The sequence below is a fragment of the Neobacillus dielmonensis genome, assembly GCF_000612665.1.
GTDB classification, from domain to species: domain Bacteria; phylum Bacillota; class Bacilli; order Bacillales; family Cytobacillaceae; genus Neobacillus; species Neobacillus dielmonensis.
Genome location: NZ_HG942079.1, coordinates 57,672 through 101,513 on the forward strand (window position 1 = coordinate 57,672; position 43,842 = coordinate 101,513).

Annotated in this window: 35 protein-coding genes; 17 read left to right on the forward strand and 18 right to left on the reverse strand. The window is 42.0% G+C overall.

The window, feature by feature from the left end; genetic code table 11:
• The first annotated feature begins 336 nt into the window (after positions 1-336).
• From BN2425_RS23390 to BN2425_RS19015, 3 genes are all read left to right on the forward strand, one after another.
• Positions 337-675, forward strand: coding sequence for an HD-GYP domain-containing protein (locus tag BN2425_RS23390; protein WP_074433096.1), 339 nt, complete (start codon positions 337-339; stop codon positions 673-675).
• Complete coding sequence (locus BN2425_RS23395) at positions 669-827, forward strand: HD-GYP domain-containing protein (RefSeq protein ID WP_074433099.1); 159 nt, start codon at positions 669-671, stop codon at positions 825-827. Before BN2425_RS23390 ends, BN2425_RS23395 begins: the two co-directional genes overlap by 7 nt.
• 205 nt (positions 828-1,032) lie before the next feature.
• Positions 1,033-1,671 (forward strand): GGDEF domain-containing protein, encoded by a 639-nt coding sequence (locus tag BN2425_RS19015; protein WP_042462791.1) that lies wholly within the window; start codon positions 1,033-1,035, stop codon positions 1,669-1,671.
• A 61-nt stretch (positions 1,672-1,732) separates the two neighbouring features.
• On the opposite strand, the gene BN2425_RS19020 is transcribed toward BN2425_RS19015, so the two are convergent.
• The 4 genes from BN2425_RS19020 to BN2425_RS23230 form a co-directional block, all read right to left on the reverse strand.
• Positions 1,733-2,365 (reverse strand): FMN-dependent NADH-azoreductase, encoded by a 633-nt coding sequence (locus BN2425_RS19020; protein WP_042462794.1) that lies wholly within the window; start codon positions 2,363-2,365, stop codon positions 1,733-1,735.
• Positions 2,366-2,895: 530 nt separating this feature from the next.
• A complete protein-coding gene (locus BN2425_RS23220; protein WP_052352966.1) occupies positions 2,896-3,198 on the reverse strand; it encodes an Ldh family oxidoreductase in 303 nt (100 codons plus the stop codon).
• Between the two features lie 17 nt (positions 3,199-3,215).
• Complete coding sequence (locus BN2425_RS23225) at positions 3,216-3,350, reverse strand: Ldh family oxidoreductase (RefSeq protein ID WP_235714687.1); 135 nt, start codon at positions 3,348-3,350, stop codon at positions 3,216-3,218.
• Between the two features lie 135 nt (positions 3,351-3,485).
• A complete protein-coding gene (locus BN2425_RS23230; protein ID WP_235714688.1) occupies positions 3,486-3,647 on the reverse strand; it encodes a hypothetical protein in 162 nt (53 codons plus the stop codon).
• Positions 3,648-3,992: 345 nt separating this feature from the next.
• On the opposite strand from BN2425_RS23230, the gene BN2425_RS19030 reads away from it, so the two are divergent.
• Positions 3,993-4,475, forward strand: coding sequence for a DUF2306 domain-containing protein (locus BN2425_RS19030; RefSeq protein WP_081798138.1), 483 nt, complete (start codon positions 3,993-3,995; stop codon positions 4,473-4,475).
• Between the two features lie 135 nt (positions 4,476-4,610).
• On the forward strand, positions 4,611-6,077 hold the full coding sequence (locus BN2425_RS19035; protein WP_052352967.1) for a sensor domain-containing diguanylate cyclase: 1,467 nt from the start codon (positions 4,611-4,613) through the stop codon (positions 6,075-6,077).
• Positions 6,078-6,154: 77 nt separating this feature from the next.
• Here the strand turns inward: BN2425_RS19035 and BN2425_RS19040 are convergent, their stop codons facing one another.
• From BN2425_RS19040 to BN2425_RS19100, 13 genes are all read right to left on the reverse strand, one after another.
• Positions 6,155-7,399, reverse strand: a complete 1,245-nt coding sequence (locus BN2425_RS19040) for a DUF2628 domain-containing protein (RefSeq protein WP_052352968.1) — start codon at positions 7,397-7,399, stop codon at positions 6,155-6,157.
• 278 nt (positions 7,400-7,677) lie between these two features.
• A complete protein-coding gene (locus BN2425_RS19045; RefSeq protein WP_042462796.1) occupies positions 7,678-8,958 on the reverse strand; it encodes an FHA domain-containing protein in 1,281 nt (426 codons plus the stop codon).
• Between the two features lie 106 nt (positions 8,959-9,064).
• On the reverse strand, positions 9,065-9,367 hold the full coding sequence (locus tag BN2425_RS19050; RefSeq protein WP_042462799.1) for a pore-forming ESAT-6 family protein: 303 nt from the start codon (positions 9,365-9,367) through the stop codon (positions 9,065-9,067).
• Between the two features lie 25 nt (positions 9,368-9,392).
• Positions 9,393-9,695, reverse strand: a complete 303-nt coding sequence (locus BN2425_RS19055; protein WP_042462801.1) for a WXG100 family type VII secretion target — start codon at positions 9,693-9,695, stop codon at positions 9,393-9,395.
• 128 nt (positions 9,696-9,823) lie between these two features.
• Positions 9,824-10,015 carry a hypothetical protein gene (locus tag BN2425_RS19060; protein ID WP_042462803.1) on the reverse strand — a complete coding sequence of 64 codons (192 nt, stop codon included), beginning with the start codon at positions 10,013-10,015 and terminating at the stop codon, positions 9,824-9,826.
• An 18-nt stretch (positions 10,016-10,033) separates the two neighbouring features.
• Positions 10,034-11,413, reverse strand: coding sequence for an Mbeg1-like protein (locus BN2425_RS19065; RefSeq protein WP_042462805.1), 1,380 nt, complete (start codon positions 11,411-11,413; stop codon positions 10,034-10,036).
• Positions 11,414-11,420: 7 nt separating this feature from the next.
• Entirely contained in the window at positions 11,421-12,176 is a 756-nt protein-coding gene (locus BN2425_RS19070; RefSeq protein WP_154663560.1) for a hypothetical protein, read from the reverse strand.
• 86 nt (positions 12,177-12,262) lie between these two features.
• On the reverse strand, positions 12,263-12,514 hold the full coding sequence (locus BN2425_RS19075) for a ubiquitin family protein (protein WP_042462810.1): 252 nt from the start codon (positions 12,512-12,514) through the stop codon (positions 12,263-12,265).
• Positions 12,507-17,132, reverse strand: a complete 4,626-nt coding sequence (gene essC / locus BN2425_RS19080) for a type VII secretion protein EssC (protein ID WP_042462813.1) — start codon at positions 17,130-17,132, stop codon at positions 12,507-12,509. The genes BN2425_RS19075 and essC overlap by 8 nt, the downstream gene beginning before the upstream one ends.
• A gap of 683 nt (positions 17,133-17,815) precedes the next feature.
• Entirely contained in the window at positions 17,816-23,791 is a 5,976-nt protein-coding gene (locus tag BN2425_RS19085) for an InlB B-repeat-containing protein (RefSeq protein ID WP_052352969.1), read from the reverse strand.
• A gap of 35 nt (positions 23,792-23,826) precedes the next feature.
• Positions 23,827-24,369 (reverse strand): hypothetical protein, encoded by a 543-nt coding sequence (locus BN2425_RS19090; protein WP_042462815.1) that lies wholly within the window; start codon positions 24,367-24,369, stop codon positions 23,827-23,829.
• 12 nt (positions 24,370-24,381) lie between these two features.
• Positions 24,382-26,070 (reverse strand): serine/threonine protein kinase, encoded by a 1,689-nt coding sequence (locus tag BN2425_RS19095; protein ID WP_042462817.1) that lies wholly within the window; start codon positions 26,068-26,070, stop codon positions 24,382-24,384.
• Between the two features lie 16 nt (positions 26,071-26,086).
• Positions 26,087-26,857 (reverse strand): PP2C family protein-serine/threonine phosphatase, encoded by a 771-nt coding sequence (locus tag BN2425_RS19100; protein WP_042462820.1) that lies wholly within the window; start codon positions 26,855-26,857, stop codon positions 26,087-26,089.
• Positions 26,858-27,223: 366 nt separating this feature from the next.
• Here BN2425_RS19100 and BN2425_RS19105 point away from each other — a divergent pair, with 366 nt between their 5' ends.
• The 7 genes from BN2425_RS19105 (at position 27,224) to BN2425_RS19135 (ending at position 34,743) form a co-directional block, all read left to right on the forward strand.
• Entirely contained in the window at positions 27,224-27,790 is a 567-nt protein-coding gene (locus tag BN2425_RS19105) for a DUF5317 domain-containing protein (protein ID WP_042462823.1), read from the forward strand.
• Positions 27,791-27,982: 192 nt separating this feature from the next.
• Entirely contained in the window at positions 27,983-29,812 is a 1,830-nt protein-coding gene (locus BN2425_RS19110) for a bifunctional diguanylate cyclase/phosphohydrolase (protein ID WP_052352970.1), read from the forward strand.
• Positions 29,813-30,180: 368 nt separating this feature from the next.
• On the forward strand, positions 30,181-31,356 hold the full coding sequence (locus tag BN2425_RS19115) for an ABC transporter substrate-binding protein (RefSeq protein ID WP_042462825.1): 1,176 nt from the start codon (positions 30,181-30,183) through the stop codon (positions 31,354-31,356).
• A gap of 82 nt (positions 31,357-31,438) precedes the next feature.
• Positions 31,439-32,317, forward strand: a complete 879-nt coding sequence (locus BN2425_RS19120; protein ID WP_042462828.1) for a branched-chain amino acid ABC transporter permease — start codon at positions 31,439-31,441, stop codon at positions 32,315-32,317.
• A gap of 9 nt (positions 32,318-32,326) precedes the next feature.
• Positions 32,327-33,262: a branched-chain amino acid ABC transporter permease gene (locus tag BN2425_RS19125; protein WP_195891971.1), complete on the forward strand. Its 936-nt coding sequence runs from the start codon at positions 32,327-32,329 to the stop codon at positions 33,260-33,262.
• A gap of 1 nt (position 33,263) precedes the next feature.
• Positions 33,264-34,043, forward strand: coding sequence for an ABC transporter ATP-binding protein (locus BN2425_RS19130; protein WP_042462832.1), 780 nt, complete (start codon positions 33,264-33,266; stop codon positions 34,041-34,043).
• Positions 34,036-34,743, forward strand: a complete 708-nt coding sequence (locus BN2425_RS19135) for an ABC transporter ATP-binding protein (RefSeq protein ID WP_042462872.1) — start codon at positions 34,036-34,038, stop codon at positions 34,741-34,743. Before BN2425_RS19130 ends, BN2425_RS19135 begins: the two co-directional genes overlap by 8 nt.
• 148 nt (positions 34,744-34,891) lie before the next feature.
• On the opposite strand, the gene BN2425_RS19140 is transcribed toward BN2425_RS19135, so the two are convergent.
• Complete coding sequence (locus BN2425_RS19140) at positions 34,892-35,575, reverse strand: YjjG family noncanonical pyrimidine nucleotidase (RefSeq protein WP_042462835.1); 684 nt, start codon at positions 35,573-35,575, stop codon at positions 34,892-34,894.
• Between the two features lie 231 nt (positions 35,576-35,806).
• Between BN2425_RS19140 and BN2425_RS19145 the strand changes: the two genes are divergently transcribed.
• From BN2425_RS19145 to BN2425_RS19165, 5 genes are all read left to right on the forward strand, one after another.
• Positions 35,807-36,727, forward strand: a complete 921-nt coding sequence (locus BN2425_RS19145) for a reverse transcriptase-like protein (protein WP_042462838.1) — start codon at positions 35,807-35,809, stop codon at positions 36,725-36,727.
• A gap of 281 nt (positions 36,728-37,008) precedes the next feature.
• Positions 37,009-37,875 carry a response regulator gene (locus tag BN2425_RS19150; RefSeq protein ID WP_042462840.1) on the forward strand — a complete coding sequence of 289 codons (867 nt, stop codon included), beginning with the start codon at positions 37,009-37,011 and terminating at the stop codon, positions 37,873-37,875.
• On the forward strand, positions 37,876-38,913 hold the full coding sequence (locus BN2425_RS19155; RefSeq protein WP_042462843.1) for a HEAT repeat domain-containing protein: 1,038 nt from the start codon (positions 37,876-37,878) through the stop codon (positions 38,911-38,913).
• Positions 38,914-38,916: 3 nt separating this feature from the next.
• Positions 38,917-40,329, forward strand: coding sequence for a glycosyltransferase family 2 protein (locus BN2425_RS19160; RefSeq protein WP_042462845.1), 1,413 nt, complete (start codon positions 38,917-38,919; stop codon positions 40,327-40,329).
• Positions 40,326-43,565, forward strand: coding sequence for a hypothetical protein (locus tag BN2425_RS19165; RefSeq protein WP_042462849.1), 3,240 nt, complete (start codon positions 40,326-40,328; stop codon positions 43,563-43,565). The genes BN2425_RS19160 and BN2425_RS19165 overlap by 4 nt, the downstream gene beginning before the upstream one ends.
• Positions 43,566-43,842: the final 277 nt, after the last annotated feature.

Sequence of the window (43,842 nt, forward strand, 5' to 3'; positions counted from 1 at the left end):
CTAATATGGAATTTAAGGGGAAATAGGTTTGATTTAGAAAATGAGGAATTGGCTTAATAAACCTATCTATTTTCGATATATTTTTTGTATGATTGTAATCATAAATTTTACTTTGTTTTACTTTAACATTGAGCAGCATCATTCCTACGTGTTTTATATTTTGGAGACTGTATTTTTAGGTATTGGGTTTTATCAGAATTCAAGCTTTTTTTAGTTGCAGCTACAACCATTATTGTCTTATCCCGACTTATCTTTGGACCAGACTCCTTAAGTCTAATAGCATATGTCATTCTTGAGCCTACCTACCTATTAATTACATTCATATCTGTCGGTCTAATGAAGCATATTCAAAAAAATAAAGAAGACAGTATTGAGTTATTTACTGCTCTTTCTAAAACGTTAGATTCACGGGACACTTATACCTCGGACCATTCCCAAAATGCAGCTAAATATGCAGCCAGAATTGCTAGCAAAATGGGACTGTCGAAACAAGTCATTGATTCTATCTATCAAGGCGGACTGTTACATGACATCGGTAAGATTGGCATCCCGGAGGAAATTCTCATGAAGCCAGGGCCATTAACAGAACAGGAATACGCCATCATTAAGAAACATCCCGTGATTGGCTTTGAAATTATTAAACACGTCTCGAGTTTCAAAAAAATGGAATTCTAGATTTAGTTTTATATCATCACGAAAGATATGATGGAAAAGGATATCCTAAAGGCCTGAAAGGGGAAGAGATACCATTAGCAGCGAGGATTATGTCAATAGCGGATTCGTTTGATGCGATGACCTCCAAGCCGGGTATATCGGAATGCAATTGATATAGATAAAACGCTGGAAGAGATGAAAAATAATAAAGGTCCCCAATTTGACCCAGAAATAATCGATATCTTTTTAAGCCTTTTTAACACAGAAACAAAGATTGATTTCCTAGAACATGCATCAAGAGACCAAGAAAAGGTTGCATACTTGAATGAGGATGTTGAACGAAAGTTATCATAGTTCGGTTAAGAATGGTGGAAACTCATGAAATATCAAGGTAGAATTGTGATTTTGTCTATAGCCTTTGCAATTAATACTTATCAAATAATATATTATTGTTTGCGGGATGGATACGTTAGTAACATGGAGTATTTAAGTTTGCCCATCATCCTACCGCTCTCTTGGTGGTTAGGACATCAATATGATCGGGTGAAATTTTATTCAGAAAAAGACCCATTAACTGGACTATACAATCGAAGATATTTGGATAACCGTTTTAACAAAATGAAAGCGTCAGCAGTCCGAAACGGAAAGACAATTTCCATCTTGTTTATCGATGTTAATAACTTTAAAGCGATTAATGATAACTGGGGACATATCGAAGGTGATAGATTAATAAAGGTACTAGCCACACAATTAAAGAGCAGCGTGTCCGATAAAGATATCGTTGCACGTTGGGGCGGCGATGAATTCATCATCCTGTCTCTATCATGCAAAGAAGGCACTACTAACGAAATCATACAGCATATCCACGATAATCTTAAAGTAACCGCTGCCAAACGGCCGGAAATCAGTGTCTCCATCGGGACAGCAGCCTACCCCTCTGATGGGACGAGCCTTGAACAACTCCTAAGAGTCGCAGATACCAGCATGTACAACATGAAAGTGTACCAAAGCGGATAATTGGAGTGGGGACTGTCCCCCACCCCGTTTAATACAATAAAGAGTAACAGGCATTCTCCCACTACACGGTTATAGCTGCTAACCTTTTAGCAGCCTCTGCTACTCTAGATAAACCATTTGCAATGATTTCTTCTGCTTGGTCAGGTGCGGCGTTATGGCCTTCTATGATAACTTCATCGATAATTTCCATGCCGAAGATGCCGCCAACAACGTTTTTAATATAATTCACAGACATTTCCAGAGGTTCAGTCTCCGGTGTAGAATATATGCCTCCGCGTGCGCTTAGGATCATTGCCTTTTTATCAGACATTAAGCTAACCAATTGGCCGTTCTCGTCATATTTAAATGTGAATCCAGCTTGGTATACATAGTCGATAAATGTTTGCAGTTTAGCAGGAATGGTTAGATTCCAAAGCGGGAATGCGAATACAACGATGTCTGCAGCGGCAAAGGCGTCCATTGCCTTTTGCTTGGCGGCCAAAATCCGTTGTTCAATCTCTGTCAGCTCTTCACCCGACTGTGTTTTTGCAAAAGCATTAAATAGATCTTGACCGAAATAAGGCATGTCTTCGGCAAAAACATCGTAGGTTGTAGCGTTTACTCCTTCCAAGTTCTCCATGAAGGTTTCGTACATCTTACTGGATACTGCCTCTGAAGCAGGGCGATTATTGGCTTTTACTATAAGTACATTCATATATATTAAGTCTCCTTCTTTTGAATTAGAGCAATCATAAATCTCGGAGTCATAATATATGAATCTGAAATAAGTGGTCAAACAAACTGCACCTTCAAGACAAACTTTGAACAGAAAGTCCTAGTTGTTTTATCGGATTTCAGTCAAAAACTACTATGAGAAAAGATTAAAACAAGGCCATTCGTAGGTGTATGCAAGGGTGGGGACAGTCCCCCACTCCACTACTGCGTTAAAGCATCGTGTGACTGTCATCACAAAAGTTATTGTATTCCAAGGTTGTTTAGTTCTTCCTCGACTTTTGGAGGTAAGTAAATTTCTTCCAAAATTCGCTGGTCCCGGTTCTTTTTTCTTCTTTCTCCTGGATATCTAATTTCATATACGCCTGAGATCCTCGGGATTTCCTTCATTTCCGATAACAATTGGCCTAATATCTGAAAAAGTTATGAGGATTAATAAATTTTTCAATGTCCAGTAAGATGAAGAAATGACCGACATTTGCTGGTTGGTTCTCCGCGTCATCATAAATGTTTTTAACATAGGGACCAAATGCTGCTCCAGATAGGATGCCAGTTAGTTATTTCTACTGCTAATGCTAAGGCAGACCCCTTTGCCCCGCCTAATGGCAATAGAGACCCTGTTAAAGCTGATTCGGGGTCAGTAGTGGGCCGGCCACTTTCATCAATTGCCCAGCCCTCCGGTATTTTGCTGCCTTGCTGTGCTGCTGCAATAATCTTTCCTCTTGCTATGATACTAGTCGATAAATCAATAATAACTGGCATATCCTCTCCGGTTAGAAATCCCAACGCAATAGGATTCGTTCCGAAAAAGGACACTTTGCCTCCCCAAGGGGCTATTCCTGAAGGTGAATTGGTAAGGCAATACAGGCAAGATTTCGTTCGCATACTTGTTGGCAATAATAATATGCAGTGCCAAAATGATTGCTGTTTTTCACAGCAACCGCAGTTACGCCACTTTTTTGGGCCATTTCCATTCCTTTTAAAAGCGCTAAATAACTGACGACATACCGAGGCCGTTATCCCGCCAACCTGTAGTATCGAGGGAGTTTTTTCAATCATCACAACTTTTGGAGCTACATTAATTCGTTTATCTTCAAACCGTTTTACATAGATAGGCAGACGGCTAATGCCATGGCTGTCAACACCACTAAATTAGCCCTAATTAATGATTCAGCAACTACAACTGCATCCTGACCCTTCACGCCCGCCTTCTCCAGGACGCGCTCACAAAACTGCCTTAGCTCTGATTCCCTATTCGTTCCCATAGCGATCTCTCCTATAATTGTCTCTTACGCATAGATATGTTCAAAAGCCCAAAAACGTTATTAGGACAAAGCACACAACATCATTCGACTTATTTCCCCAGAAATAATCGAAGAACCATACTCCCATTTCTCCAACGATTTGACTTTAACACGTTAATTAGGTGGGGGACAGTCCCCCACCTAATTAACGTGTTAAAGAACTGGATATTTTCCACGGTAGGTATTTTCCACTAGAATTATATGGTAAATTTGTCGGTTTTCTGTTAAATTATATAGATAGTTACAGTGGTTTCTTGATAAAAGATAATAGTGTATTTTTACACGTTTATATCTGGAGGCATTAGTATGTTTAAGCTATTTTTACTCATCCATATCATTTCAGGCATTGTTTGTTTAGTTAGTGGCATTTTTGCGATGTCTGCCAGGAAAAAGAAAGGACGACATACAACGGCGGGAGAAATCTACCATGGTTTTTATGTCCTAGTCTTTATTTCTGCCATTTACATGTCCATCACCCACTGGGAGGAAAGTGCCTATCTTTTTTACATCGGTGTTTTTTCCTATGCACTCGCCATCCTTGGCTACCTTGCCGGAAAAATACGCTGGAAAAATTGGCTCAATGCACATATTGGCGGCATGCTTGGCTCCTATATCGGCATTGTTACTGCCACAATTGTGGTTAACATCCCTAAAGTCCCCGTCTTAAATGAAATCCCTGTCCTTATCTTCTGGTTCCTGCCAACGATCATTGGCACACCATTCATTATAAAGACAGGAAATAAATACAAACCGAAAAAAGGAACCCCGACTCGCGGCCGATTTCTTTGATTGATAGTTTAAAATACTACTAGTGGTCAATTCATATGCTGGAAAGAGTTAGTTACTGTTCCCCCCACATCCATAATGACAGAGCCTTCATGGTGTGCTACACTACTGGGGATAAGTAGTAAAGGATGATTCTTTATGACTTTGTTGGAATTTGTAAAAAAGGATTCGGATGATGTGGAGTATCTGCACCATAATGCTAAGGTATCGTTTGAGAGATTAAGATATGTTTCTTTCATGTTAGTCCTCACGTACCCAGGCTTTTTTATTTTTGACTTCTTTATTTTATCCAAACTCAATCATCCAACCTATCGATGGGTACTTTCTGCTGTCCATTTAACAGGCCTAGCCGCCTCCCTGATCTTTTTATTCCTTTACAGCCGATATAAAAATGCACTTAAAGAGTCCTTCATCAATGGCTATATACTCCTATATTTATGGTTAGGAGCCATTGCTTCGATAAACAGTCAAACCTTTACTGGAAACATTTATGCCTATTTAATTATCCTATTTGGCATTGCCGTCATCTTTCCAATACAGCCTAAACATCTGTTTAGCCACTTTCTGATAACCCATTTGTTATTTGTGGCCGGGATTATCTTGGTGCATCCACTTGATCTTCCACTTCTTGTAAAGCTGGTGAATTCAACAGGATGTGCTGTCATTTCTTTTACGATTGCCCTATCCTTCAACCGTTATCGCCTTAGTGATTTTTCCAATAGACAGAAGCTGAAAAGAAACGAGGAAAGCTTTCGAAGGCTGTTTCATATGAACCCGACCCCTTTAATCCTGACCAAGCTGGATGGCGAAATTTTGCTCATCAATAATCAGGCAATTAAGTACTATCATTTAGAGGGAAAAGATATTTCTTCACTCCATCCCAACCGTTTCCTATTTTCACAGCCCGAAGAAATGGCAGGCATCATCAAAAGGCTGGAATATGAGCAAAGCATTAAGAACTATATAACGGAGCAGCAAATTATCCCGGGTGAAAACAAATGGTCGATGCTTCATTTCGAACTGGTAGATTATTTGGAAGACACATGCATTCTTATTGATACGATGGACATTACAGCTATGAAGGAGAAGGAACAAGAGCTGTTAGAGCATGCCACAATTGACATGCTGACAGGCGTAAAAAATCGCCGAAGCGGCCTTGAACTGCTACACAAACAATTAGAATGGACCTCTCAACAATTCATCTTGTGCTATATCGATATTGACAATTTAAAAATCGTGAACGACCGATATGGGCATACGGCTGGGGATGACCTTATTAAAACATGTTGCAATACCATCGACCGGCACATCGGACAAAACGACATCCTTTTCCGTCTTGGCGGCGATGAATTTATCGTAATCTTTTTCGAAAAACAGAATAGTGACGTCGAGCATATTTGGCAAAAGATTAATCAAGACTTCCAAGCCCTCAACGATACACACCAAAAGCTATACCCTATTTCAGTTAGCCATGGGCTCTATCACTACAAACCTGGAACCAGCATCACCCTTGAGGAAATCCTGGAACTGGCTGATCAAGAGATGTATCAAAACAAGAAACATAACAACACAAGAAATGACAACGCCCTTATCTATCAAAGTTAAAAAGGCCGTCGTTGCAGGTATGAAAGTAATCAAAAGAAACGAGATGAGTTCGTGCCCATCTCGTTTCTTTTACATCTCTAATTGTTCTTCCACCAGGTTGCTTGCTTAGCAGCTGCCAGGTTTCCTTGGTCATCCTCGTAGACGCTGCTTGGAATAATTCCTGTTGCGGCAATCGTCACCGTCCCATTGGCTTTTAGTGTGTCAAACAGCTCACCGAAATCCTTCCGGCTAAAATACAAATTCCAATTGTCGCCGTATTCACCATCAAATGGGGTAATGTCAACGGAAAAATATTCATCTTCAATATCCGCAAAACCATAATTATAGTAAGTATCTAATTCAGCCGTGCCAAAGATGGCGAAATCTTGGTCCAAGTTGTTTTTCATGTCAAATTGAACATCCTTGGCTGTAAGACGAATGCCATTTTCTTGCATATAATTATCAAATGCCTGTTCGTAGGTCATACTAGCCTCATCAGTGGTAGTTGCTTCGGCTGTCTCATCAGCAGGATCTGCAGCCACCTCGGACGAATCATCTGCTTCAGCACTTGGGGTATCTGTAGAAACTGTCCCATCTGAGCTCGCCGTGTCACTATTCTCGTCCTCCCCAGCATTATCGGAGTCATCCGCTTGATCTGAAGAGCGATCGTCTGCTGCAGCAGCGGACTTTACCTCATTACGTTGTACATAACTATCATAGGCAGTGAATAGCCCCATATTGATAATTAAATAACCAAGCAGGATGGCAACGCTAATAAACACGCCTTTCCAGCTTCCCCCGCCTTGCTTTTTGATTTCAGTTTGCTGTTTTTCAAAATTATTAGGAAATGCCGCTTTAATTTTGTCAATTTTCTTTTTCGCGGTAAGAGAATAGTAATAATTGCCTGATAAGCCCAATACCACGCCAGTTGCAGTGGTAATCCCGTAATTAATCCTGTCAGCCCACTCTTGGCTCAAAAATAGGGTGATGATATCAAATACCAAGAAAATGCCCGTTCCAATTAGAATAACATGGTACATTTTCCGATAACCAGCCCATAAAAAGCCTCCCAAAAAGGCAGCCCAGTTCCAGCTTTGATTATTTTTCTTAGCGTTTTTCCACTTTTTTAAATAATAATTGGCTTTCTTCTCTCCGACAAACAACCGAAGCTCTTCATCACCTTGCGCTTCAGGCACTGACCCGCTTGGTTCAGCCGAGCGCTGCTCCGATGGGCTGGGCTCCATAGGGCCAGCACTAGGCTTTGCTTTTGCTACCGGAGTTCCACACCCCGGGCAAAAATTACCGTTCTCTCCTAAAGCAGTTCCACACTGTGTACAATACATCTCCGCACCTCTTCTATCTCTCTACTTGTCTTGCAAAAACAGGAAGTAATTTCTCCGTTCTTTTTCTTCATGCGTGTACTCCCCTTTTGTACTTCACTCCCTTTTAAATCATATCCACCCAAATACTGAGTATATAGATAAGATTTCGACAATTATCAGCAAATTCCTACTTTAGCCCTAGCAATAAGAAAATTTTCCTATTAGCCGTGATGAATTGAATATCAAAAAAAAGAAGTTCCTCCCGAGGGAAAGAACTTCTTTTTCTGCCTATAATACGATCAAAACAGTCTAAACACGATCTCCTCATTAGCAATCTTGATTTTGTCTTGGTGCTTGAGTTTGTTTTTTTGGTTAGGCACAAGCTTTTTGCCGTTCAGGAAACTGCCATTCGTCGATTGTTTATCAATGAGGTAATAATTGCCGTCCTCCCTGACTACTTCAGCATGCACTCGGCCAACAGCCCGATTTTCCGACACATAATCTGCCTGTTTCGGGTCCCTGCCCAGCCTAAACACTGCTTTCGAAATCACCACTTTTTCATTGGTACCACCAAGCAGCAAAAAGGGGTTAGGCAGTTCCTGATTAACGATCCCTGCCCCCAAGACGGTGGTCCCTTCCTCTGGAACAGGACCATGTGCAGCACCTAAAACTGTTGTACCACCATTCTCCTCTTGGTAACTGCCTAGATTCGGCACAATATTAATCGATGCTCCACCTATCGAGGAGGCTCCTTTGAGCAGCGAGTCACCCTCGCCTAGCTCTGTTCGGGTAATCCGCTTATATTGCACCTCTTCTTCAATCTCCAGTTTCTGCCCTGTTTTCTTGTCCGACATGTGGCTGCTGTACTCAGAGGTCAACACCCCATTTTCATACGATGCGGCCACTTCACTTGACACCTTCCCTGGGCTGTAAAAATTAGAATGAGGTGTCTCAGCAGCTGCCGCTTTCAAAACGGGACTATCGTAACCAATTCCCAGCGCACTGCCTTGTTCCACTTCAGAAAAAGCAGCTAGCTTTTCCTTAAAGTCTGGTAAATCCAATTCTGTATCACTTGCTAAATAATTATGAAGTTTGATAAAAAATGATAAATCACCCAGCTCATCTAAAGGAGCAGCCGCAACTAAATCACGAAAAAATTGTTTCATTGATACCTTTTCAAAAATATTATTTTTTACCGGAACATAGATAAAAACTAATCGATTTGAAAAGTGATCAAGAAAAATATAGTTCTTATCAAGCAGAATATTCTCAAACTGCAACTCGGTGTTTTTCTGCAAGTCCAATAAACAGTCCGCAAGGTTTAAAAGATAAGTAGTAAGATGCTCCTTGCTAAGAAGCCGTGAAAAAAGTCTGCCGGCCGTATAATCAGAAATTTCATCGTAACGGATATAAACTTGTTCCTCTTTTTTCAATACAGCACAAGGCAATAATCCTGCGGCTTGATGATTCGTTAACATTTCAACCGTATCATTGTCTAGTTCCATTTCCGGCGGCACTTGATAAAAAAAGAACCTCGAAATCCCATAGCTCTCAGTTTTAAGATTTAGATGTTTTATCATTTCGTATCGTCTCCATTAAAGGGATGTTTACAGCCCGTTTATTCGTATATATGTGCTGAGACTCTCACCTTTTATGCAAAAGAGAGAGTCTCAAGGTTAATGAAAGTTATTTAAATGCGCTCGCATTATTGTTAATGGCATTTTCAGAAGAGTTATAGTTATTTACCGTTTGGTCTAAAAAAGTAGCATAACTAGTTACGATTTCACGGAAATTTTCAAACTTCGGTTGAAGCGCATTAAAATTGCTTCTAATCGTGTTAGATGCATCAGAATTCCAAGTGCTAGCCAATGCATTCATCTCACGTTTAATGTCATCAAGCCGCGCAGCCAAATTGTTGTTTAGCGTACGAATTTGATTCGCTGTACTTGTAACCTCATTAAGAGATATTTTGATTCCTTCAACAGACACCTGTAATCACCTCACTCGTTATAGATTAATTGGTTAAACGTCTCGCAGCGTTTACTACTTCACCCTGAGTATCTCGGTAAGTTTTAGCACTTGTTTTTAAGAACTCAGAATACTGCTTCATGAGTCGAGTCATTTTATCTAAGTCATCTTGGAAGCCCTCAATTTGGGTGGTGTAAGCGACGTTGTCAACCCCTGCCCAAGCAGCCTTCATTGCGTTGACTTCGTTGAACAGCTGTTTGTAAATTCTTTCATAATCAGCTGCTTGCTGGTCAATTTTTGCTGATGCAGACTCTAATTTCGCTGGATCTACTGTAATCGATCTTGCCATAGTTATCACCTCCTTTAAATTAGTAAAGCGTAAGTGCCCTCGGAACAAGCAAAAAATGCTTGTTCCTGCGAAGCAGTTTCTCTTAGAAGCTTTCATTGTGGAGCTGGACAATTCTCAAAGACTAGATTCTAAATCTTCCTTAGTTCCCGTATCACATTTTTATACTTGTTTGCTGCCTTCTGGAGACTGGAAGCACTCTTGATGGAACCAATTCCTTTAAACTCTGAACCAATTCCCTCTGAGATTTCCTCGAGCTCCCTAGCGACCGCCTGAATGTCGATTATTAAGCTATTAATCTTGCTTTGCAACTCCTTATCCATCCTGACACCCCCAACTGGTTAATGCAAAGACCTTGCTTTTGCCAATAATCTTGACTCCGCACCCTCCAAAAGACTAGCAGCCGTCTTCAGATAATTAATATTTTGATTAATCGTAAAATGGAAGGTAGTCAAAATGTCGGCTTTCAACAGATTATCAAACCCTGTAATTCCAACCTTCAGATACAATGAATCAATTTCGCTATTAATCTCATCTGTCTTTCGTTTAATGGCCTGTAACCGATGAGCATAGTAAGCCAGACGGTGCAAATTCACCTTGATATACGGTTCTACGACAAATTGTCCCCCAGATATGGCATGAGCAATCTGCGCTAAGGCTAGATTCACTTTCTGCTGGAGCTTGGCAAAGATATTCCTAACGTCTTTAATAACCTTGGAGGTGACATTCTTTAAACCTTGGTAAACTGCCACACAGCCATCGATGACCCTTTGTGCTGCTTCCTTCATTCCCTTCCACGTAGCTGAAATCACCATCAACGCCGCATCCCGCATGAAGATGGCAGCTTGATAGATTTTCCGTCCCCCTTGGATCGTATAAACAAGCTCAAATTTAATGATCTCTCCCATCAGGTCACCTGGGGTATAAATTCCTCCTGGACTGACCTTTTCGAAACTGCCATTTTTAAAATTTACACTTGTTTCATAATGCGGATAAAATGGATCCAAATAAACATTCTTATTAATCTCGACCACTTTATCGACATAGGGAGCGAAACCTAAATCATGTACAAAATCTCCATCATAGACAATGAAGTCAAACTTTTCGCCTCTTAAAGCATCCTGCTGTTCCCGAGTTAGCGAGGGCCAAAAAATCGGTGCCCCGTTAATGACATAGCCGTTTACATCATCTTCTAAATAATGGACGAACACATAGGATGCCAGATTCCCGCCCTTTGAGTGGCCGAAAACAAACTTTTCGCCCTCGGCAGGATGGACAAATTGTTGGTAAAAACGGCTGGCCTCTTCCTGCTGCTGGATTTCATTTCCGATTCCAGCAGAGCCATTTGAAACCCAGTCAGTTTTGAAATGATCCCAATCGAGCGGATTTTCACTGCCCCGAAACACAGCTGTTGCGTTTCCATCTCCGTCTCCCCATGCATAGCCGACAAAGCCGGACTCTGACTTGCCGCCCATATTGGGATTATTGTTTTGATAGCCATTTAACACCACATTGGCCAAGTCAGAATTTTTATAGCGTTCGGAACCAAAATACTCTTCCAACGCTTCTCTCCTAGCATCGCCGCCATTGTCGGGAATCCGTTTGACCTTTTGCCAAATTTGCTCGACACTTAATCCCTTATAACGCCCTTCCGGTAAATCGAAATACGACAATTGCAAGAGGATATTCTTTTCTTCATCATTTAAGTTATCAAGTGACACGGCCTTCTCACTCCTCAATCGGCTCGTAATAAGCTTCGATTTGACTAGGCTCCGTTATGTTCGCAAGATTATCTACCATAATGGTTCCATACACCTTGGCATCTAAATTGCTCCACGGTACATTATTGACATTGGACGTCCGAATATAATCTGCCGGATCCACAGAAGCATCTACAAACCCTAGGGAAACTCCATATGATTGTACTCCCAGCGGCTCCAATAACTGCAATAAGCGATAAACCGGTTCATAATAATCAGCAGGATTCGGGGCCCCAGCGGTCTTTACCGCAACCTTAATCACCACTTCTGCATCCTGATTTTTTTTCGAAAAATAATCTTGCGCAGACAAGTTTTTCATCGAGCTGTTATATTTTCCGTCTTCCACATACAACAGTACCCGATAGTCAACATCACCTGGCACAATCGCTGCGACTTCTTGTTTGTACTTGCGGGTCAGCTCATCCCCCCATTTAGACAACACATACGTATCGTAGAACTCGTCATCATGGTCACGTTTGATGCCAGCCAAAAACACATGCTCCGGCTTACCTTCAGGGTGAACAATGACTTTATCATCCCCATACATATTTTTAAAAATGGAATTACCTTGCTTGGAGGTCTCTACTTCAAATTTCCCTCCATACGTGTCCTCTAAATGTTTGACAATCGTTTCCTCTGAAGCTTTCTCATTCATACAGCCGGTTCCTCCTAGTAATAGAATGATGGGTAGAAGAATACCGAGTATCCGCTTTTTCCGTTTCATCATACACCTTCCTTGATTCGGCGATGTCCACTCAAGGACAAGGGACCCAGCACAGGGCCGGTCAGCTTACTCTAAACTTTAGTCATTTACAGCAGCATCAGTTTTGACCCATTTTTTAACCCCAATTCTTCAATCGTCAAATTAGGGTCCAACACCACTCCGGTCTCTCGGTCACAGAGGACCGTTTGCTCGGTCGCCTTAAAGTAACCCTTAGACAATTCAGAAACCGTATTTGACAGCAAATAGGCTACCTCAAATACCTTGCTTTTGACCGGAATAAACACATCATAGCTGTCATGGGAAGCGGGGTTATAAATCTCTACAAGGAGCTTATGCATATTCCAAAACCCCCTCTTCACTATGGGATGCAGTCAGCAATTTGACTAGTTTTACTTTGCCTTTGCTGACGATATAGCCAAAGTCCTCCGGGATTTCCTTGTACATATCGCTGGTGATTTTATTGATTTTCAAGGCAAATTGGTCGGTTATGCCGTTGCCCACCCAAACCGCATCACTAAGGGATGCCTGTTTTTGGAACCAGCTTTCATAAGAATATGAGTTAAGCCTGTCAGCCGCATCTGCTAAAATCATCGTCACATTTAACCCATTTCCCCGCTCTAAAAACACCTTTAATTTATCTTTGCCGTCATCCGACAGCAAGCCTTGTAATTCACTAAACGAATGAATAATACAGGTGATATTTTCAAACACCGGGGCTTCCTTGCCTTCAGCCAGTAAATCTTTCGTTGTGTTGTTGCGGTATACCAAGGTATTAAACAGATACACAATCATGTCTTCGAATTGGTTTGGCTCGTTCGCATATTTGTACGACTGGCTGCCCTCGCTGTCAATTTCACTTCCTGGGTCGATCACAATCAGTTCACTGCTCTGCTGTTTGGCAGCGAAAACCTCTACAAGCCCTTGAACGAATGGTGAACTATTTTCAATAGTCGCCGCTGTTACTAGGTTGACAAATGAACGTTTGAAATCATACGCGACAACCTTAAGAGATGCTTTTTCAACCCCAATTGGCACCAGTTTGGACTGACCGAATTGGATTTCTTCGCGCAAGTATTCAAGGTCAACTTTTTCCGGCAGAATCGGAATTCGTTTCGCCCCATTTTTGTGCCAGTTTTTCTGGCTGTCACGGCAATAGGTTGTGACAAACTGGTACATATCTGCGGCGTCTTTCGAAATATGGGCGACTTGGAATTCATATACCGCCTCTGTTTTAAAAATACCCCTGCCTTTAAACTTAGACGGATAAACGCCATCCACATTTCCCAGCACACCGGAATACTCCGATGTGTCATTTAACTGTAGAACGTAAAGTTGCTTAAAGTTCTGCAGCAGCTTATAGCGGATTGCCCCCGTATTCAGTGCGGTCACGACAAAGTAGATACCATACTTCGTTCCTTCCCGAGTTAAATAGGAAATCGCTTCTTCGTACTGCTCATACGTCTCCGAAAATGCCGCATAGTTGTGAATCATAATGACGAACGATGGCACGGTTGTACCAGACATTTGATTGAAATTTCTAAAGTCCCCACCGAAATTAGCAAATAGTTTTTTCCGTTTGGTAATCTCGCCGTTTAACAACTTAAACAGATTGTCAATTTTCTCGGCTTCGTGGGACAACATGACGTCCCCTACATGCGGTGCTTCACGGAACCAGCTTAACGTTTCCGACCCAAAGTCAAGCATATACAAATTGACTTCATCCGGCGTATGCTCTTCCATTAACGAATAAATAAGTGTCGTTAAGAACGTTGTTTTTCCGCTGCCAGCAACACCGTATACCACTGTGTTTCCCTCTTGAGTGATCGGCATTCGGAGTACCAACTGGCGCTGGTGGGCCGGGTCATCGTATTCTCCAATAATTGGATTTAATTCAAAACGGTCTGTCACACTAGCATTCGGGTACTTCCGTTTCAGTTCATTCACATAAATTATTTCTGGGATTGGATCTAACCAAAGTGGCTTCACCTTAATATTTTCTTGGCTTGCCAGGTTCGCTAAATATTTGGTCACCTCATCAATTTGGCTAGATGGATTTTTCACGGTGGTTTTGCGTTTATCAATCCTTGCCGATTTCAATACCCGGCCTAAATTATCGATAACCTCAATTCCATCGTCCTTGGTTGTTTCCACTTTATCGGATGGGTAATACGGAGCGCCTGCCCATGCAGATTGGCCAAGTTCAAACAACTCGTTGTAGCCAACCTGGAGGAAGAAGCGGCCGGTTTGCTTGATCTCCGCCGCATCTGGTCGTTTAATCACTTCCATACTGTCGGCCTTTTCCTGCACCTTTAAACTAATCCGGAATTTACTGTTACTCCAAATTTGGTCGTCAACCACCCCTGATGGCTTCTGCGTTGCCAAAATCAAATGGACACCAAGGCTTCGGCCGATCCGTGCGGCGCTGACCAGCTGCTCCATGAATTCCGGCTGCTGCGTTTTTAATTCCGCAAACTCATCGGAAATCATAAACAAGTGCTGCAACGGTTCTTTAACGACTCCTTCTCGATAGAGTTTTTGATATTTATAGATATCAATATTGCTTTCATTTAAGCGCCGGCTTGTTTCACTGAATATCGCCTGGCGTCGCTTTAGTTCACTTTGAATCGAGACGAGTGAACGTTTGACGGCTGCGCCATCGAGGTTGGTAATCGTACCGGCTAGATGCGGCAGGTTTAAAAACGCGTTAGCCATTCCGCCGCCCTTGTAGTCGATTAAAATAAACGCCACTTCGTCCGGATGGTAATTCACGGCTAACGATAGAATGAAAGTCATGATAAATTCACTCTTACCGGAACCAGTCATACCGGCAATCAACCCGTGCGGGCCATGGTATTTTTCATGCAGGTCGAGCTTAAATGGTTCCCCCGACTGGTTGACTCCAATTGGCGTTTCAATCGTCAGTGTCGGATTGTTTTCTTTCCATCTTGTCGGTGCGTTCAAATGCTCAACTTTACCGACTCCAAACATTTCTAAGAATGTCAGCATATTAGGCAATGTATAAGCTTCAACAGATGATGCCAGCTGAATATTGGCTAACTGGATGGCGATTTGTTCTGTATCTTGGTGATAGTAAACATCTGCTTTAAATGCTTGATACTTGCCAGAAATGTCATCCTTATCGTAAATTTTGCAGATGCTCCCATCCAGTTCCACGACATTGGTACATTCTTTGGGCAGCATTTCCAGGTCGTTGTATAACGTAACCAGACTGAATCCGATATTTTTCTTCTCTTTTAAAAGTAAATTGATCATTTCCGCCTTGCCGGCTAAATCTTTACTCATGGAAAAAACAACGTAATGCTGCGTGATCGAATCTGCTTCACTGTCGGCCAACTCGGCGCGGGCCGTAATTTCTTTTTCAAAATAAGCGGAAAGCTCTTTGACCTCGCTTGGTGACGAAGCAATAAACCGGATATTTTGTTCATCATCCCAGGTATGAGGCAGCCATTTGGCAAACTTCCAGCTGTCATGTTCATCCTGGTCATAAAGAAACACCAATTTTAGCTCATCATAGCTATGTAACGCTGCAAGCTGAAGGATAATTCCCTTTGCGAAAGCCACCGCATTTCCTCGTTTGCCGATAATCCCGGTTACCCGTTCTTCGATCAGCGAGATCGTGACGGGAACCTGTTTTAATATCGGCGGTGTCTCCACCAATTGATATAACTCGTCTTGAAGATTATCATCGTGAAGGGTAAATTTTTTCTCCGGATATTTAATCTCTGCTTCCAGCGGCAGGTTACCAAGTCCAACTCTCACTTTTAAGAAGTCTTCCTGCCCAATCACTCTTTCCCACAAAGTGCGGTCACGGTTTTGGATCCGCTCCAGGCAGGCATCCAATGTGATGTGATTTTCATGTAAAATTTCACTTTGGTAGCGACACTCATTCGCAATGACCTGTTTCATCTTTTCTAGGTACTGGCTATATCTTTCTTGGCGTACCTTCTCATTTTCTATCTTTCTTTTCTTTTCATGTCGTTTGGTTAAAATTGGCCAAAGAATCGTCCCTAACATCATCGAGATGGACATAATCAGCGTTGGGATGGCATACAGGATATCACCGTTGTTGCGCATCACGTTTTGCACCGTAAAAACCCCTGTAAACAAGGACGCCATCCCCATCGTTAGCGAGGGGCCAAGCAATAGCATTAATGGTGTTTCTTCCGCCGTATTAGGCTGAGGCGGCGGGTCAATTTTAATGGTCTTTCTCTCGATATCCCGCTTAAAGCGTGGTGACCGGAAGAATAAATCCTTGTTAGTCTCTTCCGTTAAAAATTCGTCTAAGTCATCCTCTTCCTGAGGAATCGGCTTGCTAACTACAAACGGCTTAAAGGCTTGACGGTCTAGAAACACCATTTGATGGGGATTATTAAGCGAAAGCAATTTTCCGTTAAAAATAATCCGCAGCCCCATAATCGAAATCACATCGCCAATAGTTAGTTCCTTTTCCTGGATTTTCACCCCGTTTACATAGGTTCCATTAGAACTATTATGGTCTTTAATAATGGCATGGCCTTTGGGATCATATTCAATTTGGCAATGAGAACTTGACACTAGCTTGTTGGTAAAGCAGATGTGACTGTCCTTTGAGCGCCCGATTTCAATCACATTGGTATTGACGATATGTTTTGTGAACTCATTACGATCTTCACTAAAGGGTTCGACGTAAACAAGGGCAGGCATTTCCTTGTCACGATAAATGGTATATGTATTGAAAGGCTCCACTACTTGCTTTGCCGCTTTTTCATTATTAGCGCCCTTTAAATAGGCGATTTTGTTCGACTTTAGGTACCACTTTCCATCTTCAGCTTCAATTGCCATCAGGTCAATGGTGCGCTGCTCGGCATCAACCGTAGTTAAGACGTACCGGCCGGTTACTTTTTCCGGCAGAACAAGATGGATGGCTTTACCTTTATCAAAAAGTGTTAATATCAAAACGGTTCGCTCCCTAGGGATTTAGAGTTATGTAAAAATAGTCTTTTTTTCGAATGATATGTTAGGAATTTCCACTCACTATGACATTGTAATAGATTATGGCGATTGGTTTAATAGGTTGATATGACTAGTTTTTCAACATACATATGTTGCTAAAGGCGGTTTTTTTCAGATATGGTTACTTTTTCTGGATAAAACCGGTTTTTTAAAAATAAAGGCTCTGTTAAATTAGGCTATTGATTTCCGCTCCAGGCGCTCAGCGAACCGCGGGCGTGCCGGGGAGCCTCCTCGGCGATGAAAGCGCCTGCGGGGTCTCTCCCCAGCTCCGTACTCCCGCAGGACACTGAAATTCATCCTCGAATCGGCCCACGCACGAAGAAAATGCGATAGCACAAGGAAAGCATCCATGAACTTTCTCCGCACGAAATTATGCGATAGCATAATTGAGGATTTTCGAGGAGTCGAGCGCCTTCCGCTCCAATCAACAGCGTTAAAAAAATCAACATTATCGTTTAACAGAGCCTAAATAAAAAGCCCCTTCTATATACAACCAGGTCATGTTTTATTGTCCGGTCTATATAGAAGGGGTCATATTAAATAGATATCACGGTTGTTCTTTGGTCACTGGCTATCAATTCCCCGGTAACCTTCCCTTCCTGCTTCGGCTTGATGGCGGTCTTTTTCTAGCCTTCTACAACATCCGCTTCATCTTTGCGCTTTTGTTTTCTGTACATGATAACCGCGGCTGTTGCAATGGCTAATCCTCCGACGCCGCCGATTGAACCAGCAAATAGTGGCGTGTTGTTATACCAGCGCACAAACAAGTTAGTCGAGACGAGGAAGTCATCAACACGTTTTTCGAGCTCGTTTCCGGCTGCATCCACTGCAACAATCTTTACTTCCTGCTTGGTATTCGCGCTCGGAACTTCAATCGTGTAGTTTTCTCCATCTGCCTTATGATCAACCTTCTTACCATTCAAATAAATTTCCGTTTCATTTAGAACGAGGTTGTCCTTGACAGTGAAGGTGACTGGCTTCGTTTCCACTGGATATTGCGCGCCGTTTTCCAAATCAACTGGAACAATGACCGGTGCCGTTTTGTCAATACCAAAGGAAATTTCAGCTTTTTTCGTTTCATCAATGTTTTCATTAATGTTGCCGGCTGCATCCTCAGAGTACAATGCTACTGTGTATCGGCCATCGCCAGCAAACAGATCCTTTTTCACTACATACGTATACTGGCTCCACTTGCCACTGCCACCCGTTTCGGAAACAGAATAATCAGGTCCCTTTTTCAAATCAGCTGGAGTGCCATTCTTGGTCATTTTTACGTTAATAGAATCTTGGTTCAAGCTATCCACATTTGTTTCAGTCACGATGACATCTGTTTCATTCTTCACGTATTTGCCTTCAATTTTTTTCAAAGCTTCATCAAAGACATACACAGAACCGAAGCGATTAACAGAGAAACGGATCGTTTGGGTTGATGTATTTCCTGCAAAGTCCACGAGTGTCGCGGTTAAGGTATACAGGTCATCATTTTCCTTTGTCTTATCGAAGTTTTTGAAGGCATAAACTTGGCCATTTGGCGTATCAGCCAGGCTTCCATCTAGCTTGACGGTGCCGCGATTGGCGCCGGTTAGGCTAATGGATACGGAATTTTTATTAAAGTTTGTGTCAGCGTAACTAATGACAGGCGCTACATCTCCGTTGTTGGCAGACTGGTCCTCAACGCCGGTGATGGTCAATTCGGGTGCCGTCTGGTCGACAAAGAATTCATCCGCTTTGTAATCTGCGGCCACGTTGCCCGCCATATCCGTATAATCAATATCAAAGCTGTACTTGCCATCAGCCGAATAATTGATGGTGGCGGTGTGTACGTCGCCCCGTGTTGTCCAGCCGCTAACACCTGGGAAGGCCGCTTGCGCCCCGCCATCACTAGCAGAGCCGGTTACTTTAATCCGGCTAGTATCAAAATTGTGCTCGTTAATCGTAATGGTTGCCGTTCTGGCTGCTTTGTAATAGTTGCCGTTAGCAGCAGCGTTATTACTGTAAGAAACATTAATGACTGGAACGGTCTTATCCAGTGTGAACTTTTGCTGGGCAAAAGGTGCCGCTCCGTTGTTCGCATTATCTTTATATTTGATATCGAACGTATAATCACCATCAGCCGTATATCGGATTGTCGCTGTATGGATCGTTTGATCAGGGTCAGCGGCGTTCACTTTTGTTGACCAGCCTGATAGATTCGGAATCGCACCATCTGTATTGGTAATCAGATGCTCTACATCCTGAGGTCGGAAGTTCCGCTCGGTAACCACGATCGTTGCTGTACGGTCTGCTTTGTAATAATCGTGATTCTCAGAGTCTGCTGAGTTGTTATCATAGGTCACTTCGATAGTCGGTGCCGTCTTATCAATACTGAATGTCATCTCTTCTTCCGAAGTGTTACCTGCCCTATCCGTCACCTTCACTTTGACCTTGATTTCATTACTGTTATTGGTCACATGAAGGGTTTTCGTCATTTCTGTGACTAAGTTCTGATCATTTTTGGTTTGCTCCCAGCCTTCAGCCGTGCTGCCAGGTGCATAGGTTTTATCATTATTGATTATGATGTGTCCCGTTTGATTGTTGGCCGTATCGTACGGAGCAACAACGGACCATTGGATGTCGCTGATACCGGAATATGTATCAGCAACAGTTAATTTTACGTCTACATTTTGGTTATAAAGGTCTAAGTTGTTATTGTCCGTATAAGTCGTTTCAGCTTTTTCAAATTCAATGTGCTTTTCTTTAGCGTGTTGTTTTTCATCCTCAATTACTGTTCCATCCGGTGTTACAAAATCGCTGCTATTGTTAACATGGTCGGTTGCTTTGGCAAAAATTTGTCCCTTGAATGAAGCTGGAACCGTAAACGTTACGATCCCCTCCGTTGGAATCGCCTCCATGCTTCCTAGTTGTGACGGGTCAACTTCCTGTAAAGTGCCATTAGCAAGAACGGCATAATACTTACCATTTTCATAGTCTTGTAGGTAGACAACCATTGTTTTGAGTTTACTTGTCGCTTCAAAGTCGTTGTCTTTTTCAGGGTCTTCTGCTTTTACCGTTACTTGGACTGGATTTTTAAAATAGAAACCATAATCGGTTTGTTCGACTGTGTGTTTCAAACTATCTGTTGCGTTTACACCAGAGAACTCGAAATCGGTAATTTCTGGGCTTGTTTCATCAATATAGATCGTTTTTTCGGCCTGATTCGCATTTCCAGCATTATCAACGATTTCTGTGTAAATTTGATAGGAACCGTCTTCTTTTCGATTTGTTTTCTCCGTATCACGGGCCGTTAAGTCTGGTTTTAATTGTGCTGCTTTTTCGTTGTCAAAATAATACTCGTCAATCAACTGATCGTTGACGTTGATATGGACCGTGTTGACACCTGAGTCGGTATCTTCGGCATTCACGTCATAGTTCACTTCGCCGCTGTAGAATTCTTTCTGGTCTCCATCAACATAACGAGTAATCCCCGTTTTCGGAGTAATGTGAATGGCCGCCTCCGGCTTTGTTTTCTCAATCATCACCACGCCGCTAGTCTCTGAGGCAATGTTCGAATTGCTGCTTGTTACCATATACGGTTCGGCACTCTTGTTGTTAACATTGTCGGTTACTTCTACAGAGAAGGTACCTTTGAAGTATTCCGCATCCATCGTATACTCTGCTTCCGCCGTTAATCCGTTATTTTTGAGGTTTGTTTGGACTAATGACGGCGCTTCTGTTTCCCCATCTGGTACAGCCTTCAAGGAAAGGTCCTTAATGCCGGCAGCATCATCATTAACCTTGACGGTTATTTTAATTTGCTTGTTAAAGAAGGTGCCAAACGAAAGGTAGTTCAATAATTTGGCAATCGTGCTATCGTTTTCAACTTCTAAATGAACGGCATCCCCGTCGGCTTCGTCAAGGGTTGGCGCATTTTCATCAATGTAGATGGTTTTTCGTGCCTTCTCTTCTAAACTATTCCCTGCGTTGTCTTTTACATCTACCGTAAAATCATATAATCTTCCTTCTTCAGTAAGATCGTTGGTATTAATTGCCTCAATCGCAGGTTTAAGCTCCTTGGCCTCTTTAGAAAAAGGATAGGTTTTGTAATTCTTGCCGTTTAGATCAATTTTTACCGTATTGACGCCGGAGGCATCATCCGCTGCGTTAATGTCTAACTTCACATCATCACTGTAATATTCCGTTACCACACCTGTAGACTCATTAACCTTTACATAAGGATTTTCCTGTTTTTCAGGCTTTACCTTCATTTCCACCGTTGGCTTTTTACGGTCAATCATGAATAATGGGTTGCCGGCAGGTTCGATATTGTCCTTTGTTACATCATAGGTTTTGTGATTAGTGACACGGTCCGTGACATCAACAGAGAATGTTCCTTCAAAGCTTTCTTCGTCAATAACAAATACGGCTTGGGCTGTTTTGGCATCCCTGCTGAAATATTCATCCACTAATTTGGGTTCAATCTTTTTATCTGTTGAATTCTTTGAAATGGCTTGTAACGAGATTTTTTGAACCCCTGAAGCTTCATCCTTGGCGTTAACTGTGACTTGGATGGCTTTATTAAAAAACATACCAAGTGTAAGGTGATTCAAGAATTCAGATAGCTTATCATCATTAATTTGTTCCACTTTGACAGATCTGCCGTCTGCAAGTGTTGGTGCGTTCTTGTCAATGTTAACCATGACTGGTACTTTGCTCGATTGATTTCCTGCTTTATCAACCGCCCAAACTTTATAGCTGCCAGAAGTATCAGCCGTGAATTTAAATTGATTGGACTTCGAATCATATGATGCTTCTGTTACGGTCTCTTCCCCAACCTTGCTGTAGAAGACTTTATCGATGTCAGAAGAATAGCTGATATCGTAAAAATCCTCTTTACCATTGTCAATGGTTCCTGAAACCTGAACCGGGCCGCTAAACCATTGCGAACCATCCACCATATCCTTATTTGGGCCATCTAATTTTACGCTGGATAAGACAGGACTTTTTGTATCAAACACGATATAAATATTATCGGGCAGGGGAACTTGTTTACTTCCCCAGCTTCCTGAAGACTTAACCTTCATTTTTTCAATAGCTGCTGATTGTTTAAGGGTATATTCCGTTTTCCATCCTCTAAATGATCGGAGGCTGATCAGATCGTAGGCCGATCCTTCCTTAGGAGTGATGCTAACGGCTGAATCCCTTGAATAGATACGAATTTCTTTATTGCCTTCATGATACGCGTCTTTGGCTAAAGATCCCGTGATTGACACATAATCTTCCCAATTTCCTTCTAAAGGCTCATCTTTCACAAAATTGGCCTCGACTGTTTTATCAGCAGTAATTTCTGGAATCACATACGTATAAGATCCTTCCGCATCATTCGCTGTGATGCCGTCAGTAACTTTTGTACCATCCACTAATAATTGCTCTAAGTGATAATCATAATCTGGAGTAATAGTAACAGTTGCATTGCCATTGTAATCCACAACCGGCTTATCGATTGTGATTTGACCATTTTGGGGGTCGACTGCCGTTACGTTGTAGGTATTAATCGCAAATTCAATCACCACTTTTTGGTCCCGTGTTACTGGATCAGGCGACGAAAACTCGTATTCTTTCTTTGACTGAGACACCTCAGAGGTAATCAAGGTATCCCCAAATGTAATCCGCTTAATATGGTAGCCCACTACCGGAATGACCTTAAAGGACGGTTTTGAGCCATAATTGACAATAACGGTACCGCCTGCTGAGTCAATCGTTTCGTTGGAACCATTCTTTACTTCGCCCTGCTGACGGTCGTATTGAAAGGTAAGAACGAAGGTGTCGACAGCAAAAGCAACATTAACCGTATGTGCCGCCGTCACATTTTTTAATCTGTACGTATAACTGCCATCCGGATTTTTAGTGAGATTGATATCATCTTTAAGATTGATAAATGTATCATCTACTTTCATACTGTCCACATGGTACCCTTGTTCAGGTGTTACCGTAAAAGAAAAATCCGAGCCATAGGTTATATTGACTGGCTCACCGGATAGCATAATTTTGCCATCCTCGTTATTCGTAATGACACCATTTTGATAGGAATCAAATGTAATCGAATTGGTTTTTACTCCAAACTCAATGACAATAGTGGTATCTTCAGTCAGGTTTGCAATAGTTTCTGTGTAACCATCCTTATTTTCATTTGGGACAGTTTTGAGTTCTGCATCACCAATTTTAATCGACTTGATTTCAGAACCCTGGCTTGGTTCAATACTGATATCTACTTGTCCTTCATCGACAGTTACAGGTCGTTTGTGATAATCAGTACCATTAATACTGACTTTCCCACTGCCTTCACCAATACTGTAAACCGTAACTTGATGTGCTGCTGGTTCATTCTCTGGTGCCGGCTCAGGATCCGGTATTGGATTGGTCTGTTCCTCCGTACCGGCATTTGGTTCCTCTGTACTTGGATTTTGTTCTTCAGTGCCAGCTGGTTGTTGTTCATTTACAACTTGCGGATTGTCAGTTGTGATCGCTAATGCAAACTTTCCGACAGGCAAGTTGTAGACAACAAGCATGATTGCCAGTAACACTGCCAAAACACGAGGGAGCTTTGCTTTCCTCTTTTTAAACATTCCTCACACCCCTTGTTATTTCTTAAAACTATTTATCAAATGGTTTCACTTGTATGGGTAACCTTGATATCTTTAACAATTTTGAAAGCAACCTCCGGAACCTGCTCCTCTGCTTCATCTAGTAAAGCAGTTTCATTTAACAGGGTGGTTTCTTCGATACTTTCTTTTAAGAGCACTGTTTCATCCACGAGTTCTTGCGTGGCTGCTACTTGTAGAAGCTCAGTATTTTCGGCCAGCAATTCTGTGGCCTCACCTCCCAATAAAACAGTTGCCGGTATAGGCTTGACCTCGTTAGGCAAACTTCCTGGTTGAGCCGTGCCCAGCTTTGCGGAACCTGTCCTCCCGAGTCTCCCAGACCGTGCCCGTGACAGGCGGTCAAACGGGCTAGTGGGACGCTTGCTGCCTGAATGGTTATGTTCCCGAATCTCCTGAATTTGTTTGGCTGCCGTTCTCCCGGTCAATTCGCCAATCAGGGCCGGTATATTCATTTTTATAAAAAGAAAGATGGTCACTGCAAATAGTACTCCGGCAAGGGAGTACCCGATAATGGAGACGGAGAGCCAAGCTGTTGCATCCATAACGAATCCTCCCTAGTCCTTTTTATAGGCATTATCAATGGCCGTTTCTGTTACTTCAAAGCGATTGATGACTTCATTTTTAATGGTTTCAACTTTATCTGAGGTTTTTTCTATTTTATTGGTGCTTTGCTTGACTGACTCTACAATGGAACGCAGGTCAGTTTCTTTGACACCATCGGATTTAAACTTTCTCGCATAGGTTTCAACTGAATACATCGTCAACTTGTAGAGTTCGAGTTTGACAATTTCGCTCTCGTCGGGGTTCTGATCCACCAGTTTGATTAAATGTTTTATATTTTTCCAGTAAGGACCGTATCTCCCCTTATCAGATGCTTCTTCGATTTGCAGGGTAATATCCTGATTGAATTTACCAATATCCCGATAGATCATCGCCATTTCATAATAATTGCGATCCTTGGAACCATACTTGGTGGCATCCTCAAACCATTGGACAGAGCTTTTCATTCTCGTAATCTGATTATCGCTATCCGCTGTTTTCCCATAGTCGTAGTAATACCAATAGACTTTGCCCACTTCAAAAGCCAGGTCGGCATAATCAGGATTTTTACGCAGCTCCATCAGATGCGCATTAATTTTTTTCGTAAATTGCTCTTCTTCCTCAATGGAAAAAGCAGCGTCGTTTTTAAATGTATCAAGCAAACCGATATAGGCTTCATTCTCCGATGGCTTGATATCAATGGCTTTAAGATAATAGTCCATTTTATTGGCATCAGCCGTTGCTGTTTTAGCTAATTGGATATTATGGTCGTAATTGTCATTGTTCTCTTTTGTACTCATCGCTTGTCCAGTAATTCCAACCGCCAGGCTAAGCAGGGCTGCACCGGCTAGAATACTAAAATTTCGGAGTTTTGCCTTTTGCTTTGCCCGATACGCATCATCCGCTTCTTCGTAGTGGTCGAGCGCATAGAGAAGCTCGGCACAGGACTGGTATCGGTCATCTGGATTCAGCTGGGTGCATTTCTGAATGATTTTTTCCAGACCGCCCGATAATTGTGGATTCCAATGCCGGATCGGATAAATCTCGTAAGGAGGCTCGCTAGGGTTTTTACCTGTTACAAGGTGGTAAAGGGTGACACCGAGACAATACACATCTGTTCTGGGGTCGGTTTGGCCTTTGCCGCCAAATTGCTCAGGTGCCGCATAGCCCTTGGTTCCTAGATTGACGGTATCTGCAAGATTTTCTTGTTTGTATTCTCTAGCAATCCCAAAGTCTATTAGTTTCAAGTTGCCGTCTGGCTTCAGCATGACGTTGGCCGGTTTCATATCCCGGTAGATGATAGGAGGATTGTTGGTATGTAAGTAATCGAGTACTTGGCAGAGCTGTTTTGCCCATTCAATCACCTGTTCCTGCGATTGGGCACCATACTCGTCCAAAATCTTGCTGAGCGGCTCGCCTTCGATGTAATCCATAATGACATAAATAACGTCTTCCTTATCTAATATGTCAACGATACGCGGCAAGGCAGGATGGTCGAGCTTCTTGATCATGTTCGCTTCGGCGATGGCACTCTGAATCACGACTTCGTTGTTTTTATCTCGGGCCCGTTTTTCGATTTCTTTGACGGCCCACTGTTTGTTCAGGCGTTTGTCCATGGCCAGATAGACCTTGGACATGCCGCCCTTTCCAATCAGCTTCAGTATTTCATATTTTCCTTCTATTACAGAACCTATTGCAGCCAATGTGTGTTCCCCATCCTTACAAGATTTTAATAAGCATGACCGTGATATTATCCGTTTCCTGTCTTTGCTTATTAAGTTCTATCAATGCCTTTGCTTTCTCTGCCATCACAGCTTCATCCATTAAGGATTCCGGAGCGAACGCTTGATGAATCTCTTCCCCAGTAATCATGTTGCGGAAACCATCCGAACAAAGCATGAATACTTGACCGGGTGAAGGGTTCCCAGATAAAAATACGGGTTCCACTATTCTCGAAGCACCGATACATTGCAGAAGAACATTTTTTCTAGGATCAAACCTTGCCTGTTCTGGTGTTAACGTGCCTCTCCTAACCTCTCGACCTACTACTGTCTGGTCTTCGGTTAAGACTTCCAGTTTATCGTTATCAATTCGGTAAACCCTGGTATCTCCGACGTGGGCAATCAGCATGGGCTTTGATTCGATCAGAAGCAGCGCTGTAAGGGTGGTTCCAAGCTGGATTCCAACTTTTTGCCCATATGCTGCAATCCTTACGTTTTGTTCCTGAATGATTTGCTCCCAGCTGGACTGAATTTCTTCGAATTGGTATTGGGCGATTTGTGTCGGAAATTCTTGTTCGAACCATTCGGAGAATCGATTGATGACACTGGCACTTGCGACTTCCCCTTTGGCAAGCCCCCCCATGCCGTCGCAAATGACAGCTAAAACTACCGTTCCAAGAGATGTCTCTGCAATCTTGATGCAGTAGCTGTCTTGATTGGTTGGCTTTTTCGTTCCAATATCGGTATGTGCAGCTGTTAATACTTTCATATTGAACCTTCTTTACTCTGCTATGTATGTATCTTAGAACCTTTGGGTTTTCTTCATTAAAAACGTGATGATAGTATTAATAAGCATGAAAACTATAAATCTATTATCCTATTTCATCCAATTATTTCCCATTTTACCTCAGTTTGTTTAACAGTGTCGATATATAGGAATACCTAAAAATAACAGTTAATTGCCAATTTAAGGTAATGTCATAGGACTATTTTATCGATTAAAAAACAAACTGTCCTAATAACACAAAGTCTTCACTTGATTTCGACAAATATTTTATTTATATTATTTTAGGAATATTGTTTTTGAATTGAATTTTTGGAATTTTGGCGTGATATCACATAGGCAGGTTATAGTATGGTATTTGATGGAATTGTCATTTCTTTTATTGTCGGTTTTCTCAGAAAAGGGAATTTATGGGGTCTAGCACAATTGAATTTAAAATGGGGATGGATCTTTCCACTGTTGCTGGCTATTGAATTAGCCGTTTTTTCCTTTCAGAATGACAACAAATTTCTTGGAGACATAAGTGGTTCTATTTATATGCTCGTATATGTTCTAGGGTTGCTATTTTTATTTATGAATCGTCATAACCGCGGTTTTTGGTTTATTTTTACTGGAGTATTATTAAACTTCTTAGCTATGGCGGTTAATGGGGGGAGAATGCCCGTTTCAGAGCAGGCGGCTGCAGTTCTAGATCCAGGCTATATTGAAGCTTTAAAAGATAGCTTGTACGCAAAACATGCTCTGCTGACGTCTTCTACCCATCTCGGATTTTTGGGTGATGTGATTCCCATCACCGATCCATATCCGCGTACTCAAATTATCAGCATCGGCGATATTGTCATGAACATTGGAATCTTCTTTTTCATCCAGTCCCTGATGGTTCATAAAAAAGTGGACACTACCGCTCCATCTCTTTAAAGGAGGTGATCAAGATGAAAAAGGATCAAAAAAACGGCATCAAATTAACCAGCATTCTTTACAATGCAGTGATTATCGGTTCTGTTATCATAGCTCTAACTTCTGGATTTAAATTAGTTTAAAAAAGCAGTAGAATGATAGGGGAAGTAACTTATTACTTCTCCTTAAATTATTATTTTGAGAGTGATAAATATGCGCATATTCAAAACACCGGCCAATACCTATTTATGCTTAGTTTCCGCCCTAGGTATTCTGTTATTTTCTTTTTTAATCAAGATCCCAACGTATACCAGAATGGATTGGATAACCATTTTTGCTGTTGCCGGATCCATATTGTTGCTGAATTACTACACTATCCTTCTCCCCCCTAAGGGTAATTCCCTTTCCATGGATTCTTCTATCTATTTAGCGAGTCTTTTTTTGTTTGGTTTAAATTTCACTTTACTTGTGTTAATTATACATTCTATTATTTTTGCAATATTCCAGCGAAAAGTTGTTTGGTGGAAACACCTGTTTAACTTCTCTGTATATTCGTTGATGATTATTGGTTCCTACAATATTTTTAGTGTTACTGGCGGTCTGATTGGTTATATTCATATTGAAAACCTAATTCCGTATTTATTGTCATTTGGAACTTATTTTGCCTTGAACCTAGTGCTTGTCGGAATTTACTTTATATTATCTATCACGGAAAACTTACTCAACTTTTTTCTCGACCTGTTTAAAGAAACAATCGCCACTTATATAGGTACACTCTTGTTGTCATTGGTGCTGGCCGTTCTAATGAGGACAGACAGCATTTTTGGTCTAATTCTTTTCACCTGCATTGCCTTTTTATTATCATTAGCATTTAAACAGCATTTCCGCCTCTTTAAAGAAGTATCTGAAAAAGCCAATAAAGACTTTCTTACCGGCCTTAATAACCATGGATACTTTAAGGAACTACTCGAAAAACTGGTTAATGATGCAAAGGATAACGACCAGCCATTAAGTGTTGTCATTCTCGATATTGATGATTTTAAAAAATACAATGATTTATATGGACATATTCAGGGAGACCATCTTCTTCAGGAATTTGGTACACTTTTAAAATCAGAAGCAGAAGCAGCAAATTTTATTGTCGCCCGCTACGGCGGAGAAGAATTTTCCATCATTATGCCTAACACAAACCGGCATACTGCTTATTCGTTTATAAATGATTTCCGAAAAAAGGTTAACGACACCTACTATAAAGGGGTAGAACGCCTCCCATACGGATGTTTGTCCTTTTCGTCAGGTATTGCTGAATGTGAAAAAGCTACTTACAGTATTTCCGAACTACTTAATAAAGCTGACCAAGCAATGTATGCTGCTAAAAACCAAGGAAAAAACCTAGTGCAAATATATAATGGACAATCCGATTATTCGCTCCTCCATTCACTTTCCCTTGAAAAGGATTTGGAAGAACTGGAGTATCAATTAAAAATTTTCCTCTCCAAAGATGTCTATACGTACCGACATAGCAAGCGCGTTTATCAATATGCTGTTAATTTTTCACGGACTCTCAAGTTAAATGAACATGAACGTAAAACAATCATTCTTGGCGCACTGATCCATGATATCGGAAAAATAGAAGTCCCGCGGGATATTTTGAATAAAAAAGGGAAACTTGAACCTGAAGAATGGGAAATGATAAAAAAACACGTAACATGGGGAAAAGAAATTATTTCTACCAATAAGAAATTGGAAGACTTAATTCCATTAGTGGAACTTCACCATGAACGCTATGACGGCCACGGTTACCCTTACGGCCTAAAAGGAAAATCCATTCCAAAACTGGCTCGGATACTCTGCGTCATTGACTCGTTCGATGCCATGACGACCGAACGTCCCTACCAGCAAACCAAAACCTTCCAAGAAGCATTCGTCGAACTGCGCCAATGCTCGGGAAAACAATTCGACCCACAATTCATTGAACCATTCATCAACATGGTCAAACAACAAGACACTGCTGAAATCACAGACAAAGTTCTTGTAACATGAGAAACTGTTCCAAAGACAGCCGCCCACAACCTAAAGGCGGCTTTTTATGTGTACCCTGGTAACGCATTACTCCGGTGGGGGCCTGTCCCCCACCTTGGTAACGTATTAAAGAGATGGATCCCTTTCCCATTTCTGTATAGTATTAATATTATTGCATGTTAATGAAATTGTTGATTTTGCTCATGGAAACGTTGTCATCCAAAGAAATATTAAAAGTTTCTGAAATATTAAAATAATATACTGGACGAATATTAAAAATTGTTTTAATATACTAATTGTTAACTAATTTACTAGTTCTTTTGGTCGATACTATTATTTGACTACTCATGTCAGAAAAATTAAAAAACTTCTATAGGGGGAACAATAATATGAAGAAATGGACTATGGTACTTATGGCATCTGCTTTGTCTGCCGGTATCCTTGCAGGCTGTGGAACCAGCCAATCAGCAGGAAGCGGCGGCAACTCAGACAAAATTAAACTTGGAGTAAACCTGGAGCTTTCCGGTAACGTGGCTTCTTACGGTGAATCCATGGATAAAGGAATTGAAATGGCCGTTAAAGAGATCAACAAAGACGGCGGCGTTGATGGCAAAAAAATCGAAATCGTAAAAGTCGACAATAAATCAGATGCCTCAGAGGCCACAAACGGAATCATTAAATTAACTAGCCAAGATAAAGTGAATGCAGTCATCGGTGCGGCAACGAGCGGAAATACAGTTGCCCAGGCACAAGTGGCAAACGATACAAAAACCGTGCTCATCGCCCCTGGCGGTACAAGCCCAACGGTTACAGTGGACGAAAAAGGCAAAGTACGCCCCTACGTGTTCAGGACATCTTTCATTGACCCATTCCAAGGTACAGTTGCTGCCAACTTTGCTTTGGACAACTTAAAAGTGAAAGATGCAGCAATTTTCGCGGACAGTTCGAGCGATTATGCTAAGGGCTTATCCGATTCATTCAAGAAAACGTTTGAAAAAGCTGGCGGCAAAATCGTTTCCCAGGAAGCTTACGTTGGCAAGGATACCGACTTCCGTGCAACCTTGACCCGCATCAAGGCAAAACATCCATCGTTCATCTTTATACCAGGGTATTATGAAGAAGTCGGCTTAATCGTCAAACAAGCTCGTGAATTAGGAATTGACGTACCATTAGTTGGTGCCGACGGCTGGGATTCTCCAAAACTAGTAGAATTAGCCGGAGCCGATGCCTTAAATAATACTTACATTATTAACCACTATTCATCGGAAGACCCAGATGAGAAAGTGCAAAAGTTTGTCACAGCCTTTAAAGAAGCAAGCGGCGGCGAGGCGCCAAACGCATTCAACGCACTAGGTTATGATACGGTTTATTTCTTGGCAGATGCCATCAAACGTGCAGGAAGCACAGATTCTAGCAAAATTCAGAAAGCATTAGAAGAAACAAAAGATTTGGCACTTATTACTGGAGCTTTAACTATTGATAAAAATCACCATCCAGTTAAAACAGCGACTGTTCTGGAGTACAAGGACGGCAAACAAGTATTTAACACTAAAGTAAATCCTTAAAATCTAGCACCGGTAAAATGGAAGGGGATTTTCCTTCCATTTTACTTTTTAAAAAATTATCCCAAAAAAGGAGAAATAACGCATGGAGTGGTTACAGCAGCTAATCAATGGAATTTCACTCGGCAGCATCTATGCCTTAATCGCATTAGGCTACACCATGGTATATGGAATCATTAAACTGATTAACTTCGCGCACGGTGACGTGTTTATGGTCGGTGCGTTCGTCGGGTTTTATGCGATTAAGGGATGGGGATTGGGCTTCTTCCCGGCACTCATATTATCCATGGCTTTCTGTGCCGTATTTGGAGTTTTAATTGAACGAATTGCCTACAAACGGCTTCGGAATGCTACGAGAATTGCAGCCCTGATTACAGCCATCGGAATGTCACTGTTCATTGAATACGGAACCATTTATGTTCGCGGGGCGCAGCCAGAAGCCTACCCAGCTGGGGTTCTTCCAAGCAGCTCCATCAATTTGTTCGGCGCCCACATCAACAGCCAGGCTCTGCTCATTTTATTGGTGTCCGTGGTACTTATGATTATTTTGCAATTTATTGTTCAACGCACGAAAATGGGTAAGGCGATGCGTGCCGTGTCCCATGATATGGAAGCTGCCCGGTTAATGGGCATTAACGTGGACCAGACCATTTCGTTTACGTTTGCAATCGGTTCTGCATTAGCCGGAGCCGCCGGGGTGATATTCGGTATTTACTATACAAAAATTGATCCTCTCATGGGTGTCATCCCTGGATTAAAAGCATTCGTCGCAGCTGTTTTGGGAGGCATTGGCAGCATACCAGGCGCCATGGTCGGGGGCATTATCCTCGGTGTCGTGGAATCAATCGTCAGTGCCATGGGCTTTTCGTTATGGAGAGACGCAGCGGCCTTCCTGATTTTGATTTTAATCCTGATTTTTAAACCATCCGGTATCTTTGGAAAAAATACAAGAGAGAAAGTGTAGGTGATTCTCATGAAAAAAGCCAAACAGTTCTTGTTGTTTCTAGTACTGTCACTTGTTGTTTACGGGGTCATTCAATACCTCATTCAGACAGGCATGTTGAATCCCTTCTATAGTAATATGATTATTTCAATAACAATCAATGTGATTCTCGCGGTCAGCCTCCATTTGGTCATCGGGATTACCGGCCAGTTTTCAATTGGACATGCTGGTTTCCTTGCAGTTGGTGCCTATGTATCAGCGATTGTGACCATGCAATGGGAAATGCCGTTTTTCGTGGCACTCATTGTAGGCGGAGTGGTAGCTACACTGGCAGGCCTTGTTGTCGGGATTCCGACATTGCGCCTGCGGGGTGATTATTTGGCAATCGCCACTCTTGGGTTTGCGGAAATTATCCGGATTACTTTTTTGAATATTGATTATGTGGGCGGTGCCTCCGGAATGCAGGTTTCGCACCTGACAACTTGGACGTCGGCATTTGTATGCCTGTTCATTACCGTTCTAGTGATTTCAAACTTTACCAATTCGCGACATGGGCGCGCCTGCATCGCGATTCGCGAAAATGAAATTGCTGCAGACGCCATGGGCATCAACACGACATTTTATAAAGTTGCCGCGTTTGCTTTAGGATCATTTTTTGCCGGTATTGCTGGCGGATTGTATTCTCATAACTTCTATATTATTCAGCCAACCAACTTCGGCTTCTTGAAGTCATTCGATATTTTAATCTTTGTAGTACTTGGCGGCCTTGGCAGCTTATCCGGCGCTGTGATTAGTGCCGTGTTATTGACGGTTATTTCTACGTTCTTGGGTGAGTTCCCAGAAACCCGAATGATTATTTATAGTGTCGTGTTGATTGTCGTAATGCTATATCGTCCTCAAGGACTGATGGGCACTCGTGAAATCACCGATTTATTTAAGCGCAGTACCGCGAAAGGGGGTAACTAGAATGGCGCTATTAGAAGTTAAAAACGCCGGAATCACGTTTGGCGGATTGAAGGCTGTTTCCGGTTTTAATATGGAAATTCGCGAAGGAGAGCTGGTCGGTTTGATTGGGCCTAATGGCGCTGGGAAAACTACTAGCTTCAACCTGTTAACGGGTGTGTATACCCCGTCGGAAGGCGATATTATTTTTAACGGAAAACGTCTAAACGGACTAGCTCCTTATCAGGTTACCCGCTCGGGCATCAGCCGGACATTCCAGAACATTCGGTTGTTCGGTGAGTTAACGGTATTAGATAATGTAAAGGTCGCTTACCATTCTTTAGCGAAGAATTCGATTTTAAGCTCGATCCTCCGCCTTCCTCGACATTTTTCTGAAGAAAAAATCATGGAGGAAAAGTCGCTCGAGTTTTTAGAAATTTTTGGATTGGACCAGTATAAGGACGAATTGGCAAAAAATCTCCCTTACGGCCAGCAAAGAAGATTAGAAATTGCTCGTGCGCTAGCAGCTGGTCCGAAATTATTGCTGCTGGACGAACCGGCGGCCGGAATGAACCCGCAGGAAACGCACGACTTAATGGAGTTAATTGCGTTTATCAGAAAGCAATTTGGATTGACCATCTTGTTGATTGAACACGATATGCAGTTAGTCATGGGGATTTGCGAACGGATTTATGTATTAGACCATGGACAGCTAATTGCGGAAGGGACACCTGAAGCGATTCGAAGCAATCCGAAGGTAATTGAAGCGTACTTAGGTGAGGAGGTTGCGAGTGATCATGCTTAAAGTGAACGATATCAATGTGTTTTACGGGAATATTCAGGCGCTAAAAGGAGTTTCATTAGAGGTCAAGGAAGGTGAAATTGTGACACTGATTGGGGCAAACGGCGCTGGCAAAAGTACGCTGCTCAAAACCTTGTCCGGGCTGCTGAAGCCAAAAACGGGTACCATTGAATATATGGGGAAAGTGGTTTCAGGCAAAGTGCCGCAAGCGATTGTAAAGGCAGGCATCTCCCACGTGCCAGAGGGGCGCCGCGTTTTTTCAAACATGTCAGTAGAGGAAAATCTCGAATTAGGAGCCTTTACAAGAAAAAACTCACGTGAGATTCGTGAGGATTTGGCGAAGGTATATGAGTTGTTTCCAAGGCTGCTGGAGCGCCGCAAGCAGTTATCCGGAACGTTATCTGGCGGTGAGCAGCAAATGCTCGCCATGGGCCGCGCCATCATGGCCAAACCAAAGCTTCTGCTGTTGGACGAGCCCTCCATGGGACTAGCCCCACTCATGGTAAAGCAGATTTTCAATATTATTGAACAAATCAACAAAGCAGGCACCACGGTCCTACTTGTCGAACAAAACGCCAACATGGCCCTATCCGTCGCCGACCGCGCCTACGTCATCGAAACTGGCCGCATCGGCCTAAACGGCACCGCCGCCGAACTCCAAGCCAGCGAAGACATCAAAAAAGCCTACCTCGGCGGAGCATAAACTAAATAAAGTCTAAAATTAGGGACAGGCCCCCACCATGGTAAAGCGTTAATGCACCGGGGGCCTGTCCCTCGCCATGTTAAAACATTAACGCATTGGGGGACAGGCCCCCGCTCTAGTAACGCATTAATGCAGTGAGTCTGTCCCCTTATAATATGTTGTAAAGTTCTTTAAGGTTTTGGATTTCATAGGTTGGTTTGATGTCTGTTTGGTTGGTTTTTTGTTCTGGGTTGTACCAGCAGGTGTCGATTCCGGCTAGGTAACCACCTTTTATGTCTGAGTTTAGGGTGTCGCCGATGATAATTGTTTTCTCTAATGTGATATTTGGAATTTTGGCGAAGACGAAGTCAAAGTATTGTTTCATTGGCTTTTGAAAGCCGACTGTCTCCGATACGAAAATATCCTTGAAAAGCGGGTATAGACCAGAAGCTCGGAGGCGTTTATCTTGAGTTGTGGCGACCCCGTTTGTCACGATATAGAGGTCATACTCGTTTTGCAGGCTGGCTGCTAACTCAAGAGCACCTTCCACTAACTGATGGCCTTGGTCCAGATAGGTTCGATATCTTTTTTCCAGGAATACTCCATCCACCTCTTTGCCATGCTCCTTAAATAAAAGGGAAAACCGAGTATTCACTACTTCATCTCGGTCAATTTTTCCTTCTTCAAACGACTTCCATAGACCTTGATTGATCTCCAGATAACGCTGTTCCATCTCAGAAGTTAATGCTATCTTTTGCTCTTCAAAAAGAGATTTCAATGCTTCCCTTTCCGCTGCACTAAAATCTAACAATGTATTATCCACATCAAATAATAGAGTTTTATATTTTTTCAAAAGTCATCCACCTCTTCGGTCTTTTCGGATCTGCCAGACTGCTAAATTACTAACATTTTTTAGGGTACGCCAATTACCTAGGAGGGTCAAGATTTAATATTTTCTAGTCTCCTCTTAATATTTCTAGTAAGTATTAACATAAAGAGCAAAATATTGGTAAAATATTATAATAGAGTTATTGTATGGGCTGTGTGAACAGCTTACAACCCTTTGATGATGCAGGTGAGACCCTTGAATAAAACGACCCACCCGAGTCCTCCTATTGCCTTACTTTTAAAGGCAGAGTTGAGGGAAAAAACAAAGCTGACCAAAACCGAAATGAACGCTTGCCTTGCCGATGGAATGCCTCATTATATGATTGGCAACGAATACCGTTTTTTGGAGACCGAGGTCGTTCAGTGGCTGAAAACCTATCGGCCCTCACAGGAACGGTTAGAGAAAGAATTTATCGATAAAAAAGGCAGGACATTACAAGAATATGTTACTCAGGAAGTGATCCTAGAAACGCTGCGGATCAAGAAGGAGAATTTAGCTGCCCTTTTAAAAAAAGGAATGCCTTTTGCAAAAGTCGGAGAAAAAAATTTCTATCATATCCAGGATATCTTAGATTTTTACCGGCGAGGTTCACAAATCCATGCAAAACAACCCCAAACAAGAAGTTCAAAGAAGAAGTTTTTGATGCCGCTTTGCAGGAGTATCCCGAAAGAGGTTCCGTTTATTATCATGGACGGGTCATACAATTTTAACAAACACCAAGCAGGTACAGGATTGGTGTTGATTGAGAATAGGGATATCGCAACCGGGCGTTCCAATGTGTGGAATATGAAAACAACCAAACCGATTATATGCGAATACCTGGCTTTACTGGAAGCCTTAAAACTAATCAAGGATAACAACTTCACCAAGGCAGTCGTCATCACCGACCAAGAGTCCTGGTGCAAAGGAATAACCTTCGAAATAAAAACATTCGAAGAAACCGTAAAGCCCGTTATGACCGAACTTACTGAGTTATGGGGAGAGTTACGTGGCAAAGTAACGATTAAATTTGTCGGCCAAATGGATAAAGGAAATCAAAATTCCCTATACAAAAAAGCCCATGATCTAAGCAGAGCCTATAAAAAAGCTATTTTAGAAAACTTAGAATTTGGCTGAATCGTGATTTCTTAACAGCTGCTTTTACTCCCTCGTTCAGGCAAAATAAATAAAAAACCTCTATAGGCACAACGAGCTATATTACTCGTTGTGCCTTTTTTCTCGTATTTTCTATTTACTGAAATGGGAACTGTCCCCTTTGGCCTATCCCCTTTTGTTTTTTTTAGGTAACGATTGTATTTATTATTTGAACATAATAAACTAATCTAAAGTCATATTATAAATTGTGATAAAGTGGCAATTTATGCAGAAACCATGCAGCTCTGGGGGAGGACCGCCTAATGGACATCAACCATTATAAAAATATAGAGCGTGAAGAGAATATACCCATGATTCAAATCATTGACGAAGATATCTCCACACTGATTTTTTTAAAAGAAGCACTTGAGAAAAAAGGCTGGATGGTCGTTACCAATACCGACCCTGAAAAAGCTGCCTCGCAACACCTTGAGTGGAAACCTGACTGTGTCATCATTATAGAGCCCCTATCGCAAGGCGGCCATGGATTTCAGGCCCTTAGCGCCATACAAAATCACCACAAACAAAGTTATGTACCGGTAGTGGTCATTAGTTTAAATAAAAACAGAGAAACAAGATTACAAGCTTATCGTTTAGGCGCCGATGATGTTTTTGAAAAACCACTCGATTTAGAAGAAATGATCGTTCGAATTGAACGTTTGTTAAGCCGAAAGAAATTATTTGACCAATTTTCGAAACCAGCACCTCGTCAAGAACTCACCGTACAAGTGAAAAAGCCGCTGTACGTATCGATAATCGATGATGATGCGATTATTCGTACCATGCTTATGAAAGTTTTAAATACAATGGATGCGGGTTTTTACGAATTACAGCTGGAAGCATTTGATAACGGCATTCAATTTTTCGATTCCAAACGACTAGAGAAACCAGGCCAGCACTTTTTAATTCTTGACGGCATAATGCCCGTCATGGACGGGATGGAAATACTTCAAAAGGTAAGAAAGCTGTATATGGATGAAAACTTATACATTCTCATGTTAACTGGCAGAAAAAGTGAAGCAGATATTGAAAAAGCACTAAAACTCGGTGCCGATGACTATATGACAAAGCCTTTCAGCATAAGAGAGCTGCAAGCAAGAATCGAGCGTTTAGTGAAGAGGATGAAATAAATGATAGACAATGAGCTCTTACTCCTTGCTGTTTTATCCGTTTCCATTTTCAGCATGCTAGTTCTTCTTTTATCTTATTTAACGGTCCGAAAATCAGTGGATATCAGGAAAAGGAAATCGATTGAATCCTATAAAGAAAAATATAACCCATTGATTTTCTCGATGCTTTCAGAAGGACTTTTATCAAGAGAGCTGACTCCCGAAACACCTCTTCAATTTAAAGCGATTGAAGAACTCCTTAGCCGTTACGCCAAGGTGTTAGAAGGGAAAGAAGAAAAAGAACGACTATTCCAACTAGCTTCTATGTATTTAACGGATCGGTACCAAAAACAGCTGATGAGCAAGAAATGGAGCACAAGAATGAATACGCTCTACCATATTGAAGACTTTCAGATGATTCAGCTGGCGGAGGAGGTCCGCCGGTTAGCCGGCAGAAGGAGAATTTCCCATGAAGAGCTTTTGCACGCTTTAAGGATTCTGGCCCTGGCCCAGCACCCCGATTTGTTTGCTTTGCTAACGGGGGAATTTGTCCAACTGTCAGAATTGGACCTGCGCAATATCCTTGTTCACGTTAATGCTAAGCAATTTGATCAATTGCTCCTGCATTTCCACAAATCTCACACACCGTTAAAAAAAGCCATCTTGGATGTCATATCAATAAGAAAAGAAGTATCCTATCTTACTTTTGTAGAAAACATCTTTGCTTCCTATCAAGGAGAAGTTAGGTTAAGAGCCATAAAAGCATTAGCGGAAATAGGGTATGTTGAGGATGCCGCCCCCTATTTACAGTTTCTTTACTCGCAAAAATGGGAGGAACGCATGATGGCAGCAAAACTGATGGGTTCATTAAGGGAAGCACCGGCCATTCCAAGATTGATTGAATTATTACATGACCAATCTTGGTGGGTTCGGTCACAGGCGGGGCAAGCGATTGCTCAATTTGCCAATGGCAAAGAAATATTACAAGCCGTCCTGGACGAATCCTCTGATCCCTTTGCTAAAGATATGGCTTGGGAATGGCTTTATAAAGGAGTTTAAATCATGGTCAATTTTATTTGGGGAAATGTGACAACCATTTTTGTTTGGTTTATTGCCATCTACATGGCTGTTGTTATCGTGTTTTACTCCGTCATTATGTTAATTTCTTTTTTGCAGCTTCGAAAGGATTACAAATTGGATAGAGTACTAGCCTATGAAGATTATCTGGATGAATTTTATACTAAACCGGTATCGATTATTGTTCCTGCCTATAACGAAGAGGCTGGAATCATTCAAAGTGTCCGGTCGTTATTAAGCATCAATTATCCTACCTTCGAAATCATTGTTGTAAATGATGGTTCGACTGACGGCACATTAGAAAAAATGCTGGCTCAATATCAAATGAAAGAAATAAAAAAAGCCGTGCGAATTCAGGTGGAGACAAAACCAATTAAACACATCTACCAATCAGAGGTGCTGCCAAATCTGTTCTTAATTGATAAAGAGAATGGCGGAAAGGCAGATGCCTTGAATGTGGGCCTCAACTTTTCCCACTTTCCTTATTTTTGTTCCCTTGACGGCGACTCCGTCCTTGAACAAGATGCTTTTTTAAAGGTCATGAAACCGATTATTGATTCTAATGAGGAAGTAATTGCTTCAGGCGGCAGCGTTCGGATTGCCAATGGTTGTCAAATCCAAAACGGCCATGTTCTATCAGTGGGCTTATCGGATAAACCCATGGTCGTCATGCAAATTATTGAATATTTGCGGGCGTTTTTAATGGGGAGAATTGGTTTAAGCCGGCATAATTTGCTGCTCATTATATCTGGTGCCTTTGGAGTTTTCTCTAAATCGTGGGTCATTGCCGCTGGAGGTTACCGTGTTGATACAGTTGGAGAAGACATGGAATTGGTAGTCAGAATTCACCGCTTGTTAAAAGAAACCGGCCAAAAGAAGAAAATTGTCTATGTTCCTGACCCTGTTTGCTGGACAGAGGTCCCCGAAGATATAAAATTTTTACGCAGACAAAGAAGACGCTGGCATCGCGGGCTGTTCGAAAGCTTATGGCATCACCGAAAGCTTACCTTCAACCCCAAATACGGTTCGATTGGTCTCATCTCCTTCCCTTATTTTTGGATTGTCGAGTTTTTCGGACCAATTGTGGAAGCAGCAGGTTATGTATTTATGATTCTCTGCCTCTTTCTCGGAGGAGTATATCTGGAATTTTCCATCCTATTGTTCCTTCTCTCCTGCTTATATGGCTCTATTTTTTCGATGGCCGCCGTTTTATTGGAAGAATGGAGTTTGACTAAGTACCCAAAGGTTTCCGATATTATTAAGTTATTTTTGTACTCTTTAACCGAGACGATTTGGTACCGGCCGTTAACCGTCTTTTGGCGCTGTGAAGGAGTTTGGCAAATGCTGAAAGGGGATACCAGCTGGGGAGAAATGACAAGAAAAGGTGTATCCGAATGAAGAGACCAACCTATTTATTGATTTATGCAATTGCTTTCGTTTTGCTGCTGACTAGTCCCTTTTGGCTTTGGTTTCTTCAAGGTTCAAAAGAATTGAACGTGTTAATCATGGATAAAACCGTTCCAAATCAGTCCTACCGGGAACACAAAGGATTAGTCTGGGTTTTAAACCATTCAAAGTATACCCATAATGGCGGGCTACCGTATTCCAGTGCTGTTGACTATAAAGGATTCGAGCCAAAGGATGGGGAAAATTACACCGTCACTCCCCTACCCAAAAACTTAAAATCATACGATGTCTATTATTTAACCGACCAATATGGGGTCTATGAGGAAGAGTTTTACGGAGAAAATGCTGCCGGAAAAAAATCTTCCAAGATCTATGGAGGATTAAAGGCTTCGGAAGTAGACCGGCTCCAAAAGGCACTGCTTCAGACAAAGGGAAAAACCTTAATTGCCGAGTTTAATACATTTGCCAGCCCCACTTCCGATACGGCCAAAAATAAGATTTCCAATTTGCTCAATGTTGATTGGTCGGGGTGGATTGGCCGATATTTTGCCGACCTCAGCAGCACCGAGGTACCTGAGTGGGTAAAGCAGCATTATGAGGAACAAAACAAGAAGTGGTCTTTTACAGGGGATGGTTTTGTTTTTGTCAGTAAAAATAATTACATCGTGGTCATCAGCGGTAATGATATACATGACAATGGGCTTCTGTTTCAATTAACCAAAACAGGGAAAAACCACTTTAGCAATAAATTGGAAGGCACCTATCAATATTGGTTTGATATCATCAATCCCCGCGATGAAAAGGAAGTATTAGCTGAATACAAGCTCCCTGTCTCAAATTCTGCTAAAAAGGAATTAAACAGCTATGGGATTCCGGCTGAATTTCCGGCGGTGATTTATCACCAGAATAGCAAATATTCTTCCTATTATTTTGCTGGTGATTATGCAGATGAATCCGAGGTGCCGGGAATCTACCAGACAAAGGGGTTGGATGTTTGGAAAAAGACTTTTGCAACGGCTGACTCTTTTTACTGGAAAACCTATGTCCCGATGATGAAAGACCTCCTTGCTAATGGCTTGCACCATGTGAACGACAAAGAACAAGTGGAAGTAACCACTATTGCTGGCTTGAAGACAAACAGTAAAACAGATGACTCTTATATTCAGATTCAAAAAGACGGGAAATGGCAGGACTTTCTCATTAAAGGCGTAAATATGGGGATTGGAAAGCCGGGATATTATCCGGGTGAAACCGCGATTACCAAAGACGAATATTTTCGGTGGTTCCAAGAGATTGGCAAGATGAACGCCAATGCCATCCGGGTTTATACTCTCCATCCGCCGCAATTTTACGAAGCGTTTTATGAGTATAATCAAACAGCCGATCAACCATTATATTTATTTCATGGTACGTGGGTTAATGAGGAAAATCTGATTGCAACCCAGGATGCTTTCGCCCAGGTCAACATGGATGACGCCAAACTGGAAATCAAAAATATGATTGATATCATTCATGGCAATGCCGATCTCCCTGCCCGTCCGGGACATGCTTCAGGTAAGTATTCATACGATATATCGAAGTATGTTATTGGTATGATTATCGGGACAGAGTGGGATCCTTCCATGGTGTTGAATACCAATCAACTGCATGGAGGCACTGCCCAGTTTAATGGTACCTATTTTCATACAGAGGATGCCTCCCCGTTTGAAATCTGGCTTGCCGGCCTACTGGATTATGCGGCGGACTATGAAACAAGTAGGTACCATTGGCAGCATACAATGAGTTTTACCAACTGGTTAACTACCGATTTATTGACTCATCCTGATGAACCGCTGGAAACAGAAGATATGGTGTCGGTTGATCCGAACCATATCCATGCATCTGATGCATTTCACGCCGGACTGTTTGCTTCCTATCACATTTATCCGTATTATCCTGATTTTCTTAACTACGAGGAAAAATACCTCAATTATCTGGATCAGGATGATAATAAAAATAACTACGCAGGATATTTGAATGATTTGATTCGTGCCCATCAGATGCCGGTTTTAGTAGCAGAATTCGGCGTTCCTTCATCTAGAGGATTGACTCATAAAAATGCTTACGGTATGAATCAAGGCTTCCACTCCGAGGAAGAACAGGGCCAAATCGATAGCAATTTATTTCAATCGATTGTTTCAGAAGGCTATGCTGGCGGGCTTGTGTTTACCTGGCAGGATGAGTGGTTTAAACGGACGTGGAACACGATGGACTATGATAATCCTGACCGCCGGCCGTATTGGAATAACCCGCAGACCAATGAACAGCATTTTGGGCTGCTCGGCTTCGAACCAGGAAGTGCCGAAACGGAGATTATCGTTGATGGCGAAAGCAAGGATTGGGATGTAGCGGGTGTTAAAAATAGTTACCTATCAAAAGACAAAAATAATGCTCTACATGAGGTCCGGGTATCCTCTAATAGTGGTTATTTATATTTTCTTTTGAAGTATAATCAGCCGGTGGATTTCACCAAACAAGGCACGTATATCCTGCTTGATACGATTAAAAATCAAGGTCAAACTTCGATTTCCCTATCCGACGAGTCAAAAGTCCAAACCAACTTTGGAATTGATTTTTTAATTAATCTAACGGGACCAAAGAACTCTAGGATCATGGTGGATAGTTATTACGATCCTTTCTATTATCAATACGCTGAGCTGTTAAACATGATCGAGAAACAGCCATATGCCCGACAAAAAGACAACGGGGTATTTCACCCCATCCGGCTGGCGCTCAATAAAACTATAACGATTCCGTCGTCAAACACAGTTATCCCGTTTCAAGATTACGAAACCGGTGTGTTAAAATTCGGCAGCGCAGACCCCGATAGCAACGATTTCGATTCGTTAACGGATATCAGTATCAGCAGCGATCACCACGTCATTGAGGGAAGAATTCCTTGGCAGCTGTTGAACTTTAAAGATCCGAGTCAAAATGAAATCATGAGTGACCTCTGGAAAACCGGATTGGAGCGCAGCATGGAGGCCGATGGAATCCGTGTAGCGGTTGTAACGACAGACCAAGGAAAGGTCCAACAAACTCTCCCAAAATTAAACGGAGGACAACTCGAGGATAGTGACGCCTTCTTGTATAAATTAAAAAAATGGGATCAACCCGTCTATTATGAACGGTTAAAGAAATCTTATGATTTGATTAGGGAGACCTATCGAACGACAAAACTGAAATAGTGGCGAAGCCAGGGGGACGTGTCGCTACAAGGGAATTGATAGACCTGGGTTACCTGACAGTAACTCCCTACGTGACCGTATGCATTGAAAAAACTAGAAATGGGTAACGTAGACAGCCTCTACGTGACCGTATGCATTGAAAAAACTAGAAATGGGTAACGTAGACAGCCTCTACGTGACCGTATGCATTGAAAAAACTAGAAATGGGTAACGTAGACAACCTCTACGTGACCGTATGCATTGAAAAAACTAGAAATGGGTAACGTAGACAGCCTCT

Bases quoted from the DNA above. Each gene is read 5' to 3' on its own strand.
- BN2425_RS23390 (WP_074433096.1), top strand. From the start codon at position 337: ATGAAGCATATTCAAAAAAATAAAGAAGACAGTATTGAGTTATTTACT.
- BN2425_RS19015 (WP_042462791.1), top strand. From the start codon at position 1,033: ATGAAATATCAAGGTAGAATTGTGATTTTGTCTATAGCCTTTGCAATT.
- BN2425_RS19020 (WP_042462794.1), bottom strand. From the start codon at position 2,365: ATGAATGTACTTATAGTAAAAGCCAATAATCGCCCTGCTTCAGAGGCA.
- BN2425_RS23225 (WP_235714687.1), bottom strand. From the start codon at position 3,350: ATGGCCCAAAAAAGTGGCGTAACTGCGGTTGCTGTGAAAAACAGCAAT.
- BN2425_RS23230 (WP_235714688.1), bottom strand. From the start codon at position 3,647: ATGGGAACGAATAGGGAATCAGAGCTAAGGCAGTTTTGTGAGCGCGTC.
- BN2425_RS19030 (WP_081798138.1), top strand. From the start codon at position 3,993: ATGTTTAAGCTATTTTTACTCATCCATATCATTTCAGGCATTGTTTGT.
- BN2425_RS19035 (WP_052352967.1), top strand. From the start codon at position 4,611: ATGACTTTGTTGGAATTTGTAAAAAAGGATTCGGATGATGTGGAGTAT.
- BN2425_RS19040 (WP_052352968.1), bottom strand. From the start codon at position 7,399: ATGTATTGTACACAGTGTGGAACTGCTTTAGGAGAGAACGGTAATTTT.
- BN2425_RS19045 (WP_042462796.1), bottom strand. From the start codon at position 8,958: ATGATAAAACATCTAAATCTTAAAACTGAGAGCTATGGGATTTCGAGG.
- BN2425_RS19055 (WP_042462801.1), bottom strand. From the start codon at position 9,695: ATGGCAAGATCGATTACAGTAGATCCAGCGAAATTAGAGTCTGCATCA.
- BN2425_RS19060 (WP_042462803.1), bottom strand. From the start codon at position 10,015: ATGGATAAGGAGTTGCAAAGCAAGATTAATAGCTTAATAATCGACATT.
- BN2425_RS19070 (WP_154663560.1), bottom strand. From the start codon at position 12,176: ATGAAACGGAAAAAGCGGATACTCGGTATTCTTCTACCCATCATTCTA.
- BN2425_RS19075 (WP_042462810.1), bottom strand. From the start codon at position 12,514: ATGCATAAGCTCCTTGTAGAGATTTATAACCCCGCTTCCCATGACAGC.
- BN2425_RS19085 (WP_052352969.1), bottom strand. From the start codon at position 23,791: ATGTTTAAAAAGAGGAAAGCAAAGCTCCCTCGTGTTTTGGCAGTGTTA.
- BN2425_RS19090 (WP_042462815.1), bottom strand. From the start codon at position 24,369: ATGGATGCAACAGCTTGGCTCTCCGTCTCCATTATCGGGTACTCCCTT.
- BN2425_RS19100 (WP_042462820.1), bottom strand. From the start codon at position 26,857: ATGAAAGTATTAACAGCTGCACATACCGATATTGGAACGAAAAAGCCA.
- BN2425_RS19105 (WP_042462823.1), top strand. From the start codon at position 27,224: ATGGTATTTGATGGAATTGTCATTTCTTTTATTGTCGGTTTTCTCAGA.
- BN2425_RS19110 (WP_052352970.1), top strand. From the start codon at position 27,983: ATGCGCATATTCAAAACACCGGCCAATACCTATTTATGCTTAGTTTCC.
- BN2425_RS19115 (WP_042462825.1), top strand. From the start codon at position 30,181: ATGAAGAAATGGACTATGGTACTTATGGCATCTGCTTTGTCTGCCGGT.
- BN2425_RS19120 (WP_042462828.1), top strand. From the start codon at position 31,439: ATGGAGTGGTTACAGCAGCTAATCAATGGAATTTCACTCGGCAGCATC.
- BN2425_RS19125 (WP_195891971.1), top strand. From the start codon at position 32,327: ATGAAAAAAGCCAAACAGTTCTTGTTGTTTCTAGTACTGTCACTTGTT.
- BN2425_RS19130 (WP_042462832.1), top strand. From the start codon at position 33,264: ATGGCGCTATTAGAAGTTAAAAACGCCGGAATCACGTTTGGCGGATTG.
- BN2425_RS19135 (WP_042462872.1), top strand. From the start codon at position 34,036: ATGCTTAAAGTGAACGATATCAATGTGTTTTACGGGAATATTCAGGCG.
- BN2425_RS19150 (WP_042462840.1), top strand. From the start codon at position 37,009: ATGGACATCAACCATTATAAAAATATAGAGCGTGAAGAGAATATACCC.
- BN2425_RS19155 (WP_042462843.1), top strand. From the start codon at position 37,876: ATGATAGACAATGAGCTCTTACTCCTTGCTGTTTTATCCGTTTCCATT.
- BN2425_RS19160 (WP_042462845.1), top strand. From the start codon at position 38,917: ATGGTCAATTTTATTTGGGGAAATGTGACAACCATTTTTGTTTGGTTT.
- BN2425_RS19165 (WP_042462849.1), top strand. From the start codon at position 40,326: ATGAAGAGACCAACCTATTTATTGATTTATGCAATTGCTTTCGTTTTG.